This window comes from Acidimicrobiia bacterium, assembly GCA_040881685.1.
In the GTDB taxonomy this organism is placed as follows: Bacteria; Actinomycetota; Acidimicrobiia; order IMCC26256; family PALSA-555; genus SHVJ01.
Window position 1 is genome coordinate 1 of sequence record JBBECS010000001.1, and the last position, 48,511, is coordinate 48,511.

The window sequence follows — 48,511 nt, forward strand, 5'->3', positions numbered from 1 at the left end:
CGTCGTCGCAAGTCGACAGCTGCCAAGAAGGCTCCGGCCAAGCGCCGGCGTCGTAAGTCGACTGCGAAGAAGGCGCCCGCGAAGCGTCGCCGTCGTCGCAAGTCGACAGCTGCCAAGGCTCCGGCCAAGCGTCGGCGTCGTAAGTCGACTGCGAAGAAGGCGCCCGCGAAGCGTCGTCGTCGCAAGTCGACAGCGGCCAAGGCTCCGGCCAAGCGCCGGCGTCGTAAGTCAACGGCGAAGAAGGCTCCGGCCAAGCGTCGTCGTCGCAAGCGCAGCTAGTCAGCTCAGCTCTCCGACAGAGGGGCCCTTCGGGGCCCCTCTGTTCGCGTGATGGGGGAGGCGGGCCTCCCCCGTCGGCCCCCTCCGGCGCAACTTGTACCGAGTGGAAGTGGTCGAGGGCCGGGCAAGCTGGCGCTCGGGCGCGCCGATCGATTCCGCCTTAGAGCTCTTGGATCCTTTTGAAGGCTTCGGCGAATTCGATGCCCGCTTCCTTGCCTGCCGTTCTTGCCTCTTCTTTGATCCGAGATTCGAAGGATTTCCGTTGGGTGTCGGCTTGGTCGGAGGCGGGGTCGATCCCCATGGTGGAGTGCCACTGGGTCTTGTGCTCCAGGAGGGCTGCGATCTTCGTCTCGAGGTGGCCGGCGATGTCCTCGTGGTGGTCGATGACTTCGGGTTCGAAGAGCAGGAGGGTGGCCGGGCGGTGGGGCTGACCGCGGTCAGGGAAGAAGTGGGGGTCGCGGGCGGCGACGATTGCGTCGATCGTGAGGTATCCCGCGGCGCGGTGGTCGGGATGGAGGCGGTACCGCTTCCACGGATCATGGCCGAGCACCACTTCGGGCCGGACATCGCGGAGCGCGGCGCTGAGCTCGCCGCGCTCGCAGAGCCCGTCCTGGAGCTCTCCGTCGACGAAGTCGAGGAAGTGGACGGCCTTGATGCCGAGAGCGTCCGCCGCGGCTTCTTGCTCCTCGCGTCGCGTGGCGGCGAGCTCACCGAGGTCGGCGCCGGGATCCCAGCTCCCCTTCGATCCATCGGTCAGCACACAGAGGTGAACCTCGGAACCGGCCGCAGCCCACTTCGCGAGCGTGGCGCCACAGCCGAACTCGACATCGTCGGCATGTGCGCCGATCGCCAGGGCGCGGCTCGGCACCGGAAGATCCTGCGTGCCGCTCACCGCACCGGGCTGGACGATCCCAGGTAGTGCAGATCGTCGGGGATGTCGACATCCACGGTGAGGTCCGGCGGCCGGAGCACGCGTGCTTCGACACCGAGGCGTTGTGCCTCCGCGAGATGCCGCTGGAACGAGCCCGGTCCGTACGCGAACCGGAAACCGAGATCGGTCGGCACCGAGAGCACGTTGGTGCCGTCCTCGCGGTGACACGGAACGAGCACCACCACCGGCAGTTCGAGGTCGGTAGCCAGAGGCGCGAGCGTGCGAGCGCGTGGGAGGTCGGCATGCGCGATCACCGCCCGAACGAGGCCGGATCCGAGCAAACGCTGTGTGCCCGCCGCGGCGGCGCCGTCGAGGCTGCCGGGATCGTCGATCACTTCGGTCCCGCGCTCGTCAGCCCAGGCGCGCACTTCAGGAGCGCTGGAGACGACGAGCACCGGCATCGCAGCTGCCGCGTCGACGACCCGGTCAGCCATCTGACGTAGGGCGGCAGCGCGCGCGTCCTCATCAAGGTGATCAGCGAGTCGCGCCTTCGCTCCGACGAACGACCGGATCGGGACGACAACACCGACGCGCAAACTCGGCGCGACCGCTCCAGTCATGGGCTGCGTATGCTACCGGCCGTGGAGCCGGCCTACGCCTTCCTGCGCGGCGTCCTCGTACCCCCGCTGCACCTCGGCATGCGTTGGACATTCGAAGGAATCCAGCGCGTGCCGGTGCATGGCCCGGCGATCCTCGCGAGCAACCACGTGTCGTATCTCGACCCGCTCGTCCTGGGCTATCTCGCTCACAAGCGGCACCGGAAGGTGCGCTTCCTCGCCAAGCGCGAGCTCTTCGACAAGCGAGGTGTGAGCTGGTTCCTTCGGCACGCCCACCAGATCCCGGTTGCCCGCAACACCTCGGACGCTTCCGGTTCGCTCGACGCCGCGGTCGACGCACTCCGAGAAGGGGAGTGCGTCAGCGTGTTTCCCGAGGGCACCATCTCGCTCGACCTCGAGCCGATGGCGGGCAAGACCGGAACAGCCCGGCTCGCGGCGATGAGCGGTGTGCCGGTCACACCGATCGGACTCTGGGGTGCTCAACGGATCCTCTTCAAGGGCCAGAGCCCGAGATGGCGACGGGGCATCGCCGAGACCGTGGTTGTCGGCGGGCGCGTGCGCGTCGGCCCCGAGGAAGACGTGTACGAGGCGACCGATCGGATCATGCATGCCATCGCGGCATGTGTCGCACGGGCGAGGGAGATCTATCCGCAGCAACCCCGTCGGGGCGAGGGCGACTGGTGGGTGCGCGCGCCAGAGACCGCTGTCGTCCGCCCCACTGTCCGCGGTGACGCGGTCGTGGAGTGACGCCATGAGCGTGAAGGCGTGTGTGGTGGGAGCCGGCTCATGGGGAACGACGGTGGCTGCACTCATGGCGGAGAACGTCGACGTGACCCTGTGGGCACGCGACGCTGACCTTGCGGCGCGTCTCGATGCCAACCATGAGAACGACCGCTACCTGCCTGGGATCCGCATTCCGGACCGAGTGCGCGCGATGCATGACTTGAGCGCAGTGTGCAGCGAGGCGGATGTGGTGGTGATCGCCGTGCCGAGCCACGGCTTCCGTGACGTGCTGAGCGCAACGGCGGGATCAATCGCAAACGACGTCCCGGTCGTGAGCCTCTCGAAGGGCGTCGAGCAGGGAACGTACCTGCGCATGACCGAGGTGGTCGCCGACGTGCTCACTGAGCACGATCCCGGTCGGATCGGTGTCCTGACCGGCCCGAACCTCGCACGCGAAGTGGCGGAAGGTCAGCCGACGGCGTCGGTCGTCGCGATGGTCGACGAGGATGCCGCGCGCGAGCTGCAGCAGGTGTTCATGACACGCACCTTCCGCGTGTACACGAACCCCGACGTGATCGGGTGTGAGATCGCGGGGGCGCTGAAGAACGTGGTGGCGATCGCGGCTGGGATCGCGGCCGGACTCGGCTACGGAGACAACACGAAGGCCGCGCTGATCACGCGAGGCTTGGCTGAGCTCGCGCGCCTGGGTGTCGCGCTCGGCGGTGACCCGCTTACCTTCTCCGGTCTTGCCGGGATGGGGGATCTCGTCGCCACGTGTACGAGTGAGAAGAGCAGGAACCGGTTCGTGGGCGTGGAGCTGGGGAAGGGGCGCAGCCTCGACGACGTGCTCGCGGAGATGAGCATGGTCGCCGAAGGCGTGAAGAGCACTCGATCGGTGCTCGAGCTCGCCGCGCACCACCGGGTCGACATGCCGATCGCCGGCTTCGTCGGCGCCGTCCTGTACGAAGGCGCGCGGCCTGCCGATCTCGTGCCGTCGCTGATGCTCCGCGAGGCGAAGCCCGAGCTCCACGGCATGCGGTAACGAGGCCCGGTGCTGGTCGGCACTCTGGGCAACCGTCACCGCGCCGCCGTGGACGAGCGTGGTGTCGTCTCGCCGACGCACACCGGTTGGGACCTCGACTGGTGGATCGGCGCCGACGACCGCTGGCGGGTCCCGCACCGCGAGACGGCCGTTCGCCAGGGCCTGGTCGACGGTGCGCCCATTCCGCAGACGGCGATGCGAGTGCCTGGGGGAGATGCGGTGCAACGCGTCTACGGCGTCGTCGCCGACGGTGACCCGATCGTGGTCGAGGTCGAGAACGCGTCTCCTGCCCCGTTCGTGGTGGCATTGGTGATCCGAGGCGCGCGCGACATTGCGCTCGACGGATCGACCGTGATGGTCGACGGGTGTCCGGCGCTCGTGTCGACCCGAGCACCGTCACGCTGGGCGCATGCCATCGGGCGCAGCACCGAGGTGGAGGTGCTCTCGGGCGCAGCCCGCGCCGGGCCGTTCCCACGGGTTCGCCATCGCAGCGGCCGGGTGGAGGCGACGTTCCTGCACCCGATTCCGCATCGCACCTCTCTCCGCGTTGCGCTGCTCGGCCGACGCGACGCCATGCCGAAGGACGTTCGTGCGCTTCCCGACGCGGCCACGGTCGCACGGGGTTGGCGAATCCAGCTGGACCGGGGAATGCGGGTGGATCTGCCCGACCCGGCGCTCGTCGACGCGGCACGCGCGGCGTGCGCCGAGGCACTGCTCGGGGCTACCGCTCGTGTACCCGACGAGAACGCGGTCGCCGCACTCGAAGACTGGGGGTTCGACTCGGAAGTCACGGCCTCATGGACGCGCCTCTCGGGGCGCCAGCGCCGCCGCGCTGCTCGACGCCCGCAAACATCCTCGTCGTGGGCGGACGTGTGTGCCGCCCGCGAACGCAGCGCCGCATCCCTGCTGCTGGCATTGCGTTCGTTCCTCGTGCACGAGGGAGACGACGTGATCACGCTTCTCGCCGACCTCCCGGACGACTGGCGGGGAGGGTCGATCGAGGTGCACGGCGCGCCAACCAGACGCGGTCTGGTCTCCTACGCAGTGCGGTGGCACGGCGACCGGGCCGCGGTGCTCTGGGACGGACCCGGTGGCGTGACCGTGCGCGCTCCGGGCTTGGACGCGAGATGGTCGAGCACTGACCCTCGCGGCGAGGCGCTGCTCGCCTGACGCACGGCGCGCGCGCGTCAGTCGAGCCGCAGCGTGGCGATCTCCCACGGGCGCAGCGGCAAGCCGCCTTCGAAGGGTTCGACGGGTCGCCCCAGCAGATCGACGATCCAACCCCGCGTTGGCGCGTCGTCGTGTTCCACCGCAGCCATCGTCGGATCAGGTGATGCGTTGAACACCCTGACCACCACGCCGGCGCCATCGCGCACGACGGCGCTCACCTGCGCCCCGTCGACGCGGAGCGCGCGGCCGGTCGGCGGACGGTGCGCGCCGGCCACGCCGCCACCGCGAACGCGTTCCAGCGGGATCAGGAGCTCGTCGGCCGCGGCGTACAGGTCGGCATCGCGCCAGTTGCCCCGATGGGGAAGCACGGCGTAGTCGAAGGTCAGCCGCCGCTGGAGCTGGGGCCCTTCGAGCGGATCGGGTGGGCCGGCGGGGTTCGGGCGCAGCGCGGGCTCGGTACGCGAGAGGTAACCGGTCGCGCGGAGCAGGGTGAGCGCAAGCTCGCGCCCGCCTTCGACAACCTCGAACTCGAGGAGCCCGTCGTGCAGCAAGGCGAGGCCGGCTGCGCCGTCGGAGCAGTCGACGAAGCGCCGCGACACGAAGGTTGGAAGTCCGGCTTCATGGGGCCCGCCTTCCGCGTCGAGCCCGCGATGAACGACCGCGAATGCGCATTCGGCGTCGCTCCCGGCGACAGCCGTGGGCAGCGGGAAGTGAGCGCGCAGGCGGTGATCGCGTGCTCCGTTGCTGAGCTCGGCGTGCACTCTCACGAACCGCTCGTTCGGGCGGAGCTCGAGCTCTGTGCGCACGTCGACCCGGATCGCCTCGTCGCTTCGCTGCGTGCACTGGCGCTCGTCGCCGAGCGCGAAGGCCGGCCAGTCGTACGACCGCTCGACGAGCAGCCGGGCTCGTACCGGACCTTCGTCGAGAACGGTCACCCGGACCTGCACCGGCGCGTCGACAATGCGGTCCTGGGCTGGTGGTGAGTAGTTGTAGGTGTCGCCACCGTCGCCACCGTCGACGAGCCGGTCGAGGCCCGCGACCTCGACGCCGTCGCTCGTGCGGATGGTGAACGTGCCGTCGGTCGGATCGACGTGAACCTCCAAGTGCTCGTTCGCCATGGAGTGCCCGCTCGCACGGAGCGATGTCGTCGGACCATCGCCGTCGACCGCGCGATAGGCGCGCCATCCAAAGCCTGGGACCGGGTCGGCGGCGAACACGAACTCTCTTGCCGGTGCCCGGAGCTGACGGAAGCGGATCGTCGCGCCTGTCTCGCCGAGCGCGAGCAGCTCCTCTCGGGTCTCTTCGAGATCGACGACCGGCTCGCCGGGGCTCGCAGCGTCGAACACGTACTCCCACTCGTCATCGCAGATCTGGCGACGGGTGACGCGAGCGATGCGCGCGCCGGCGAAGTCCGGTCCTCGCATGAGCTCGAGCACCCAACGCACCTTCTGGCCGGTGATCACGGTGTTGAAGCCCTCGCCGCCGACGGTTCGGAGCACCTGTGCGGGGCACGTAGTCCCGTCATCGGCCTCGAAGTGGAGCGGGCCCTCACCGGCCACGAAGCCGTGCACGAGACCACCGCGGTCCGCGCGAGTGGGGTTCACCACGATCGTGGAGCCCGGTGCCGTGTCGACCTCGGTCGCGAGGCGGTGCATGGCGTCACGCGTCAGCGCGTCGCCGATGTGGCGTGCCTCCTGATAACGAACGGTGACTGCGTCGACCACCTCATCGTGGCTACACGCGCACGAGGAGTCGTGCGCGCTGTTGAGCACGAGGTTGCGCCAGCCCATGCGCAGGAGCGCGTCGGGATAGCGCCCCGTGTCGAGGAAGAGCGCGCTGATCGGCTCGGCGCGGCGCTCGATCGCACGTTCGGCCGCGGCGCAGGCCTGATGCACATCGACCCGGTTCGACGCGACACCCATGAGCACGTTGGACCGCGCCCCCGAGCGGAGCTCACCAGCCCAGGTCCCGATACCTTCGGTGGGTTGTGTGGGCAACAGCTCACCGAGCGACGTCACCTCGAAGCGGTAGTCGTCCTGGATGGCGTTCGCCTCGGCGACGACGCGCCCGAGCCACGGCTGCGGCAGCTGATGGTCAGTCCCGTTCATGAGCAGCATCGCACCGCCGTCGAGGCGCGCCGCACCGAGCTCCTGCTCGTACCCGCGAGCCCGGGCGACCAGAGCCTTCGCATCGTCGGGAAGGTCACGCCCGTTCGAGTAGGAGCCGTAGAGGTACTCGGCGCGCACGCGGGACCCATCGGGTGCCTCCCACCAGAACGCAGTGCTGTCGATCGCCGCCGGAACGCCGCGCCACACGACCGCGTGCCCGAGGCCGGCGAGGCGCAGGATCTGTGGCATCTGTGCGACGTGCCCGAACATGTCGGGGAGGTATCCGACGGGCATCGCGCCGCCAAGCTCCGCGGCGCGGGTATTTCCCATCTGCAGATCCCGCACGAGGGTCTCGCCCGACACCATGAACTCGTCCATCAGGATCATCCACGGACCCACCTGCACGCGTCCGCTCGCGACGAGCCGTGCGATCCGTGCCGCGGCTTCGGGGCGGATCTCGAGATAGTCGTCGAGGACTGCCGTCTGCCCGTCGAGCAGGAAGCGGGCGTAGGAAAGGTCGCGTTCGAGGAGATCGAGGAGCGAGTCGAGCAGCGTGACGAGTCGCACACGCAAGACCTGGAACGGCGCGTACCACTCGCGGTCCCAGTGCGTGTGCGGCACAATCGCCACCGTCACCGGCGCCATGCCGCCAGCCTAGGGTCTCGGTGGTGGACCTCGACTTCGAGCGCACCGCGGTCTTCGTCGACTTCGACGGGACGATCACGCAGGCCGACTCCGGTGTGTACTTGCTGGAACGCCTCGGAGATCCTGCGTGGCGCGAGATCAGCGACACGTACGCACGCGGGGAGATCGGGAGTCGCGAGTGTCTGCTCGACGAGTGGGACCTGCTCCCGCACGATGAAGCGACGTTGCGAGCGGTCGCGCGAGAGGTCGAGTTGGATGCCGGCTTCGTCCCGCTGCTCGACGCGTTCCACGCCGCCCGCGCGCGGGTCACGGTCGTCTCCGACGGGTTCGGCTTCTACGCCGAGGAGGTCTGCGCGTCGAACGGTGTGCCGGTCCTCACGAACCGGGTCGACTGGGCCACGGGAGATCTCCAGTTCCCCCACGAGGACCGCTGCTGCCCGTGCTCGACCTGCGGGATCTGCAAGCAGGCGCCGATCAAGGAAGCGCAGCACCTCGGGTTTACCACCGTGCTCGTGGGTGACGGCACGAGTGACCGGAAGGCGGCCTTGCTCGCCGACGTCGTATTCGCCAAGGGGCCGTTGGCGCGGTGGTGCGCACTGAATGGGGTGGCCCATGTGCCGTTCGACACACTGTCCGACGTGCAGCGCTTGCTGCTCGCACAAGGTGCGGTGCACGAGTGAGGATCGCGTTCGGGTCCGACGAGCGAACGCCGCTGACGGACGCGGTCGCCACCGATCTCGAATCGCGCGGGCACGAGGTGATCGCAGTCGGGCCACCGGCCGACGAGGACAAGCAGTGGGCGCAGGTCGGGCGCGAGGTCGGCGAGCTCGTTGCCACCGGCGCGTGTGACACGGCCGTGCTCTTCTGCTGGACGGGTACCGGAGCGTCGATTGCCGCCAACAAGGTGTCTGGCGTGCGTGCCGCGCTCTGCACCGACGCGGCCACGGCCGAGGGCGCGCGCAAGTGGAACGACGCCAACGTCCTCGTGATGGGTCTGCGTCTCACCTCACCGGAGGTCGCGCACGAGATGCTCGACGCGTGGTTCACGACGGAACCCGAGCCGTCGGAGCAGGAAAACATCGCTGGCCTCGAGCCTTCCTGAGCGGCCCCGGGAACGGATGTCACGCGCGTGACGTTCGCGCGGTCAGAAGAGCAGGACCGCGACAACCGAAAGGAGGCCCCGTGACAGGACTGCGCAAGATCGGCAGCAAGCTGCGCTGGTGGGGCCGCGGGCTGGTCTGGCAGCTCCCCGAGCAGCCGTACCCCAGCGACCACCCGTGGGACCTGCGTCGCCACTGATCTCTTGATCTGATACCGGCCGCCCACCGGCCGTCCCCGCCGCCCGGTGGGCCGACGGCTACGTTCGGCCGGGTGACCGTCACCCCCACGCTGCGGCTCGAACGACGGTGCTGGCAGGCGGGCGAGCGGGTGGTCGTCGGGATCGACGAAGTCGGGCGTGGTGCCTGGGCCGGCCCCGTCACGGTGGCCGCGGTAGTCCCCGCCCCCGAGCACCTGCGGGGGGTGCGCGACTCGAAGCAGCTCCTGCCCGACGAGCGGACGCGGGTCGCCGCCAACGTGCGCGAGTGGGCCCTCGCCATCGGCGTGGGCCACGCGTCGCACGAGGAATGTGATGCGCTCGGGATGACCGCGGCGCAACGGGTTGCCGGGCACCGCGCGCTCTCGATGCTCGCCGCCCAGGGGTACGAGCCCGATCGGGTCATCCTCGACGGCAACCACGACTACCTGCGCCTGGGCAATCGGTGCACGCTGGTTGTCAAAGGTGACACCTCGGTGCTCGCGGTGGCGGCGGCGTCGTGCGTGGCCAAGGTGACTCGCGACGCGCTCATGCGCGAGGAGGCGCAGCACTACCCGGCGTACGACTTCGAGTCGAACGTCGGCTATCCGGCGCCGGTCCACAAGGCCGCGTTGCGCGGGTACGGGCCCAGCGCGATCCACCGTCGGACGTGGATCTTCATGGATGCGCTCTGCTGGCCGGGGATGCCGCCACCCCCCGGCCGCCTGTTCGCATAGCGTCTCTGCTAACCATGGTGATGGACCTCCCTGAGCTGCATGCCCGCTCGCTGGATGCGGCGCGCCCGGCCATCGCCGGCGTCGCCGCTGACCAGTGGAGCCGCGACTCGGTGTGCGACGGCTGGGACGTGCGCACGCTGGTGAACCATGTCGTGTCGGGCAACCTGTGGGTGCCCGAGCTGGTGGCGGGCAAGACCATCGAAGAGGTCGGGGACCGTCTCGACGGCGACATGCTCGGCGACGACGCTGTCGCCGCGTACGACGCGTCAGCCGATCTGGCCGCGGCCGCGTTCAAGGCCGACGGCGCGATGGAGCGTCCGGTCGCGGTCTCCTACGGACCGGTCCCGGGCGAGGTGTACTGCGGCCACCGCTTCATCGACGTGCTCATCCACGGGTGGGACGTCGCCGAGTCGACCGGTCAGGACACCAACCTGCCGCTCGACCTCGTCGAGGCATGTTGGGAGGTCGTCGAGCCGCAGCTGGCCGACCTCGGGGGCAGTGGCGCCTATGGGACGCACGTCGACGCGCCTGCCGACGCCGACCTCCAGACGAGGCTCCTCGCAGCCCTCGGTCGTCGCGGCTAGAAGAGAGGACGGCATGGGCCAAGAGATCACTGTCAACGCGCGCCCCGGAGCGTCGCCCGACATCCGCATCTTCGACTGCAACCGTTCGCTGACGGGCATGGCGATCGAGCGCTACGCGTCGATGGACGACGCCAAGGGCAGTCGGGCCCCCGACGTGCTCGCCAACCGGCTGCTCGGTCTCGGCGCGACGCGCGTCACCATCTACTCCAGCGACGTGATCGTCGAGGCGCCGGCCGAGAAGTGGGCCGCCCTCGAGCCCAAGGTGATCGAGACGATCCAGCACCTCTTCGGCTTCTACGGCGACCAGGCTGGCTGGTCCGACGAATCGCTGCGGGCGATGGGCGTCGAGCCCCTCCCGCGCCCGGAGCCCACCGCCTGACGCGCTCCCGTTTCTTGCGTATCGAACGTATGTTCGGTAGAACGGGGTATGGCCCTGGCCTCCTTCCCCCGACGTGACGGCGAGGCCCGCGCACGCCTGGAGTCGGTAGGGCGCCGAGCCACGCCGGTCACGCTCGCACGCGACCGGTCCATCCCCGTGCCCGGCGATCTCGGTGCGCTGCTCCCCGGCGGTGCACTGCGGCGCGGGACCACTCTCATCGTCGCCGGGGCGATCGGCGGTGGCGCTACTTCGCTCGCGCTCGAGCTCGCGGCGACCGCCACGGCCACCGGCGAGTGGGCCGCGGCCGTCGATCTCGACGGCACCCTCGGTGCGGAGGCCGCCGCGGCGGTGGGCGTCGCGCTCGACTGCTTCGCCGTGATCCGACGGTGCCCGCCCGCCCGCTGGGCCACGGTGGTCGCCGCGCTGCTCGAAGGAGTGAGCCTCGTGCTTGCGGAGGTGCCCCGAGGTGTCGCAGCCGGTGACGCCCGCCGTCTCGTGGCGCGCGCCCGTGAGCGCGGCAGCGTGCTCGTCGCCCTCGAGATCGATGCGCGCTGGCCGGCCGATGCCGCGTTGCGGCTCCACGCTGCGGGTGGCGTCTGGCACGGGCTTGTACCTGGCGCGGGCTTACTTGCCGGTCGCGCGCGGTCGGTGCGAGTGGAAGGCCGGGGAGAAGCTGCACTCGCCCGCACGGGCGTGCTCGCCCGCGTCAGCTGAGGTGAGCGGAAGAGCTGAGCGCACGTTCGCGCTCTGGTGCCCGGCCTGGGCAGTGGCGACCGCGTGCCGCACCGATCCCGCACTCACCGGTGCGCCCGTCGCGGTGGTCGAGCGGGGAAAGCGCGGTCTGGTGGTCCGCGCCGCGTCGGTGGAGGCGCGGGCCGATGGCGTGACCGTGGGCTTGCGGCGGCGGGAGGCGGAAGCCCGTTGCGCCGGGCTGGTGGTGGTCGACGTCGATCTCGCGGCCGAGGCGCGCACGTTCGAGGCAGTGGCGCGGGCGATGGATCCGATCACGCCCGGGGTCGTGCTCGAGCGCCCGGGCGTGCTCACGTTCCCGACTCGGGGCCCGTCGCGCTACTTCGGCGGTGACGAAGCGCTGGGCACGCGGGTGCTGGAGGCGGTCGCTGCCACTGGCATCACGAGCGCGCGCGCGGGGGTTGCCGACGGGAGGTTCGCGGCCCGTCTCGCGGCCCGCATCGCCGGCCCTGCGAGAGCGCGTGTCGTGGCCCCCGACGGGTCGGCGATGTTCCTCGCACCCTGGCCGGTGAACGTGCTCCAAGGAGTGGTGGACGGCGGTGAAGAGCTCGTGTCGCTGCTGGCGCGGCTCGGCATCCCCACGTTGCGCGACTTCGCCGCGCTTCCCGCGTCGGCGGTGCTGGCCCGCTTCGGTGCGAAGGGCGCACGGGCCCGTTGTCTCGCCCTCGGGCTCGACGAGCACGCGGCGCCACCCGCGCCGCCACCTCCCGACCTGGTGGAGACGTGTGAGCTCGATCCGCCTGCGACGAGAGTGGACGAGGCCGCGTTCGCCGCGAAGGGTCTCGCCGATCGCCTGCTTGGGCGGCTCGAGGCGCTCGGGCTCGCGTGCACGCAGGTCGTGGTGGAGGCCGAGACCGAGCACGGCGAGTCACTCTCACGTTGCTGGCGTCACGAGGGTGCGCTCACCCCCGCCGCGCTCGTGGCGCGCGTCCGCTGGCAGCTCGACGGATGGCTGACCTCAAAAGGAGGTCTGTCGGGTGGGCTCGCGTTGGTGCGGCTTGCACCGGACCGGGTCGTGCCCGCGACCGGTCGCCAGCTCGGCTTCTGGGGCGGTGACGCCGCGTCACAGGATCGGGCCGACCGCGCCCTGGCGCGGCTCCAGGGGATGCTCGGTCACGGCGGGGTGGTCACCGCGGTGCTCGCCGGTGGCCGCGCGCCTTCCGAGCGCGTCCGATGGGTGCCATGGGGCGAACCGCGTGATGACGCGGCGACCGCGGGTGCGGAAGCACCGGCCTGGCCGGGCGCGATCCCCGGTCCCGCTCCCGCGCGAGTGCACGCACCACCGTTCCCAGCCGAGCTGCTCGATGCCGACGGTTCCCCCGTAGCGGTGTCGGGTCGCGGTGAGGCCACGGCTGCGCCGGCGCGTCTCCGGTGCGACGCGCTGCCCGAAGGTGGGGGTGCGATCACCGCGTGGGCCGGTCCGTGGGCTCACGACCTGCGCTGGTGGGACCTAGATGATGGTCGCACTCGCTACGAGCCGGGATACCCGGCTCGCGGGCGCTCGTCGCTCCACGTGACCCGACGCCGGCGCGCGCTGTGGCAGGTAGTGGTGGGTGAGGACGATGACCAGGTCGCGTGCCTCGTGGTGGTCGAGGCCGGGCGCGCGGGTGTCGAGGCGATCTACGACTGATGACCGGAGGTAACGTCCGACCATGAGCGCACAGTCCACGATCCAGCTCGAGCGGGCATCCAAGTTCATGGACCGCATCCGCAAGTACCAGGTGTTCGTCGACGCCGAAGAAGTCGGCACCATCAAGAACGGCGAGTCAGTGAGCTTCCCGATCGCGCCGGGTCGTCACGAGGTCGTGCTCCTGATCGACTGGGCCTCGTGCCCGCCCGTCACGATCGATGCGAAGCCGGGCGGCACCGTGCGCATGGCCTGTCGCCCAAAGGCCAATCCGCTCAACGCGCTCTACTACGTCCTCTTCGCGCGCGAGAAGTATCTGGAGCTCGACGTCATCGGCTGACGTCGATCGCCACTGCGGTGGGAGACTCCGCGCATGCCGGAGGGAGAGGTCGTCGAACGCGGGAGCGGCGTCCCGCTCGCGAGCATTGTCGTGAGCGACGGCTTGGCAGTTACTCGCACGGGTGACGATGGCTCGTTCTCATTTCCCGATCGGGCCGATGCGGAGTTCGTGTTCGCGACGGTGCCGTCGTCGCACCTGGCGCTGCAGCCCGGCTGGTTCGCCAACGTGCGAGACGGCGACACCGACACGATCCAGATCGAGCTCGATCCCCGGCCAGAGGGAGCGTCCGACGGCTGCACGTTCGTGCAGGTCACCGACCTTCACGTCTCGGTCGATGAGGGGGCGCGCCTGCGCCCGATGATCGAGGCGGGGGTTGTTTCGCCGCCTGGCATCGCCGTGACGGGAGAGGTGAGCGCGGCGGAGCTCCGAGAAGACCTCGAGTTGATCGTCGAGCGCGTCCAGCCCGACTTCATCGCAGCGACCGGCGACCTCGCCGACTACGGCCAACCCGAAGAGCTCGATGCGTACCGCGAGGCGATCACCGGGCTCGGCGCCCCGGTGGCGAGCGTGCCCGGCAACCACGATCACCTCTCGGTGCTGAGCCGGGAGTCCATCGAAGGGTTCTTCTCGACGTGGAAGCAAGAGGACACGCCCGACCTCGGTCCCGGCGAAGCCTTCCAGAAGGCCGTGTTCGGCGGTGACTGGCGTCGGGCAGCGTCGGGTCGCGTGCCGTGGGTAGAAGTGATGGGTCCGCTGTACTACTCGTTCGACTGGGGTGACGTGCACTTCGTCGCGTACGACGGCGAAGGACTACGTCGGTACGGAGACGACTACCCGCAGGACGAATGGCTGGCGAACGAATTCGCGCTGGTCGAGCCAGGCACTCCCGTGGTGGTGCTCACGCACTTTCCGGAGACCGCCGACTTCTACCGGTCACGCTTCGGAACAGTGCGGCTCGTCGCTTCATTGAGTGGGCACTGGCACGGCACGCGCCTGTGGCGTGACGGCGAAGCGCAGCACTGGACCAGCTCGACGCTCGGCTTTGGCGGCATCGACTACACGCCGCGTGGTTACCGGGTCATCGAGGTCGATGCGAACGGCGCAAGATCGTGGTGGGAGACGGTCGAGGCCCCGCGACCGCGCACCGCGCGCGTGTGCGGCGCGGCCGTGTCCGGTGAACGGATGGTGGTCGCGCTGGAGGAACCTGACGCGTCAGGCGCGATCAGCGCGGTCGGCTCGTGGTCGGAACCGTTGGCGGCGGCGGCGCGCGGTGGTGTCGTGGCAGCGAACGGAACGCTCTACGCCCTGGACTCAGGGTCGACGGTGCGGGCGTTCGACGCCGCCAACGGTGACGTGCGCTGGTCGCGCGAGCTCGGGGATCGGTCGGTTCGCTGGATGCTCGGAGCACTGGCAGCGAGCGGGGACCGTGTGTACGTCGGGAGCGCGATCAGCGTGCACGCGCTCGACGCCCGCACCGGCGACGAGATCTGGCGTCGTGACATCTCGCCGGACGACTGGGCCGCGAGTTGGAGCGGCGTGACCGCCGATGACGAGATCGTCGTCGTCGGCGCGGTGAACGATCACCTCCATCTCGCGGCATTGGAAGCCGGCACCGGCGAGGTTCGCTGGCTCCACGAAGGGCGCGACATCGCCGGCGTCAGCGCGACCCCGAGGATCCTCGAGGATCAAGTCTTCGCGGCGCGCGCCCCCGGTTGGCTCCAGGCGTTCGAACGGGGCGACGGCAAGATGCGGTGGGAGGCCCCGCTTGACGACGCCTGGCCAGTCGCGCTCGCGGCCGCCCGCGGCCGCGCATTCGTCCGCAGCTCCAGCGGCACGATCACTGCCCATGATGTGACCGATGGGAGCACTCAGTGGACGTGTGCGCTCGGTCCGGGTCTTCGCGCTGCGCGTCCGTACTCCAGAACAACCGGTGGTGCGCGTCTCCCGCTGGTCGTCTTCGGTCCGTACGTCTGGACGGGCGCCACCCATGAGCTCGTCGGCATCGACCTCGAATCCGGCGAGATCGTGAGTCGAACCGACGCAGGTGGTGAGGTGGCGACTGTCCTCGGCGATGGCCCGAGTGTCTGCGCGGTCACCGTCGACGGACGAGTGGTGCGCGCCGCCCGCTGATCGACTCGCGCCTTCCACCATCGGTGCGAGACTCCTCCGATGCCTGGGGCCGGGGGGCTGCCCACGGGAACGGTCACGTTCCTGTTCACCGATCTTGAGGGTTCAACGCGTCTCTGGGAGGAGCACCCCGAGGCGATGAAGGACGCGCTCGCGCGTCACGACGAGCTGCTGCGGAGCGCCGTCGAATCGCACGGTGGCCACGTCGTGAAGACCACGGGTGATGGCCTCCATGCCGTATTCGCTACTGCCGAGCAGGCGGTCGCGGCGGCGGTGGCGGGACAAGGAGCGCTCTCCGGAGTCGACGGTCCCGAAGGACCGTTGCGCGTCCGCATGGGTCTGCACACGGGCGCAGCTGACGTCCGAGACGGTGACTACTACGGCGGTGCGGTGAACCGCGCCGCGCGAGTGTCAGCGGCCGGGCACGGTGGACAGGTGCTCGTCTCACACGCGACCGAGGAGCTGATTCGTGACGACCTCGGTGACGGCCTGGCGCTCGTCGATCTCGGGGAGCACCGACTGCGCGACCTTGCGCGCCCGGAGCGCTTGTTCCAGCTCGCCGCGCCCGGGATGCCACGTGAGTTCCCGCCCGTCCGCTCGGTTGACGCCTTTCCCGGCAACCTGCCGTCGCAACTCACCTCGTTCGTCGGGCGCGACGACGAGCTGTCCCGAGTTGGCAAGGCGCTCGACGAATCTCGACTTGTCACGCTGATCGGTGTTGGCGGCGTCGGCAAGACGCGCCTTGCCACGCAGGTGGCAGCTGAGGTGCTCCCGCGCTTCGCCGACGGTGCATGGTTGTGCGAGCTCGCGGCTGCCAGCGACGCCGAAGCGATGGTGCAGGTCGTGGCGGCGACGCTTGGCGTCCAACAGCACCCGAACGTCTCGCTCGAAGAGAGCATCCTGGAGTACCTGCGGACCAAGCAACTGCTCTTGGTGCTCGACAACTGCGAGCACCTGCTCGCGGACGCGGGTGGCCTCGCCGAGGGGGTGTTGCACCGATCCGATGGCGTGCGCATCCTCGCGACGAGTCGAGAGGGCCTCGCTGTCGAGGGTGAGCAGGTGTGGCCCCTGCGGTCGTTGCGGACGCCGACATCGACCTCCACCGTCGAGGTCGTGGCGAGCGCGGCGGCGCGGCTCTTCATCGAGCGCGCGCAGGCTGCCGCGCCCGGGTTCGATGTGGATGATGCCAATGCCGCCGCAGTCGCCGAGATCTGCAAGCGCCTCGACGGCATCCCGCTCGCGATCGAACTCGCGGCGGCACGCGTCTCCGCAATGAGTCCGACCGAGATCGCTGCGCTGCTGGACGAGCGCTTCCGCCTGCTCACCGGAGGTCGTCGGACGGCGGTCGAACGGCACCAGACACTGCGCGCCACGGTCGACTGGTCCTACTCGTTGCTCGAGCCCAACGAGCGCTTCGTGTTCGACCGACTCGGTGTGTTCTCAGGCAGCTTCGACAACGCGGCCGCCTCAGCCGTCGTGACCGGCGACGGGATCGAGCACTGGGATGTCGTCGACGCGATGGCGGGTCTCGTCAACAAGTCGATGGTCAACGCCGAGAAGACCTCCGAGGACACCACGCGCTACACAATGCTCGAGACGCTCCGGCAGTACGCACGGGAGCAGCTCGACGAGCACGATGCGTCAGACGACTGGCGGCGTCGCCACGCGCAGCACTATGCGGCCCTTGCCGAGCAAGCAGGGCGTGAGCTCGTCGGCCGAAGGGAGCTGGCCGCTCGTCGTCGCGTCCAGACCGAGCTCGACAACCTGCGCGCCGCCGTGACGTGGGCGCTCGACAGCACGCTCGACGAAGACGTGGAGCTTGGCGTGGGCATCGTTGCCGAGCTGTCGTACGAGGCGACGTGCAACGTGGCCAGTGGTATTGGGGCCTGGGCGGAACGTGCCGTCGAAGCGGCTCGCCGGTCGACATCGGAGCGGCGGCGCGCCGTGCTGGGCGCGGCCGCGTATTACCTGCACCAGGGTCTCGGCGACTTTCCGCGCGCTCGCCAACTAGCGCTTGAGGCGGTCGAGGAGGGATTCGTCGCCGATGCGCCGGGCGGTTCGATCGCGGAGACGACGCTCGGGATGAGCTACATGGCCGCCGGCGAGCGCGAGCTCATGCTGGAGGTGATCGCCAACATCCATCGCCGTCTCGATGAGGGTGGCGAGGACCTGTTCGTCCGCTCAGCGTTGCACTCGTCGACTGCGGCGATGCTCACGACGATCGGTGACTGGAACATGGCGCGGGTTGAAGCATCAGCCGGTCTTGCCACCGCGCGTCAGATCCAGAACCCGACCTGCCTCGCGCTGGCCCTCTTCGCAGTGGGCTGGACCAACTCCGGTGACGACCCGGGTGCCGCGCTTGCCGCGTACGAAGAGAGCATCGCGCTCACTCGTGCGGGAGCCGTCGACGGCGCATTCGGCGCGGCGTTGAGCCAGGCCGCGCAGCTCCGCGCACATGCCGGTGACGCAAGAGGATCATTGGAGGGGCTGCGCGAGGCCATTACCTACTCCCACGAAGTCGGCGATCACATGAACTTCATCAACGCGGTCAATCGCGGCATCCAGATCGTCGGTCTCCTCGGGAACCCGGTCGCCGCGGCGACGCTCTCCGGCGTCATGAAGGGCGACTTGCTCGAAGCGTTCCCCGTGTACGAGCTGAGGGACTTCGAGGGCCGTGGCCAACAGGCCGTCCAGGATCAGGTCCGCAGCGAGCTGGGTGATGACGTCTACAGCGCCGCAATGGCGCGCGGTACCGCGATGTCGTACGACGAGATCGTGGCGTACGTCCTCGCGGAGATCGATCGCATGCTCGCCGAGTTGGACGATGCCTGACCTCCCGACCGGCACGGTCACGTTCCTCTTCACCGATCTCGAGGGCTCGACACGCCTGTGGGAAGAGCGCGCCGAGGCAATGAAGGACGCGCTCGCGCGCCACGACGAGTTGCTGCGCGCGGCGGTTGAGGCTTGCGAGGGTCATGTCGTCAAGACGACCGGTGACGGCGTCCACGCCGCGTTCGCCGATCCAGTGCACGCGATCGATGCTGCGATCGCCGGACAGCGTGCGCTCGACGAGGCGGTGATCGACCCGCCGCTGCGAGTGCGCATGGGCATTCATACCGGTCCGGCGGAGCCCCGCGATGGGGACTACTACGGCAGCGCTGTGAATCGAGCGGCGCGTCTCATGTCAGCCGCACACGGCGGCCAGATCGTGGTCTCGCTCGCCACCGAGGAGCTCGTTCGCGACGACCTTTCGGCGGGGATCGAGCTCATCGACCTCGGCGAGCACCTGCTCCGCGACCTCTCCCGCTCGGAACGCATCTTCCAGGTCGTCGCTCCTGGGCTCCACGAAGACTTCGCGCCGCTTCGCTCCATCGACACCGCGCCCGGGAACCTCCCCGCACAGCTGACGTCGTTCATCGGCCGCGGCGAGGAGCTGCACGAGATTGCCGTGGAACTCGAGAAGAACCGGCTCGTGACGATCACTGGAGCTGGTGGCGTCGGGAAGACGCGCCTCGCCATGCACGTCGCCGCGGAGGTCCTGCCCCGTTACCGCGACGGGGCATGGCTGTGCGAGCTCGCGCCAGTGGTCGATGCCGACGAGATGCACCAAGTGCTGGTTGCAACCCTCGACATTCAACCGCGAGCCGGTGTGTCCCTCCTGGACAGCATCTGCGACGCGCTACGGACGAAGCACGTACTCGTCATCCTCGACAACTGCGAGCATCTACTCCGCGCCGCGCGAGATCTCATTGGGCGGATCCTGGCGTCCTGTCCTGACGTGCGCGTCCTGGCTACGAGCCGGGAAGGGATCGGAATCGCGGGCGAGCAGGTGTGGCCCTTGCGGTCACTCGACATACCGGAGAGTGCTGCCGCACACGAGGTGGCCGAGGCGGAGGCGGCGGTCCTCTTCATGGATCGGGCTCGATCAGTGCGCCCCGGGTTCGTGATCGACGCCGGCAACGCGGCAGCAGTGGCGGACATCTGCCGTCGATTGGATGGCATCCCGCTGGCGTTGGAGCTGGCGGCTGCGCGCATGGTTGCCATGTCGCCGGCAGATGTGGCGACCCGACTCGACGAACGCTTCCGATTGCTGACCGGTGGGCGAAGCGGTGCGGTCGAACGCCATCAGACGCTTCGCGGCGCCCTCGAGTGGTCGTACTCGCTGCTCGATGCTCGAGAACAATGCGTCTTCGATCGATTGTCCGGCTTCTCAGGCACGTTCGATGCCGCCGCAGCCGAGGCGGTGGTTACCGGTGGGGGAGTCGAAGGCTGGGATGTGCTCGACGCCCTCGGTGGCCTCGTGGCGAAGTCGATGCTCATCGCTGAGCCCTCGGATGACGGCACGATGCGGTATCAGCTGCTCGAGACCATGCGGCAATACGCGGCGGAGCAGCTCGAGGAGCACGACGATCCTGATGCGTGGCGCCGCCGGCACGCCGAGCACTACAGCGCGGTCACAGAGGAGGTCGCACGCGGCATTCGGGGTCCTGACGAAGGCCGCTACCGGCAACAGCTTCTCGCCGAGATCGACAACGTCCGTTCGGCGGTGCAGTGGAGCAACGACGCTGCCGACCGCACAGACGCCGAGCTCGGACTGAGGATCATCGCGGCGCTGTCCTACGAGGCGTCTTTCAACCGCCCTCTGGGTGTTGGCGTTTGGGCAGAGCGCGCGGCGGAGCGCGCCGAGCGGTCCACCGAGGGCAGACGGTCTGACGTCTTGAGTGCCGCCGCGAGTAGCGCCCTTGCGCGCGGTGACGTTGATCTGTGCGCCGTGTTCGCAAACGCAGCGCTGGAGCACGGCCCGCAAGCGGACAGCTGGTCCCCGAGCCTCCCGTATCTGGCGCTTGCGTATCGCGCCCTGACCGTGGGAGCTCACGACGAGATGCGCTCGGTGATCGCGGACTGGCGTCGGACGTTGGAGTCGATCGACGCCGACGACTTCCAGCGGGCGAGCGGGTACTGGACGTGGGCTGCATTCGGCTCGCTGTTCGGTGACCCGCAAGCTCTGGAAGACGCCCGCGCCGCGACGACGGTCGCGCGCAAGTCCGGCAATCCCACTGCGATCGGAAACAGCCTTCACGCGCTCGGCATGGCGCTCGCCCGAAGTGACCCGGATGAAGCGCTTGCGGTACTCGAGGAGGCCGCGACCGTCAAGATGGTGTCCGGCAAGTCGAACTTGCTGGGCAATGCGTATGCGCTGATCGCACAGCTGCGAGCGCGTCGAGGTGAACGATCGGCAGCGCTCGAAGCCCTGCGCTTCTCGATCGCGCACTTGGACGAAGCCGGTGACAAGCCACAGTTCCTCGGCACGATCGACTGGGCCGTGGTGATCTTCCGCCTCTTCGAGGAAGACGAGGCCATGGCGGTGACGGCGGGCGTGGCGATCGACGGTCCGCTCGCGGTCCTGAACAACTTCCCCGGAGTGCCGAGGCACGGAGACCCGGCGTTGAGCAAGGTCGAGGCGCGCCTCGGTGCCGAGCGGTATCGGGAGCTAGTGGCACAGGGTGCGGCCATGTCCTATGACGAAGTCGTGCAGTACCTGTTCGCTGAGATCGACCGGATGCTCGCTGAGACGAGTTAGGTGAGCCCGAAAGCGCCACGATCACCTTGGCCGCGACCGCGGCGGGCGGGCGATCGACGCCGATGATGATCGCGTCGTTCGGGATCTCGAGCGCTTCGATCTGCGAAGGGAGCAGCGACGCCGGCGCGATGACCGGTGGCTCACAGCGCCATCATGGCGCGCGGTGCACGACGCGCGACTTCGAACGCTCAACTGTCGGAAATGTATCGCTCAGTTGAGAGTTCGATACCAGCTCGCAAAGAATCTCAAAACTTTCTGAGATTTCTGCGTGACATCCGGCTTGACTGTCACACCACCCTGTCATCCTGAACGCATGACGTTCGGGGAGATCGCCGCCGCGCTGCGAGAACGACTCGCGACGCTCGAGCCCGAGTGCTACTCGGGTGCTGACGCGGCGCGTCACGCCGAGGTCACCGCGGAGATCCGCAACCTCGGCGACACCGCCACGATCTTGCTCGCCAAGCGTGCCGCCGACACTCGTGCGTGGACTCGCGTCTCCCACGCTGCGTCGGCCGAGCAGTGGCTCGCCAACGTCTCGGGGACGTCCGAGCACACGGCTCGCGAGCAGCTCCTCACCGCGTACCGATTCGATGCCCTCATGATGCTCGCCGCGGGCGGTGCGCCCGCTGAACGGGCGAAGCGCCCCGAGCCGGTAGTACGGCTCAACGTCGGGCTGCAGTCACTCCTCGAGGGGCGCACGGTGGCGGGTGAGGTGTGCGAGATCCCCGGTGTCGGCCCGGTTCCGGTCGCGCACGCCCGCGAAGTGTTGCAACACGGCTTGCTCGAGCTCGTGATCTCCGACGGAGTCGACGTGCACAGCGTCGTCTCGACGACCCGCCACATCCCCAAGGCACTCAAGATCGCCGTGGATGCCCGCGACGGCGGCCGCTGCAAAGTCAGCGACTGCGACCACACCAGGGCAATCGAGCGCCACCACACGCTCGGCTTCGCGGAGCATCGGCTCACTACCTACGAGGTGCTCGGAGGCGTCTGTCCCGACCACCACGACCTCATCACGCACCGCGGCTACACGGTCATCGAGAACGACGACGGCACCTGGTCGCTCCGAGCGCCACCCCATACCAGCGCGGCGTGACACGCCGCTCCGGGTCCGCGATTCGTCTCAGTGAGCGGTGAGACTCGTGTCATGTACGAGTACCTCATCCGCAACTGGACGAAAGGTCGGCATGAAGGTCGGTATCCGACGCTTGATGCTGCCTTGGCCGCGGTTCCCATGCGGTGTGCTGACCGCGACGAGTTCACAGTCTGGGAAGGGCATCGCTTCAACCGCGGTGATACCGCGAATGCAGTTTTCGATGGGCGGTATCGGTCGGCGCGCTGACCGGGATGCCGGGCCCTTCTTGCCCTAGCGAACATACGTTCGATAGGGTGCCCAGCCCGGCCCTTCGGGGTTCTGGGTCCTGGCGGAGTAGGGCCCGTGGAGCACGGCGCTGGCGAGCGGCCCGCAGGGCGGCGGTCGGGTATCCCGATCGCCGAGCGAGCGCGCCCAGAAGGTGGCTATGCCGAGCTGCACTGCCACACCAACTTCTCGTTCCTCGATGGTGCCAGTCACCCTGAGGAGCTGGTCGACGAGGCCGCGCGCCTCGGCTTGGCCGCGCTCGCGGTCACCGACCACGACGGGTTCTACGGGATCGTGCGCTTCGCGCTGGCCGCCGCATCAGTGGGGATGCCGACGGTGTTCGGCGCCGAGCTCACCCTCGACCAGACGGCTGGGCCGCCGAACGGAGTCGCGGATCCGCCGGGGAACCATCTGGTGGTCCTCGCGGAAGGACCGCTTGGTCACGCCCGTCTCGCACGGGCGATCAGCGAAGGACAGATGGCGGGGGAGAAGGGCGCGCCGCGCTTCGTGATCGAAGCGCTCGCTGCCGCGTCACGCGCCGGTGTGCACCTCACTCACAACCGCACCAGTGCGACGAACGACGCATGGCACGTGCTCACCGGTTGCCGCAAGGGACCGCTGGCGCGCGCGCTCCACGCCGAGGGTCCGGCGGCAGCTCGGCGCGCGCTCGACCACTTGACCGACGCATTCGAGCGCGACCGCGTGCTCGTTGAGCTGTGGGACCACGGCGATCCCCTCGACCGGCACCGCAACGACGCGCTCGCCGAAGTCGCGATCAGGGCAGGTGTCGATGTGATCGCCACCAACAACGTGCATTACGCCACACCGCAGCAACGCCAACTCGCTGCCGCGCTCGCGGCCATCAGATCGAGACGTTCGCTCGACGAGATCGACGGCTGGCTGCCGGCATCGTCGTTTGCACACCTGCGCAGCGCGGCCGAGCAGCACCGGCGATTCGCGCGGTGGCCCGGCGCGGTCGAACGGACCGTCGACATCGCGCGCCAGTGCGCCTTCGACCTGCGCCTCGCCGCACCGAACCTCCCCAACCTCGACGTGCCACCCGGTCACACCGACATGTCGTGGCTGCGCGAGCTCACCCGGCGCGGCGCCGCACGCCGCTACTCACCCAGTCACCCCGACCATGAGAAGGCGCAACGTCAGATCGCCCACGAGCTCGACGTGATCGAGCAGCTCGGGTTCCCCGGCTACTTCCTGCTGATCTTCGAGATCGTCGAGTTCTGCAAGGAGCAGGACATCTACTGCCAGGGCCGGGGGAGCGCCGCGAACAGCGCGGTTTGCTACGCCCTCGGCGTCACCAAAGCCGACGCGGTCGCGCTCGGACTGCTCTTCGAGCGGTTCCTGTCGCCCGAGCGCGACGGGCCACCCGACATCGACCTCGACATCGAGCACCAGCGAAGAGAGGAGGTCATCCAGTACGTCTACGACAAGTACGGGCGCGACCGCGCCGCGCAGGTCGCCAACGTCATCACCTACCGACCGCGCTCCGCATTGCGCGAGATGGCCAAGGTCGCGGGCCTCTCACCCGGACACGCCGATGCGCTCGCCAAGCAGGTGGACAGATGGGGGCGCGGTGACGATCCGTTGGCGGTGGTGGGGGAGAGCGGAGCCGAGCGGCCCGAAGGGCGGGGCCGGGTATCCCGGCCCCGAGCGAGCGCGACCATGGTGTTGGACCTGGCGACCCAGGTGCTCGACTTCCCGCGCCACCTCGGCATCCACTCGGGCGGCATGGTGATGGCCGACCGCCCGCTCGTGGAGTTCTGCCCGGTCGAGTGGGCTCGCATGGAGGACCGCTCGGTGCTCCAGTGGGACAAGGACGACTGCGCGTCCGCAGGCCTCGTGAAGTTCGACCTGCTCGGGCTCGGGATGCTCACGATGCTGCACATGGCCGTCGACCTGGTGCGTGAGCACGAGGGGATCGAGATCGACCTGGCCACGATCCCCCAAGAAGACGAGGTGTACGACCTGCTGTGCGCGGCCGACACGATCGGCGTGTTCCAGGTGGAGAGCCGCGCACAGATGGGCACGCTGCCGCGCCTTCGGCCGCGCACCTTCTACGACCTCGTGGTTGAGGTCGCGCTGATCCGCCCCGGGCCGATCCAGGGCGGCTCGGTACACCCGTATCTGCGCCGGCGCACCGGTGAGGAGCCCGTCACCTACCCGCACCCGATCCTCGAGCCGTGCCTACGCAAGACGCTCGGTGTGCCGTTGTTCCAGGAGCAGCTCATGCAGATCGCCATCGACGCGGCCGGCTTCACGCCGGGGGAAGCCGACCAGCTGCGCCAGGCGATGGGGTCGAAGCGCTCGAAGCAGCGCATGGCTGCGATGCACGACCGGCTGATGCAGGGGATGGCCGAGCGCGGGATCGACACCGACGCGGCCACCGACATCGCTCACAAGCTCGAAGCCTTCGCGCAGTTCGGCTTCCCCGAGAGCCACTCCGTGAGCTTCGCCTACCTCGTGTACTCGAGCTCATGGGTGAAGCTGCACTACCCGGCCGAGTTCGTGTGCGCGCTGCTCAACGCGCAGCCGATGGGCTTCTACTCGCCGCACACGCTCGTGCGTGACGCCGTTCGCCACGGGGTGCAGGCGCTCGGACCCGACGTGAACATCTCCCGCACGGACTGCACGCTCGAAGCACGCACGCCCGATGCGGGCCCGGTCGGTCGTCCGCGCAATGGGTGGCACGCCGACCCGTCCGAGCACGCGCTGCGCATCGGGTTGCGCTACGTGCGCGGACTCGCCGACGCGCTCCTCGAGCGCATCGAGACGGCGCGTGAGGCCAGCGGAGCATTCATCAGCCTGGAGGACTTCACGCGCCGGACCAATGCCCCCGGTGACGCGCTCGAGGCGCTGGCCACCGCCGGCGCGTTCGGTTCCCTCGGCGTGGAGCGGAGAGAGGCGTTGTGGGCAGCGGGCGCGCTGCACGACGCCCGCCCCGGCACGCTCCCCGGCGTGATCACCGGGGTCGAGGCGCCTCCCCTGCCCGGCATGGAGCCGATCGACGAGACGAACGCCGATCTCTGGTCCACCGGCATGTCCACGAGCCGACACCCCACGGAGTTCGTGCGCGCTGCGCTCAGCGCCCGGGGCGCCGTCACCGCGGAGGCGCTCAGAGGGCTCTCCCACCGCACGGTCGTGGAGGTGGGTGGGATCGTCACCCACCGCCAGCAGCCGGAGACGTCCAAGGGCGTGGTGTTCATCAACCTCGAGGACGAGACCGGCCTCGTCAACGTGGTCTGCACGCCCGATGTGTGGAAGCGGTTCCGCAAGGTGGCCCGCACCTCACCCGCGCTGATCGTGCGCGGGATGCTCGAGCGTCAACAGGGCGTGATCAACCTGCTCGCCCACCGCATCGAAGCACTCGCTCTCCGCCCGGCCGCCCTCCTCAGATCGCGCGACTTCCACTAACGGCGGCGCCGGAGGCGCTCGCAGTCGCTGGCGAGCGTCTCGAAGAGCGGCGCGGTGGCGAGGGGCCATGCCGCTCGTCACCAAGGAGACGAAGCCTGCGGAGTCGACCAAGGATGTGGTTCCCGGCGCCGAGCGAGCGCGACAGGAAGGGGGATACCCTGACATCGCCGTCATGGAGATCAGAATGAACGAGCCTCCGAGTACAAACCAATGCTGCGCCGCCTCCGCATCGTGCGGCGGTTCCTCGCGCTCGTCCGCGCGGACCCAGCCGGCTTCCGTGCTGGCTTCGTCGCGCACCTGCTCAGCACGGCAACCGGCCTCGCTGCCGGCGTAACGCTCGGCTCGATCACCGGCACCCTCGAACAGCTCCCCGGTCTCCTCGTTCTCGTTCCGGCAGCGGTCGGCCTGCGCGGCAACGTGTATGGCGCGCTCGGAAGTCGCCTGGGCACCGCGGTCGCGACGGGAACGTTCCGACTCTCCGCCCGGCGTGACACCGAAGTCGGGCAGAACCTGTGGGCGGCCGCCTCATTGTCCTTCGGTGCCTCGCTCCTGCTCGCGCTCGTGGCCAAGGGAGTGGCCGAGTCGTTCGGTGTGCGCAACGCCATGTCAATCGGCGACTTCGTGGTCGTGTCGGTGGTGGGCGCGCTCATCCCGACCGTGGTGGTGATGGCGATCACCGTGGGCGTCGCAGCACTGAGCGTGCGTCGTGAATACGACCTCGACAACGTCGCCGCGCCGGTCGTTACCGCGGCAGCCGACATGATCACGCTGCCCAGCCTGTTCCTGGCCGCCTTGCTGGTCATTGACGCGCCGCGCTGGCTCGTCGCCGCGCTGGCGATCGCTTCGGCGGCCGCGACCCTGACCGCGCTCGTTGGCTGTTTGCGGAGCCATCTGCCGGTCCTGCGCCGTATCGCACGCGAGTCGCTCCCGTTCCTGATCGCCGCGGGGGCCCTCAGCACGTTCGCTGGGGTCACCATCCAGTCGCGGTTCGATTCGCTCTCCGAGGAGCCCGCTCTCTTGATCGTGATCCCGCCGTTGCTCTCGTTGTCCGGCTCGCTAGCTGGCATCCTCTCGGCGCGCGTGGCCACCAAGCTCCACCTCGGTCTCGTCAGCCCCGACCGCTTCAGTCCTCGACCGGTCGTGGAGGACATCACGCTGGTCTACGTGATCGCGATCCCGATCTTTCTCGTGCTCGGGATCGCTGCCGACGTGATCGCAGCCGTGGCCGGGATCGCGAGCCCTGGCGTCTTCGAGATGCTCGCGCTCATGATGCTCGCTGGGATCGTTGCGACCGCGCTGTCGTGCGTCGTGGCGTACTTCGGGGCATTGCTGACCTACCGACTGGGCTGGGACCCCGACAACAACGGCATCCCCATGGTGTCGTCGGCTTCCGACTTCCTCGGAGCGGCTTCACTCATGGTGTCTCTCGCAATACTGGGGCTGTCGTGAAAAGAGGGAAGATGGAGAACGAGCGGCCGCGGAGCCAGGGGAGTAGGTACCCTGGCCCGCAGCGAGTGAGCGAAGGTTGATGGACGACAAACCTCCACGGAATCTCAAGGCCATGCTCGCGGAGGCGAAGGATTCCTCCGAGCTCATGGTCGACTTGGCATACGCGGCGCTCTTCTTCGGCGACGAGCACATGGCTGCCGAAGTGCACGAGCTCGAGGAGCGCCTGAGCGGCCTCGTGCACGAAATGCGCGAGATCTGCATCCTCGCGGCGCGTTCCCCACACGACGCCGAGCAGATGTCGAGCGTCCTGCACGTGGTCGCCGCGATTGAGCGAATGGCCAACGGCGCGGAGGACATCGCGCGCATCGTCACGCACCGGTTGGGCATCCCGGCCGCGCTCGTCGCCGACCTTGCCGCGGCCGAAGAGGTCTCGCACCGCGTGCGCGTCCGTGCCGACTCCGCGCTCGCCGGACGCTCGCTCGCCGATGTCGAGCTGCCGGTGGAGGTCGGGATGCGCGTCGTCGCGATCCGACGCGGCAAGGAGTGGATCATCGACCCCGACGGCGACGAGGTGCTCGTGCCCGATGACGTGTTGATCCTGCGCGGCCCGCCCGCGGGGATCGGTGAGCTCCGAGAGCTCGCGGGCGCGCCCGAGTGGCGCCCGCCTCAGGTCGAAGAGGATCCTGCCATCACCGACCTCGATCGGGCCGTCGATGTGCTGGTCGAGATGAAGAACGTGTCCGAGGTGGCGATCGGCCTCGCCTACTCGGCCCTGCTGTTCAACGATCAGAGCCTGGCCGCGGAGGTGAACTCCCTCGGGGACCGGCTCGACGAGATGCGGGAACGGCTCGAGGTCTGGGTCCTACGCAGCGCGGCCAACGAGGTCGACCCGTCGCCGCTGCGCGGCTTGCTGCACCTGGGTGGCGCGGCCGAGGAGTTGGGCGACGCGGCACAGCAGATGGTCTGGCTGATCGAAGAGGGTGAGGAGATGCACCCCGTGCTCAAGATCGCGCTCGGCGACAGCGACGAGGTGATCGCGTGGGTGCCCGTGGCGTCGGGGTCCGCGCTCGAGGGCAAGACCCTCGCCGAAGCCCGGCTCGAGGTGGAGACCGGCTTCTATCTTCTCGCGATCCGGCGCGCAGGCCGATACGTGTACCGGCCGCGCGGTCACGTCCGATTCGAAGCCGGTGACGAGCTCATCGCCAGCGGACCTGACGAGGGCCAAGCCGTCCTGGCCGAGCGGTGTGGCTACCGGATCCTCGAGGATGACGACACCGGTGAGATCGAGCTGGTTCCCGCCGGCAGCGCGAAGGCTGAGTAAGCGACGCCTTCTCGCGATCTGATCGGTAGCCTCCAACACTCCCGCTCTCGGCGCTTCGCGCCGGGCCGCTCGGGCCTCGGCTACCAGCATCGCAGGGTACCTGCGATGCTGATCGCTAGCCTCCCGGCGTGGCTGAACCGGCGCACCAGACTCCCGACACCGGTCTGACTGATGTCGAGGTGCGTGACCGGATCGATCGTGGGCTGACCAACGAGACGAGCGAGCGCACGAGCCGGACCTACAGCGAGATCGTCCGCGCCAACGTCCTCACCCGCTTCAACGCCATCCTCGGCGTGATGCTCGTGGTGATCCTGAGCGTCGGCGAGATACAGGACGCCACGTTCGGCCTGATCCTTGTCGCCAACTCACTGATCGGGATCATCCAAGAGGTCCGTGCCAAGCACCAGCTCGATGCGCTCGCGGTCACGGTCGCGCCCCGACTGCACGTGTTGAGGGACGGAACGACCACCGAGCTGCCGGTGGAGTCGATCGTCCTCGATGACCTCTGCGAGCTGCGCACCGGCGACCAGGTTCCGGTCGACGGGATCGTGCGGTCGGTTGCCGGGTTGGAGATCGACGAATCGTTGCTCACGGGTGAGTCCGACGCGGTCGCCAAGGATCCGCAGGAGGAAGTGTTGTCCGGCTCCTTCGTCGTGGCCGGGTCGGGACGCTTCCAAGCGACACACGTGGGTGGCGACGCCTATGCCCGCCGGCTCGCCTCCGAAGCGCGCCGGTTCACGCTCGTGAAGTCGGAGCTGGTGTACGGGATCAACACCTTGCTGCGATACATCCAATACGCGCTCTTCCCGGTGACGGCGCTCCTCCTCTGGCGTCAGCTCGAGACCCGCGAGGTCGACGGTGCGCTCACGAGCGTCGTCGCTGGCGTGGTCGGAATGGTCCCCGAAGGGCTCGTGCTGCTCACGAGCCTCGCCTTCGGGATCGCGACCGTGACGCTGGCGCGTCGCAACGTTCTCGTGCAGGAGCTCCCAGCGGTCGAGGTGCTCGCGCGCGTAGATGTGGTGTGCCTCGACAAGACCGGCACCCTGACCGAGGGCGATGTGGTGTTCGACCGTCTTGAACCCGTTGGCTCCGACCTCGGTGAAGCCGAGCAGGCGCTGGGTGCGCTCGCGGCCGATGAGAACCGCAACGCGACACTGGGCGCGATCGCGCAGGCATTTGGCGACCCCGGCTGGACGCGAGTGTCGGTCGTCGCCTTCTCGTCGGCCCGGAAGTGGAGCTCGGCGACGTTCGCTGACCACGGCACGTGGGTCTTCGGAGCGCCCGAGATGGTCCTGGCCACGTCGGGTTCGGAGCACCCCGCTCGGCAGCGGTCCGATGAGCTGGCTGCCGCGGGCAACCGCGTGCTCGTCCTGGCGCGTTGCGGCAGCCCGATCGCCGGGGAGGTTCTGCCCGACGACCTCGAACCGGCGGCGCTCGTCCTGCTGGCCGAGCACGTGCGCCCCGATGCAGCCGAGACGCTGGCGTACTTCGCCGACCAAGGGGTGAGCTTGAAGGTGATCTCCGGCGACAACCCGCGCACCGTCGCCTCGGTCGCGCGCGCGGTCGGGTTGTCCGGTGCGGAGGACGTGATCGACGGACGCGACTTACCCGACGACCAAGACGAGCTTGCCGACGTTCTCGAGGGGCACTCCGTGTTCGGTCGGGTGACACCGCAGCAGAAGCGGGCGATGGTCGGTGCGCTCCAGTCGAGGGGCCACGTCGTGGCGATGACCGGCGACGGCGTGAACGATGCATTGGCGCTCAAGGACGCCGACATCGGTGTGGCCATGGGTTCGGGCGCCGCCGCGACGCGCGCCGTTGCCCAGCTCGTCCTGCTCGACAGTCGGTTCGCAACGATGCCTGGCGTCGTTGCCGAGGGTCGACGCGTGATCGCCAACATCGAACGCTCGGCCAACCTGTTCGTGACCAAGACGATCTATGCCGTGCTCCTCGCGCTCGCGGTGGTTGCCACCGGATGGCGATATCCGTTCCTGCCCCGCCACCTCACGATCGTGAGCACGTTCACGATCGGAATCCCCGGCTTCTTCCTCGCGCTCGCGCCCAACAAGCGGCGCTACATCCCCGGCTTCCTCGAGCGGGTGGTGCGGTTCTGTGTGCCCGCCGGTGTCGTTGCCGGAACCGCGTCGCTCGTCACCTATGCAATCGCCCGATACGAAGAGAACCTCACCTTGCGAGAGTCCCGCACGACCACGACGCTCGTGCTGGTCGCCGTCGGGCTCTGGGTACTCGTGATCTTGGCGCGCCCGTTCACTCTTTGGAAGGCGATGCTGGTCGGGACGATGGTGGGCGCGGTCGTGCTCATCCTCGTCATCGAGCCCGCGCGCGACTTCTACGCGCTCGAGCTCCCTGATTGGCGGATCGTCGGTGAGGCCGGACTGGTTGCCGGTGCCGCCATCCTCGTGCTCGAGGTCGGCTGGCGGGCGTCCCGCATCATTGGTTGGCGGAGGGATCCAGTCCCGGACGACTAGCGCCGGAAACGACTAGATGGTCGTACCGACGAGGTCCCCGATGAGCGCCGCCGCGCCCATCGCCAGACCGCCGCCCGCGAGCACGCGAGCTGCCGCGCGACCCATCGGCGCACCGCCCAGCCGACCACCGACCGCGCCGGTGAGCGCGAGCAGGGCCAGCGCGACGCCGGCGACCACTTCGATCCGTCCGTCGGACGGTGCGGCGGCCGCGCCCCCGAGCGGCAACGACGCGCCGACCGCGAAGCTCCCAGCCGACACGAACGCGGCCTGCCACGGGCGCGCTCGCCCCGCGTGGTGTATGCCCAGCTCATCACGCAGATGCGCGCCGAGCGGATCTTCCGCGGTCAGCTTCGTGGCAACCTCTCGAGCGAGGGCCTCGTCGAGCCCGCGTTGGAGATAGATCTCGGTGAGCTCCTCGAGCTCGAGTTCGGGGGTGCGAGCAAGCTCACGACGCTCGCGTGCGATGTCGGCCCGTTCCGTGTCGCGTTGAGAGCTGACGGATACGTACTCACCCGCGGCCATCGACAGAGCGCCGCCCACGAGCGCGGCAAGGCCGGCCACGATGATCGAGCTGCGTGATGCCGAGGCTGCGGCGACCCCGATCAAGATGCTGGCAGTCGAGACGATGCCGTCGTCCGCGCCGAGGACCGCCGCGCGCAACCACCCGATCCGTCGGAAGCGATGCCGCTCGCGATGCGGTCGTGGGATCACAGCCACTTTCGGCGCTTGAAGTACATGTAGAGCGGGAGGCAGAGCACCGCGATGACCCCAGCGATCCAGGCAAACCCAGCCTCCCAGCCCACCCCGGGCGCAGTTTGGAAGTTCATGCCCAATGCGCCGGTCACGAGGGTGGCCACGAGGAGGATGGCGCCCCACGCGGCGATCTTCTGTTGGACGAGGCTCATCTGGTTCGACGTGACCGCAAGGTCGGCGTCACGCAGGCCCGTGAGCACATCGCGTTGGGACTCAGCGAGATCGGCGACCCGCAGGACGTGGTCGTACAAGTCCTGGAAGTGCGCGAGCGCAGCCTCGCTGATGTCAGGGTCCTCGCGGCGCAAGAGCTGCCCGACGACCTCGCGCAAGGGCAGGGCGGCACGCCGGAACCGCAGGATCGCCTTGCTCAGATCGAACAGTTCACGCGGCCGGCCCCGTCGGATGCGATCGACGGTGTCGTCGAGCACGACCTCCTGCAGTGCGTCGAGGCGGTCGTCCACGGCGTCGCTCACGAGGAAGTAGCGGTCCACCACGCCGTCGAGCAGCGCCCAGAGCAAGAAGCCCTCGTCGGTCGTCCCTGGGTCTGTCCGCTGACGCTCGAAGGATCGGCGGACCACGCCGATCGGGTACAAATCGTGTTCCGGGTTCTCGGGACATTGACACACCGACAACAACCATCCATCGCCGAACACCACATCGATCTCGCGGGTCACCAGCTCGACCGCGGCTTCGCCCTCGGTCTCTTCGAGGTCACCCAGGAGCTCGCAATCGTGGACCGCGACGTGGAAGTGATCTTCGTAATGGTCGAGCTTCGTGCGCTGCTCGCCGTGCTCGAGGTCCTCGACGATGAACTTGTGCAGCCGAAGCTTCGCGCCGAGCGTCTGAATCTCCTCTGCAGTTGGTCCTTCGCATTCGATCCAGAGCAAGGCATCAGGCTGGGTCTCGGGGAGCGCATCTATGTCGACGGCTTGTGGCTCGTCGACGCCTTCGCGGTATCGCCAAGCGCGGATCACCCTTGGAGCCTATGGGACGGCCTACGCGACTGGCGGTCTCACGCTGCGGTCACAAGTACGATCCATCGATGGCCGTCGACGCCCCAGAACAGACCGCGGACGAGCTGCGAGCGCAGACGTTGGAGTGGCTACAGAGCGAGCTGCCCAGCGGATGGATGGAGGCGATCGACACCGACGACCGCGACGGTTGGACCAAGTTGCGCGCCGCTCTCGACTACTCGGCATGGTGCACGCGCTTCGGCGAGTCGGGCTTTGCGACACCGACGTGGCCGAAGGAGTACGGCGCCGGCCTGTCACTCAGTCCGGGTCAGGCGAAGCACGTCAACGACGCGCTGAACCACTACAAGGTGGCGCGGCCGTTCAACATCATCGGCATCGGCATGGGCGGACCCACCCTCATCACCTGGGGCACCGAGGAGCAGAAGCAGCAGCTCTTGCGCGGGCTCGCTACGAACGAGGAGATCTGGTGCCAGTTGTTCTCTGAGCCGGGCGCGGGCTCTGACGTCGCCGGCCTTTCGACGCGTGCCGTGCGTGACGGCGACGAGTGGGTCGTCACTGGTCAGAAGGTCTGGACGACGCTTGCGCACCTCTCGCGCTGGGGAATGCTGCTCGCCCGCACGAACCCCGACGTTCCGAAGCACAAGGGGCTCACGTACTTCGTGATCGACATGCACGCGCCGGGGGTGGAGATTCGTCCGCTGGTGCAGATCACCGGCGACGCTGAGTTCAACGAGGTGTTCTTCGAAGGCGCCAGGATCCCCGACGCGATGCGGGTCGGTCCCGAGGGCGAGGGCTGGCGCGTCGCGGTTACCACCCTGATGAACGAGCGCGTCGCCCTGTCCGGTGCGGGCTCTCTTTCGGGAGATGCCGTCGGCGGGAGCGCGATCGAGCGCCTGCTCGCTCGCCAGCAGGGTGTGACGGACCCGCGCCTGCGTCAGCGGCTCGCCCAGGCATACATCGACGGTCGCCTCATCCGTTTCAACAACCAGCGCGCGGGCGATCGACGCAAGCGCGGCGCCGAAGCGGGCCCCGAAGGGTCGATCACGAAGTTGATGCAGGCTGAGTACAACCAACGCCTCCAGAAGCTCGCGATCGACCTCGAGGGTGCACGCGGAATGGCGTGGGAGGGCCCGGAGCTCACCCACGTCAACGAACGCGGCATGGCGTGGATGACCACCGACAGCGATGCCTCCCGTGACATCGCGCGCGGCTTCTTACGGGCGCAGGCGAACACGATCGAGGGTGGCACCTCGAACGTGATGCGCAACATCCTGGGCGAGCGCGTGCTCGGTCTCCCCAAAGAGCCCGACAGCTCGCGCGACCTGGCCTGGAAGGACGTGCCGCGCTCCGCGTGAGACCGCTGGTGCTGTGAAGCGATCCCTCCAGCGGTTCCTGCGCCGACGTGGGGCGACTGCCGAGGAGATCGAGAACGCGGCCCGCCACGGCTATCTGTCGCTGCTCGTGCTCGACCGGGCCATCATGCCTGGCACCCAGCAGTACACGATCGCGGAGCTCGCTGAGCGCGCGGGCACCGATCTGGAAACCGCGCGGCTGCTGTGGCGCGCGATCGGTTTCCCCGACCTTGCCGAGGGGTTGCCCGTCTTCACCAAAGCGGATGTCGACGCGTTGCGCGCGTTCGTGGACCGGATCAAGACCAGCTCCGTGCTCGACTGGACGCTCGAGCGGGCGCTCTCGCAAGCCCGCGTGTTGAGTTCCTCCCTCGCCCGGGTCGCGGATTCAGAGACCGACGAGCTGACGCACTCAGCCCGTCTCGCCCGTGAAGCGGGGCTCGATGACGAGCAATTCGCACTGGCGATCGCAGAACGCCTCGACTTCGAGGCCATTGCCCGACTGATCGACCACGCGCACCGGCTCCAGCTCCGCGCCGCGATCTGGCGTCGGTTGGCCGGAATCGATCCATCCACCCCGGGTGCGGTCACCGGTGCGGTCGGCTTCGTCGACCTCGTCGGTTACACCGCGCTGTCCCAAGACCTCGATGAGAGCGAGCTCGGAGCGCTCGTCGCACGGTTCGCCGACCTCACTCACGACTCAGTCGTGGGTCAGGGTGGGCGGATCGTGAAGACGATCGGTGACGAGGTGATGTTCGTGACCGACACCGCGAGTGCAGCCGCGGCGATCGCGTTGATGCTCACGGAGCGTTCGAAGGAGGACGAGCTGCTTCCCTCGGTCCGAGCCGGTGTTGCGTACGGCCCGTTGCTCGCGCGCGAGGGCGACTACTTCGGACCGGTTGTGAACTTTGCCAGCCGCCTTACCGATCTGGCGCGCCCCGGGCAAGTGCTCGCATCGGGTGAGTTCGCCGACGCGCTCGCACCCGCGACGGGGATCCAAGCCCGCCGTCACGGCGTCCGGAGGCTCCGTGACATCGGTCGCGTCGAGGTCTTTCGCCTCGATCGCGCGTAGACACGTCTCAGAGCTCGCAGCGCGCGCCGCGCGGCGGCATCTTGCGTTGGACGAGATAGCGGTCGACGGCGGTGTCGATGCAAGCCACGCCGGACAGATAGCCACCGTGCTGGGTGCTGTCGAGCGTCAGGACTCGTGAACCGCGCAAGCGCCGCTGGAGATCCAACGCACCCGCGTACGGTGTGGCCGGGTCGCGGGTGACGCCGACGATGAGCACCGGAGGCGCGTCTGTCGCCCGCACGTGACCGAGCTGCTCCTCCTTCCGGGGCGTCGGCAGTCTCGGGTCGCAACCCAGCGGTGAACCGGCGAACGCACGACCGAAGACCGGGAACCGCTTGATGAAGTCGATGAACTTGGCTCGGAACTCGCTGAAGGAGACTCGTTCGACCGGTTGATCCGCGCACCGGATGACCCCGATCGCCTCGTGGAGGTTGTTGTAGGTGCCGTTCGGGGCACGCCCCGCATACCCATCGTTGAACAGGCGTAGGTATGTTCCGTCGCGGTCCTCCTCGGCGTCGCGCAGAGCTTGGCCAAGGTCGTTCCGACCCTGCTCCGAGTAGAGCGCGGCGAGCATCGCTACGTAGAACTCGGTCACCCCGACGGTGCGCCCATCGAGTGTGTCGAGAACAAGCCCATCCTCGAACTCGTCGCGCAGGCGGAACAGGCCTTCCCGAGGGTGCCCGTTCGAATAGAAGGGACAGTCGGGATCGCTCTCGCACGTAGTCACGAAGGTCTCGATGGCGTCCTCGAAGCCGCGGACGTTGCCACGCTGGTTTTGTTCGGGACTCGTGGACAGGTTGACCGCCGAATCGAGCACGAGTGCGCGGACGTTGCTCGGGAACTCTTGTGCGTACACCGCACCCAGCGTGGTGCCGTACGAGAAGCCCAGATATGTGAGCTTTGGGTCACCGAGTGCGGCCCGGAGGCGATCCAGGTCGCGCGCGACGTTCCGTGTCCCGACGTGGGTGAGCCACTCGCCGTGCCGGTCGATGCACGCCCCCACCAAGTCCACGGAGAACACGGTGCCGTCGTAGTAGGCGGGGAGCTCGGACTGGCTGTCTGGGGTCACGTCCTCGGACCAGGCCCGGTCGAAGGTGGCGTCGTCAACACAATCGATCGGTCGCGAGCGCCCGGTACCGCGTGGGTCGAAGCTGACGATGTCGAAGCGCTCGCGGATCTCGGCGGGCAGAGACTGGTACGCGACCCGCAGCGAGTCGGTCCCGGGATCGCCGGGCCCGCCGTAGTTGACGACCAGGCTGCCGATCCGCGCGTCGGGGTTCACGGCTTGGCGCCGGATGAGGCTCATCCCGACCTGCTCGCCCTGGGGCACGGCGTAGTCAACTGGCACATCGAGCGTCGCGCATTCGAAACCGTCGCGGCACCCGCGCCACGTGAGCGGTTCAACAGCTCCCGCGCCCGCTCGCGCGGCCGTGGTGCTCGACGCGAGCAGCGCCGCGACGAGCAAGAAAGCGGAAACGACGCGGCGCGACACAGGCGGACTGTATCGGCCGTCGCGTCGGCGACCGATGCGAGCGATATCCTCGGCTTCGGATGACGTCGCCCCTCGGGCCCCTCGTCGATCGCGATGGCAACCCCCTCTGCGTGCTCAGCGTGCACGCGCACCCCGACGACGAAGCGTCGAAGGGCAGTGCGACGATGGCGCGCTATCACGACGAGGGGGTGCGCGCCGTGCTCGTGTGCTGCACCGGCGGCGAGGCTGGCGACATCCTCAATCCGGCGGTCGACACGCCAGACGTTCGTTCGAACCTTGCGAAGGTTCGCCTCCAAGAGCTCGAAGACAGCGCGGCCGCCATTGGCTATGACGTCGTGCACATGCTCGGGTATCACGACTCCGGGATGCCCGACACCGAGGTGAACGCCCGAACAGACAACTTCGCAAACGCGCCCCTCGACGAGGCGGTCGAACGGCTTGTCCGGATCGTGCGTGCCGAGCGACCGCAAGTGATCGTCACCTATGCCGAGGACCGGGAGTTCTATCCGCATCCCGACCACATCCGCGTCCACGAGGTCTCGGTGCCCGCGTTCGACCTGGCCGGCGATCCCGATCGCTTCCCCGACGCGGGGCCCGCGTGGCAGCCGTCGAAGCTCTACTACACCGGCTTCTCACGCCGCCGGGTGCAGTCCATGCACGACATCTTCATCCGCCGCGGCGAGGAGAGCCCGTACGCGCAATGGTTCGAGCGGGGGATGCCCGATCACGACGCCCACTTCACGACCTTCGTGGAGGTGGGCAAGTGGTTGCATCGCCGCCGGGCTGCGCTGCTCGCCCATCGCACCCAGGTCGATCCCGAAGGTCATTGGATGCGACTGCCCGACGAGGTCGTTCGCGAGGTGTTCCCGTGGGACGAGTACATCCTGGCCCGCTCGCGAGTCGGTGATGTCCCGCCACGCGACACCGAGGATGATCTGTTCGCCGGCGTACGCGAGAGCGACACGGCGTCCGTCACCTGACCCGTCGGTACACTCGGTGAATGCACGAGGCGACCGACCGCGCCGCAGGTACCCTGCGGCGCAGGGAGCCGGGGGCCGAACGCCCCGGCGCGCAGCGCCAGGAGTGGGGATGAAGTACCTGACGCAAGAGTGGCTCGACGAAGCGCGCGAGCACGCAAAGGACCAGCCAGAGCGCCCCGGCGCGTCGACAACGATCCAGTACGTCGTGACGGGTGGTCCCGACGGCGACATCAAGTACTACTGGGTGCTCGAGAACGGCAAGCTCCTCGAGTCGCAGCTCGGTGACATTGCCGAGCCCGAGATCACGATGACCTCGACCTATGACGACGCTGTGAGGATCCAGCAGGGCGAGCTCGATCCGAACGCGGCCTTCATGCAGGGTCGCATGAAGGTGGCAGGCAACATGGGAAAGCTCATGTCGCTCATGCCGCTCACGATGTCCCCCGAGTACAAGGCCGTGCAGGAGAAGATCCGGGCCATCACGCAGTACTGACCCGACGCCGCGCCGGTTCTTCAGACTCGTTGGAGCGCGCGCAGCTCGCGGTAGCCGATGAGCACGGCTCCAGCACGGTCGATCAAGTCGGGCAAAGACGGATCCGTGCACAGGAACGCGTGGTCCTCGACGCGTCCGGCCCAGTCGGGATGTGACGCCCGCAGCTCATCGGTGTCGACAGCCGGGTGCAGGTACACCTCGGTGACACCGGAGCGCAGTTCGAACAGCGCGCGCTCGATGGGGTGACGGGCGCCAACCGGCGCGTAGAGCACGAAGTGGTCAGGGAAGACGACGCCCTCGGCTGCGGCGAGCTCACGGTACGGGAACCCCACGACGCGTTGCGCGCTCGTTGATCCCATCCGGAGCGGCAGGCCGAAATCCACCGCGAGCTCGAGGTAGACGTCGAAGAAGTCCGCCCGGAGTTGGAGCGCTCCCATGTGGCTGTCGAGATGGCTCACGTCGAAACCCCAGAGGATCGCCCGTTCCACCTGGGCGCGCAGCTCCCGTCGCACCTCCTCGAGATCGGCGTGGTCCCAGGTGTCCTCGATCGTCCGGGGGAAGCCGCCGTCGCCGTCGAGCAGGCTCGGCGCTCGGGTGATCGGGCCCCAGCGGTACGTCTCCCACTCCGCGTTCAGCGTGAGGTGTACCCCGACATCTTCACCCCGGTACTGCGCAGCCGCGTCGCGGGCCCAAGGACACGTGATCATCAACGACGCGCTGGTCGCCATGCCGTTTCGCAGCGCGTCGTACACGGCGACGTTGGCGGAGCGGGTCGACCCGAGGTCGTCGCAGTTCACGATGAGTAGCTTCGTGTTGGGCGGGTAGCCCAGACGCTCGGCCAGCTCGGTCATGTTCTACGAGAGCCGCTCGATGATCGTGCCGCTCCCGAGACCACCGCCGCAGCACATGGTGATCAGCCCGAACGTCCCGTCAGTGCGCTCGAGCTCGTGCAGCGCAGTTGTGATGAGCCGCGCACCGGTTGCGCCGACCGGGTGCCCGATCGCGATCGCGCCGCCGTTGGGGTTCACCCGCCCCATGTCTGGGTGGATCTCACGCTCCCATGCGAGCACGATCGACGCGAAGGCCTCGTTGATCTCAACGGTGTCCATGTCACCGATGGAGAGGCCTGTCCGATCCAGCAGACGATGGGTTGCATCGATCGGCCCGGTCAGCATGAGCACGGGATCGACCCCACGAGACACTGGTCGACGATGCGGGCCCGGGCGCGCAGGCCGAGCTCGCGGGCTTTGGCTCCCGACGTCATCAAGACCGCGGCGGCCCCATCCGTGATCTGTGACGACGTCCCCGCGGTGTGTACACCGTCGTCACGTGCGACCGGCTTCAGCGCGGCGAGCGCATCGAGCGAGGTCTCGCGGAGTCCCTCGTCACGAACCACGGCGTGGGTCGTGCCCGTCGGCTTGCCCTCGTCGTCGACATCGGGTGCGTCGATCGGAAGCACCTCCCGCTCGAAGCGTCCCTCGTCCCACGCCTGCCGTGCCCGGGTCTGTGACTCGAGCCCAAGCTGGTCGCAATCGGACCGGGTGATCCCCCACTTCTCGGCGATGCGCTCCGCGGCCTCGAACTGTGTCGCGTACTCGTACTGGTCGAAGTAGGCCTTGGACAAAGGCCGACCGGGACCGTTCTTCACTGCGACGCCGAGGGGGATCCGGGTCATCGACTCGACTCCACACCCGACGGCGCTGTCGACGACGCCGGCCGCGACCAGCGCGGCGGCGAAGTTCGTGGCCTGTTGGGAGGACCCGCACTGCGCGTCGACGGTCGTGCCGGCGACGCCGATCGGGAGCCCGGCACCGAGCCACGCGGTGCGGCCGATGTCGAACGTCTGCTCACCCGTCTGGCTGACGCATCCGGCGACGACTTGGCCAACCGCGTTCGGGTCGATACCCGATCGCTCGATGGTCTCGCGTTGGACGGCGCCGAGCAGATCGGCAGGATGGACGCTCGACAACCCGCCATTGCGTCGCCCCAACGGAGAACGCACGGCTTCCACGATCACGACGTCAGTGTCGTTGAGCGTTTGCACGCCTCGACCTCCTGTGCAGCTCTCGGTTCTGTGCTGTCACCCGATCGGTGAGTGACGCGTCGGCGAGGCTACCCCCGCCCTAACCTGTCGCCATGAAGAAGTCTGCGTTCCTCGTCGCCGCGGTGCTGGCTGCGGTGGTCTTGGCCTCGTGCAACGGCGACGATCCCAAGGTGAGCACCGGGGGAACGACGACCTCGTCGAGCGAGGCGACAACCACCGGCAGCGGGCCCTGCTCGCTCGCTGGCGCGACGACCGACGCCAAGATCGGCGCCGGCCCCGACACCGTCTCCCTGCACACCGATCTCCGCACCGGCAGTCAGAAGTGCGCCGACCGCGTCGTCTTCGAGTTCCGTGACGGAGCGGCACCCGCGTACACCGTCGAGTACCGCTCCGGTCCCTTCACGTTCGGCGAGTCGGGGATGCCGCTCACCGTTCAGGGCAGCTCGTTCCTCGTCATCACCTTGCCCCATGCGTCGGGCGTTGACCTGAGCGACCCGGCGGCACCACAGACCTATACCGGCCCGGAGTCGATCGTGCCAACTGGTCTCGCTCACGTACGCGAGGTGCGGCGGCTGGAGGACTTCGAGGCCGTGCTCGTGTGGGTGATCGGTCTCGACAGCACGAGACCGTTCACGGTTGGCGCGCTCACCGGTCCACCGCGGGTGTACATCGACATCGGTTGACGTGCGGCGCGCCGGACGACTTGTCGTAGCGATCACGCTCGTCGCGCTCTGCGCGTGCGGTGGCGGCTCGTCGTCCGACAGCGCGTCGGGCAAGGGCAAGAAGAACAGCACGCCCGCTCCCACGGGGATCTCGGCCGACGACCCGGGGTGTCGGTACATCGTGGCCGGCACCGACGGTCGCGCCACGAATCCCGGTGGCGCGGTCGAGTACCTCAACACCGCAGTGGCCGAGCCATTCGCCTGCTACGACAAGGTGACGTTCAACTTCGCCCTGGACGAAGAGGCCGTACCCACGACGATCCCTGTTTCCACGACCGAGTCCACGGCATCGGTCACGTGCACACCGGCGTACACGGTGGAGTACCGCGAGGCTCCGTTTGGTCTGGAGGTGGACGGGAAGGGAGTGCCCACTTCGGTTGCGAGCTTCGATCAAGCCAAGGCAGTCCTCTACGTGGAGTTGGCGCCCGCGATCTCGGTCAGCACCTACGGAGCCCGTCCAGAGCTGGCATATCCCGGGAACCTCAAGCTCGCGTTCAAAGGCATGCACCACGTCGTGATGGTCGAATGGGTGAAGAACCTCCCCGAGGGCGAGCAGACCCCCGTCACCCCGCCAACCGTCGCTGGCGTCGCGCCGCTGCCACAGCGGGTCGTGTGGCTCATCGGACTCGATCGGAAGCGACCGTTCACGGTCGACTGCGCGACCGGGCCTCCACCCGGTACGACGTGCCAAGCGACCGCTTGTACGCACATGAGCGTGCTCATCATGAAGTGAGCTAGGTCACGAGCACGATCTTGCCGAGCTTGGCGCCCGCGGCGAATCGCTCGTAGGCGGCCGCCGCGTCGGACATCGGGATCTCTGCCGCCACGGGGACCTCGATGGCGCCTCGTTCGAGCAAGGGGAGCACGGCGCGCTCGATGGCACGAGCCGCAACGGCTTTGTCTTCATGGGAGCGGTTGCGAAGCGTCGAGCCGTGCACCCGCGCTCGCTTGCCCATGAGCGTGAACAGGTTGAGCTCGGTGCTCGCGCCGCCGCCCACGCCGATCACCGCGATTCGGCCACCGGAGTCGAGGGCGTCGAGGTCGGCAGGAAAGTTCGGGGCGCCGACGAGTTCGAGCACGACGTCGAACGGACCGTGATCGGCGAAGGAGTCAGGCGCGATCACCTCCACCGAGCCGCAGGCGCTCCCGATCTTGGCAACCGCGGCGCGCAGATCAGCATTGCGGACGGTTGCGACGACTCGAGCTCCGACGCACGCGGCGAGCTGCACGCCCGCGATCCCGACTCCTCCCGCCGCGCCGTGCACGAGCACCCGTTCACCCAGACTCAATCCGCACTGGGTGAACAATGCATCGTGCGCGGTCGTGAACACCTCGGGGAAGCCACCGGCTTGCGGCCAGGCGACCTCCCCAGGCACAGGGAGTGCATGACGCTCGTGCACGATCGCCAGCTCGGCTTGGCCGCCGCCACCGATGACGGCCATCACGCGGTCACCGGCGGTGAAGCGGGCGACGCCCGGCCCGGTGGCCACGACCTCGCCCGCGAGCTCGAGTCCCGGGATGTCGGCCGGAACCCCGGGAGGCGCTGGGTACAGCCCGCGTCGCTGGATCATGTCGGCGCCGTTGAGTCCGGCACCGCGCACCGCGATCAGGAGCTCTCCATCCCCTGGTACCGGGTCGGGGTGCTCCTGCCAAGTGATCTCGCCGTCGACGATCGTCACCGCGTTCATGAAGGACGTCTACCGTCGATGGTGATGGGGTCGCAAGGCGCGCTCGCATTCGTGGACGACGACGGCGAAGAGGTGGTGCTCGACTCTGAGGAGGCTGGCTCGTTGCTCACCCTCACGGCGGGCCTCGACGCGGCGACCGTGTCGGCCTGTCCGGGGTGCCGCAGCCGCGTGCTCGCGTGCGTGGCGCTCGTCGATCTCCTCGAGGACGCACCGCCGCACCCGCGTGCCCGGGAGATCATGGAGCTCGCCGATGACGCCCCCACCCTGCATCTGTACGTGCAGGACCTCGCGACCGAGTGCGCGCACGTCAGTTGGCGTGATCCGGGTTCCGCGGAGTGGGCGGAGGCGTTGGAAGACGTGCTCGACGATCCTCCCGCCTTGCGGTAGCGCTAGTTCGGCACCGTCGGGCGCTTGAACTCATTCAAGCCCACCCAGTCGAGCAAGTCGAGGACGCGCTCCACGTCATCGGCGCGGTCCCGCTCCATGAAGCGCACGAAGGCCGCGTTCTCGCCTTCGATGAACGTGGGCACGCCGAAGACACCCCAACGGTCGACCGCTTGGGTGTGCTCCTTGGCGAGCGTGGCCAGAGATTCCCCGCCGTGCACGTGGTCGGCAACCGCGTCCGGATCGACGCCGGCCGACGCTACCGCCTCGCGCAGAACGTCTTCCTTGCCCAGCTTCTTTGCGTGCTCGTGACGGGCGGCGAAGAGGGCAAGGTGCGCGTCTACGAACTGCTCGGGGAAGTGGTCACGCACGGAGATGCCATAGAGCAACGCCAGCACACCCGTGCCCCGCTCGCTCGGGTCTCGTTCCCAGACCGGTGCTTCGCCTTCGGGCACGTGGATCTGATCCAGCGAGAACGCGTGCGGACGGGCCTCGATGTCGGCGCCACCGCGAACCGCGGCGATGACGGAGGCGTGACCGTTGTACGCGAAGGGGCAGCGGTAGTCGAAGGTGACGGCGAGCTTGCGGGTCACGGGGCCTCCTGGTGAACGGCCCAACCTACTTCTTGGTCGCGCTCCGCGGCTCCGCGCCGGAGTCAGAACCGCGACTTCACTGCTTTCCCGAGCACGAGCCCGAGCGCAGCTCCCGCGGCCACGTCGGAGGGATGGTGCATGCGCGTGTACACGCGACTCGTGGCAACCAGGGCTGCAAGCGAGAAGTAGAAGGGGCCAGCACGCGTTCCCTTCGATAGCAGGACAGCGCACATGAATGCGGTGGCCGCATGCCCGGACGGGAACGACGAAGTGATCGGTCGGCGCATCCCGTAGGGGAGCGGGTCGTCGTTCGTGAAGTGCTCGGGAGGTCGAACGCGACGGAACAGCGACTTCACGAAGCCGTTCGTGAGCGCCGACTCGAATCCCAGCATCTTGCTGAAGTGCAAGGCGTATCCGGGTTCCCCGCGTCGGATAGCGCGCGCTGCACCGAGCGCGTGCCAGAGCAACCCGTGATCGGCTGCGCTCGACAGCCTGTAGAACAAGCGATCCAACGCGTCACTGCGGTATCGCTCCAACTGCTTCTCGATCGACTCGTCGAGAGCGTGCACGCGGTCGAGGAAGTCGCCCATGCGCACCAAGCCTACCGAGGGGTCACGCGAGTGGCAGCGCCGGCTCGATCATCGTGCCCGGACCACGGAGCTCTGCCGCGTCGATCGGATCGCCCCCGAACGCGGGGCAGTACGCCTTGAACGCGCACCAGTCGCAAAGTTTGCTGGGGCTCGGCCGGAAGTCGTCGCGAGCGCACGCGCGCGTGATCGCATTCCAGAGCGCAGAGGTGCGGCGTTCGACACCGCCGACCGTCTGCTCGCTCGTCGTGGCGATGATCGCCTCCGGCTTCTTGAGATAGAAGAGCTGCACGCGCGCCGGTCGCCGCCCGAGCATCTGCTCGCAGAGCAGTGCGTAGATGTGCACGCCGCTGAGGCTCTTGCCTTCGAACCGCTCGGAGGGCACGCCGCCGGTCTTGTAGTCGGTGACGACGAGCTCGCCGTCGGCATCGAGTTCGAGGCGGTCGATCACGCCGCGCAGGCGCGCCTCGCCGACCCGAGCCTCGAGCTTGAGTTCGAGGCCGATGGGTCGCACGGTGGTTGGGTCCTCGAGCTCGAAGTAGCGCTGCACCAGCGTCTCGGCATCCTCGTGGAACTGCGCCCATTCCTCTTCGCTCAGCTCGAGCTCGCTGAACTCGGGATCGGTCGAGAACTCGGCGCGGGCTCGGTCGAGGTCGGCACGTGCGGCGTCGATGGTGCGGTCGTTCGGCGGCCGACACATCAACAGCTCCAGGGCACGGTGCACGAGCGTGCCCTTGGAGGCCGGCGCCGACGGTGGCTCGGGTAGGCGCTCGAGGTAGGAGAACCGGAACGCGAGCGGGCACTCCTTGAATGCCGCGCACGAGCTCGGCGAGAGGGAGTACGGCAACGCTCGGCCCATACGTCGGACGATAAACCCGGGGTGTGACAGTCGTGCGGATCTGGCGCGTGCTGGACGCTGGCTGGCGCGCCGGAGGTTGCTGCGGGGCCCGGGGGACCGCCACGCCTCGTGCTGCCCCTCGCCGCCCTCGCTGCGCTCGGGCCGGCTTCGGTGCCGCAAATGCGGCGTGGCGACCCCCCTTGCCCCCGCCTTGCTTCGCTCGGCGGCGGTTCGGCCACGCGCAGACTTGGATCGGTACGCTGCCGATTGGCGGTCCGTTGAAGAAAGAAGAAGTGGACATGAAGGTCGACAGTGGGATTCCTGGGGTGGGGATCGAGGAGATTGTTTCGGTTGCTCGGGAGCTCGAGGAGATGGGGTATGACGGGGCGTTCACTGCTGAGACGAACCACGACCCGTTTCTGCCGTTGGTGATTGCTGCTGAGCACACGGAGAGGCTCGAGCTCGGGACGAGCATTGCGGTGGCGTTCGGGCGCAACCCGATGACGCTTGCGAACATCGGGCACGATCTCCAGCTCCTGTCGAAGGGGCGCTTCCGTCTGGGGCTCGGAAGCCAGATCAAGGCGCACATCGAGAAGCGGTTCTCGATGCCGTGGTCGCACCCGGCGGCACGCATGCGCGAGATGATCCTGGCGATGCGCGCGATCTGGGCGTGCTGGAACAACGGCGAGAAGCTCGAGTTCCGCGGCGAGTTCTACAACCACACGCTCATGACGCCGTTCTTCGACCCGGGGCCGAGCCCCTACGGCCCTCCGTCCATCCAGCTGGCCGCGGTCGGCGAGCTCATGACCGAAGTCGCCGGCGAGGTAGCCGACGGCATCATCCTGCACGGGTTCACCACCGAGCGCTATGTGCGCGAGGTTACGCTGCCAGCGCTGGAACGGGGATTCGCGAAGGCTGGCAAGTCGCGTGCCGACTTCGACATCTCCGGACCGTTGTTTGTCGTCACCGGCACGAGCGACGAGGAGATCGAGCGAGCCCGCGAGGGGACGAAGCAACAGATCGCGTTCTACGGGTCCACCCCGGCGTATCGCGGTGTGCTCGAGCTCCATGGCTGGGGCGCGGCGCAGGACGATCTCAACAAGATGTCCAAGCAGGGCAAATGGGTGGAGATGGGCGAGCTGATCGACGACGAGATGCTCGAGACGTTCGCCGTCGTCGCGGCGCCGGAGGACGTGCCCAAAGCGCTGCTCGCCCGCTACGGCGACCTCGTCAACCGACTTTCGTTCTACGCGCCGTACCGCAGCGACCCGGAGCGTTGGAAGCAGGTGGTCGCCGGCTTCAAGCAGTAAGGAGGCGCCCCGCCCTCACTGGTTCGGGTGGGGCGGCGCCGCGGTGCGCTCCTCGTGATACTCCTCCTCGACGTTCACCGACCAGATGTCGTGGTGCGCGCCGAAGATGTTCTCAACGGAGAGCATCGCGGTGTACATCGAGTGATCTTGGTTGTTGTAACGGTGCATCCCGTTGCGACCTACGGGATAGATGTTCGGTGCGTGCTGCTCGATCCATCCGGCGAGCGTTGCCACGTTCTCCTTGTAGACCGCGTCGTACATGGGGTACGCCTTGGGCATCCGTACGACGTAGCCGGCTTCGACTCGTGAGGGATCAGCGAGCAGCCCGATCGCGCACAGCTCGCGCTTGCCCTGCTCGATGAGGTCGGCGTCGGCCTTGGTCCACATGTGGTCGCCCTCGTTCACGAAGAACTCGAGCCCGAGGCAGGTACGACCGTCCTTGACCAAGTAGGGCGACCAGCTCCCGAAGTTCTGGATCCGCCCCACCGCGACGCTCGCGTCGTTGATGTAGATCCAGTTGTCGGGGAACCCGTCTTCCTCGGGGAGGACGAGGGCCACGGTGATGAAGTCGCGGTAGCGGAGCCCGTCGGCCGCGGCAACGACGTCTGCCGGGACCGGCGGGTCCATCGCGCGGAGCAGCTCACCGATCGGCATCGACGAGATCACATCGGTGCACGGATAGCGGGCCGGCAAACCTTCGGTGAGCGCGGTCACCGCGACGGCCCGCCCGTTCTCGTGCTCGACCTTCGTGACCTTGGAGTCGAAGATCACTTTGGCGCCGTTCGCGGTCACGAGCTCAGTGCAGCGCTCCCACATCATCCCGGGGCCGTACTTCGGGTAGTTGAACTCCTCGATCAGGCTGGTGACCTGCTTCGCCTTGTCGGCCTTTCGGCGGATGCGCTTGGGCTTGAGGGCTTCCCACACCGCGCGGAACAGGGAGAGGTTCTTGATGCGCTGGGCGCCCCAGTCGGCCTGGATCTCGGTGCACGGGACGCCCCACACCTTCTCGCTTTGGGTCTTGAAGAAGTGTCGGTACAGCCGCCAGCCGAATCGCGAGGCGACGAAGCCTTCGAGCGTGGTCTTGTCCTTCGGGGGATGGACCCGGACCCACAGGTACGACATCACGCAGCGCACCGCTTCGATCGGTCCGAGGTTGCGGAGCGCGTTCATGGCCGAGATCGGGTAGTCGTAGAACTTCCCGCGGTAATAGATGCGGCTCAGACGGGGCCGACGCAGGAAGTCTTCGGGCCCCAGGATCTCGAACCAGAGGTCCTCGACCGGCTGCACCTTGGTGAAGAAGCGATGACCCCCGATGTCGAAGCGCCAGCCGTCGCGCTCGGGTGTGCGACTGATGCCGCCGACGACGGTGTCGGCCTCGAGGATGGTGCTGGGTACCCCGCGCTTCGTGAGCACGTATGCCGCGGTGAGTCCGGCAGGCCCCGCGCCGATGATGACGATTTCCTCATCCATGGACGGGGAGTGCCTACGTCGAAGCCGGGAGGTGCGCGTGGATGTACGCGTCGAGCTCGGGCCCGCTCTCGAAGCTGCTGATGAGCGCGCAGCGGGTGGTGTCGCTCGGGTTGCAGACGACATGCCACAGGCGCTGAGTGTCGACGATGAACCGCGCCCCTCGATGCATCGGGATGTGGACCTCGGTGCGCTGGTCGGGCAGGCCGTCGTCGCCTTGCTCCATCAGCACCATGAACGCACCCGGGTTCTCGGTGAGCTCGATCCACTGACGAACCACCCAACCCGTGGGCTCGGGGTTGAAGCGGTTGTTGTCGTCGCGGTGGATGTGAGGGAGCGCCTCCTCGTAGCTCTGGGGCTCGAGCTTGATCGTCCTGACCCGCCCGAAGTCGGCACCCACGTCGCGCACATGGTCGACGATCGTCGGGCAGCGCTCCGCGTTCGTTGTGAGCTTGCCGCCCTTGTCGGGGCGCTCGTCACCGGGCTTCCAGAAGCCCTGGCAGTCGAGCTCGCCGTCGGCGGTCGCGATCGGCGCGAAGTTCGTGTCACCGCCGCTCTTCCAGTCCATGTACTCGAGCGAGAGGAACTCCTCGTCGGGCACGACCGGCTCGGCGTCGGTCAGGACCACGAAGCCGCGCTCCTCGATCACGGGCAGCCGCAAGTGCTGCGTGTGCATCGGGATGTCGGTCGACCAGTGCGGCGTTTTCAAGAGGTCGGTGACGTGGGCCATACCCTTGAAGGCTACCGACCGCGCCGCAGGTACCCTGCGGTGCAGGTAGCCGGGGCCCGAGCGGCCCGGCGCTCCCCGCCGAGAGCGGACTACAGGTCGAGGTCGCCGGTCGC

At 68.3% G+C, this 48,511-nt stretch carries 41 protein-coding genes and 1 pseudogene; 28 read left to right on the forward strand and 14 right to left on the reverse strand.

Translation table 11 applies throughout. The annotated features are described in order from the left end of the window. Nucleotides 1-279: hypothetical protein (locus tag WEE69_00005; GenBank protein MEX1143679.1), on the forward strand; the 279-nt coding region annotated here is incomplete at its 5' end. A gap of 160 nt (nt 280-439) precedes the next feature. Here WEE69_00005 and WEE69_00010 read toward each other — a convergent pair. Then, nucleotides 440-1,171 (reverse strand): PIG-L deacetylase family protein, encoded by a 732-nt coding sequence (locus WEE69_00010; protein MEX1143680.1) that lies wholly within the window; start codon nt 1,169-1,171, stop codon nt 440-442. Further along, a complete protein-coding gene (gene cofC / locus WEE69_00015; GenBank protein MEX1143681.1) occupies nt 1,168-1,770 on the reverse strand; it encodes a 2-phospho-L-lactate guanylyltransferase in 603 nt (200 codons plus the stop codon). The genes WEE69_00010 and cofC overlap by 4 nt, the downstream gene beginning before the upstream one ends. A gap of 21 nt (nt 1,771-1,791) precedes the next feature. Here cofC and WEE69_00020 point away from each other — a divergent pair, with 21 nt between their 5' ends. Genes WEE69_00020 through WEE69_00030 form a run of 3 tightly spaced genes read left to right on the forward strand, consistent with a single transcriptional unit; the run spans nt 1,792 to nt 4,702 of the window. Beyond that, nucleotides 1,792-2,514 carry a lysophospholipid acyltransferase family protein gene (locus tag WEE69_00020; protein ID MEX1143682.1) on the forward strand — a complete coding sequence of 241 codons (723 nt, stop codon included), beginning with the start codon at nt 1,792-1,794 and terminating at the stop codon, nt 2,512-2,514. A 4-nt stretch (nt 2,515-2,518) separates the two neighbouring features. Continuing rightward, nucleotides 2,519-3,532 carry an NAD(P)H-dependent glycerol-3-phosphate dehydrogenase gene (locus tag WEE69_00025; protein MEX1143683.1) on the forward strand — a complete coding sequence of 338 codons (1,014 nt, stop codon included), beginning with the start codon at nt 2,519-2,521 and terminating at the stop codon, nt 3,530-3,532. 9 nt (nt 3,533-3,541) lie between these two features. After that, a complete protein-coding gene (locus WEE69_00030; GenBank protein ID MEX1143684.1) occupies nt 3,542-4,702 on the forward strand; it encodes a hypothetical protein in 1,161 nt (386 codons plus the stop codon). A 17-nt stretch (nt 4,703-4,719) separates the two neighbouring features. On the opposite strand, the gene WEE69_00035 is transcribed toward WEE69_00030, so the two are convergent. Then, the gene (locus WEE69_00035) at nt 4,720-7,455 is read right to left on the reverse strand and encodes a glycoside hydrolase family 38 C-terminal domain-containing protein (GenBank protein MEX1143685.1); all 2,736 of its coding nucleotides are present in this window, start codon (nt 7,453-7,455) and stop codon (nt 4,720-4,722) included. Nucleotides 7,456-7,478: 23 nt separating this feature from the next. Between WEE69_00035 and WEE69_00040 the strand changes: the two genes are divergently transcribed. From WEE69_00040 to WEE69_00115, 16 genes are all read left to right on the forward strand, one after another. Further along, complete coding sequence (locus tag WEE69_00040; GenBank protein MEX1143686.1) at nt 7,479-8,135, forward strand: HAD-IB family phosphatase; 657 nt, start codon at nt 7,479-7,481, stop codon at nt 8,133-8,135. After that, nucleotides 8,132-8,557, forward strand: a complete 426-nt coding sequence (locus tag WEE69_00045) for an RpiB/LacA/LacB family sugar-phosphate isomerase (protein ID MEX1143687.1) — start codon at nt 8,132-8,134, stop codon at nt 8,555-8,557. The genes WEE69_00040 and WEE69_00045 overlap by 4 nt, the downstream gene beginning before the upstream one ends. 269 nt (nt 8,558-8,826) lie before the next feature. After that, entirely contained in the window at nt 8,827-9,486 is a 660-nt protein-coding gene (locus WEE69_00050) for a ribonuclease HII (protein ID MEX1143688.1), read from the forward strand. Nucleotides 9,487-9,500: 14 nt separating this feature from the next. After that, entirely contained in the window at nt 9,501-10,070 is a 570-nt protein-coding gene (locus tag WEE69_00055; GenBank protein MEX1143689.1) for a TIGR03086 family metal-binding protein, read from the forward strand. A gap of 13 nt (nt 10,071-10,083) precedes the next feature. Continuing rightward, nucleotides 10,084-10,449: a hypothetical protein gene (locus WEE69_00060; protein ID MEX1143690.1), complete on the forward strand. Its 366-nt coding sequence runs from the start codon at nt 10,084-10,086 to the stop codon at nt 10,447-10,449. Between the two features lie 48 nt (nt 10,450-10,497). After that, nucleotides 10,498-11,163, forward strand: a complete 666-nt coding sequence (locus WEE69_00065) for a hypothetical protein (GenBank protein MEX1143691.1) — start codon at nt 10,498-10,500, stop codon at nt 11,161-11,163. A gap of 1 nt (nt 11,164) precedes the next feature. Then, nucleotides 11,165-12,829, forward strand: a complete 1,665-nt coding sequence (locus WEE69_00070; protein ID MEX1143692.1) for a DNA polymerase Y family protein — start codon at nt 11,165-11,167, stop codon at nt 12,827-12,829. Between the two features lie 22 nt (nt 12,830-12,851). Beyond that, the gene (locus WEE69_00075) at nt 12,852-13,166 is read left to right on the forward strand and encodes a hypothetical protein (protein ID MEX1143693.1); all 315 of its coding nucleotides are present in this window, start codon (nt 12,852-12,854) and stop codon (nt 13,164-13,166) included. Between the two features lie 33 nt (nt 13,167-13,199). Beyond that, nucleotides 13,200-15,296, forward strand: a complete 2,097-nt coding sequence (locus WEE69_00080; protein ID MEX1143694.1) for a PQQ-binding-like beta-propeller repeat protein — start codon at nt 13,200-13,202, stop codon at nt 15,294-15,296. 39 nt (nt 15,297-15,335) lie between these two features. Next, nucleotides 15,336-18,125: an adenylate/guanylate cyclase domain-containing protein gene (locus tag WEE69_00085; GenBank protein MEX1143695.1), complete on the forward strand. Its 2,790-nt coding sequence runs from the start codon at nt 15,336-15,338 to the stop codon at nt 18,123-18,125. Then, nucleotides 18,118-20,874: an adenylate/guanylate cyclase domain-containing protein gene (locus tag WEE69_00090; GenBank protein ID MEX1143696.1), complete on the forward strand. Its 2,757-nt coding sequence runs from the start codon at nt 18,118-18,120 to the stop codon at nt 20,872-20,874. The genes WEE69_00085 and WEE69_00090 overlap by 8 nt, the downstream gene beginning before the upstream one ends. A gap of 313 nt (nt 20,875-21,187) precedes the next feature. Beyond that, nucleotides 21,188-21,970, forward strand: coding sequence for a hypothetical protein (locus WEE69_00095; GenBank protein ID MEX1143697.1), 783 nt, complete (start codon nt 21,188-21,190; stop codon nt 21,968-21,970). A gap of 342 nt (nt 21,971-22,312) precedes the next feature. Continuing rightward, entirely contained in the window at nt 22,313-25,663 is a 3,351-nt protein-coding gene (locus WEE69_00100) for an error-prone DNA polymerase (GenBank protein ID MEX1143698.1), read from the forward strand. Between the two features lie 210 nt (nt 25,664-25,873). Beyond that, a complete protein-coding gene (locus WEE69_00105; GenBank protein ID MEX1143699.1) occupies nt 25,874-27,112 on the forward strand; it encodes a magnesium transporter in 1,239 nt (412 codons plus the stop codon). A gap of 79 nt (nt 27,113-27,191) precedes the next feature. Then, nucleotides 27,192-28,433, forward strand: coding sequence for a TrkA C-terminal domain-containing protein (locus WEE69_00110; GenBank protein MEX1143700.1), 1,242 nt, complete (start codon nt 27,192-27,194; stop codon nt 28,431-28,433). A gap of 128 nt (nt 28,434-28,561) precedes the next feature. After that, a complete protein-coding gene (locus WEE69_00115) occupies nt 28,562-30,922 on the forward strand; it encodes an HAD-IC family P-type ATPase (protein ID MEX1143701.1) in 2,361 nt (786 codons plus the stop codon). A gap of 12 nt (nt 30,923-30,934) precedes the next feature. Here the strand turns inward: WEE69_00115 and WEE69_00120 are convergent, their stop codons facing one another. Together WEE69_00120 and WEE69_00125 are read right to left on the reverse strand one after the other, a co-directional pair. Beyond that, nucleotides 30,935-31,582, reverse strand: coding sequence for a VIT1/CCC1 transporter family protein (locus WEE69_00120; protein ID MEX1143702.1), 648 nt, complete (start codon nt 31,580-31,582; stop codon nt 30,935-30,937). 47 nt (nt 31,583-31,629) lie between these two features. Continuing rightward, a complete protein-coding gene (locus tag WEE69_00125) occupies nt 31,630-32,649 on the reverse strand; it encodes a magnesium transporter CorA family protein (protein ID MEX1143703.1) in 1,020 nt (339 codons plus the stop codon). Nucleotides 32,650-32,717: 68 nt separating this feature from the next. Here WEE69_00125 and WEE69_00130 point away from each other — a divergent pair, with 68 nt between their 5' ends. Together WEE69_00130 and WEE69_00135 are read left to right on the forward strand one after the other, a co-directional pair. Further along, nucleotides 32,718-34,004, forward strand: coding sequence for an acyl-CoA dehydrogenase family protein (locus tag WEE69_00130; GenBank protein ID MEX1143704.1), 1,287 nt, complete (start codon nt 32,718-32,720; stop codon nt 34,002-34,004). 13 nt (nt 34,005-34,017) lie between these two features. Next, complete coding sequence (locus WEE69_00135; GenBank protein ID MEX1143705.1) at nt 34,018-35,070, forward strand: adenylate/guanylate cyclase domain-containing protein; 1,053 nt, start codon at nt 34,018-34,020, stop codon at nt 35,068-35,070. A 7-nt stretch (nt 35,071-35,077) separates the two neighbouring features. Here the strand turns inward: WEE69_00135 and WEE69_00140 are convergent, their stop codons facing one another. Continuing rightward, on the reverse strand, nt 35,078-36,562 hold the full coding sequence (locus tag WEE69_00140) for an alpha/beta hydrolase (protein MEX1143706.1): 1,485 nt from the start codon (nt 36,560-36,562) through the stop codon (nt 35,078-35,080). Nucleotides 36,563-36,621: 59 nt separating this feature from the next. Here WEE69_00140 and mca point away from each other — a divergent pair, with 59 nt between their 5' ends. After that, nucleotides 36,622-37,542 (forward strand): mycothiol conjugate amidase Mca, encoded by a 921-nt coding sequence (gene mca / locus WEE69_00145; protein ID MEX1143707.1) that lies wholly within the window; start codon nt 36,622-36,624, stop codon nt 37,540-37,542. Nucleotides 37,543-37,651: 109 nt separating this feature from the next. Next, nucleotides 37,652-38,035, forward strand: a complete 384-nt coding sequence (locus WEE69_00150) for an SCP2 sterol-binding domain-containing protein (GenBank protein ID MEX1143708.1) — start codon at nt 37,652-37,654, stop codon at nt 38,033-38,035. Nucleotides 38,036-38,055: 20 nt separating this feature from the next. Here the strand turns inward: WEE69_00150 and WEE69_00155 are convergent, their stop codons facing one another. Together WEE69_00155 and WEE69_00160 are read right to left on the reverse strand one after the other, a co-directional pair. Then, on the reverse strand, nt 38,056-38,886 hold the full coding sequence (locus WEE69_00155) for a polysaccharide deacetylase family protein (protein MEX1143709.1): 831 nt from the start codon (nt 38,884-38,886) through the stop codon (nt 38,056-38,058). A 3-nt stretch (nt 38,887-38,889) separates the two neighbouring features. Then, nucleotides 38,890-40,079, reverse strand: a pseudogene (locus tag WEE69_00160) (steroid 3-ketoacyl-CoA thiolase). Nucleotides 40,080-40,171: 92 nt separating this feature from the next. Here WEE69_00160 and WEE69_00165 point away from each other — a divergent pair. Further along, a complete protein-coding gene (locus WEE69_00165; protein ID MEX1143710.1) occupies nt 40,172-40,762 on the forward strand; it encodes a hypothetical protein in 591 nt (196 codons plus the stop codon). 1 nt (nt 40,763) lies between these two features. After that, nucleotides 40,764-41,534, forward strand: a complete 771-nt coding sequence (locus WEE69_00170) for a hypothetical protein (GenBank protein MEX1143711.1) — start codon at nt 40,764-40,766, stop codon at nt 41,532-41,534. A gap of 1 nt (nt 41,535) precedes the next feature. On the opposite strand, the gene WEE69_00175 is transcribed toward WEE69_00170, so the two are convergent. Beyond that, nucleotides 41,536-42,489 (reverse strand): zinc-binding dehydrogenase, encoded by a 954-nt coding sequence (locus WEE69_00175; GenBank protein ID MEX1143712.1) that lies wholly within the window; start codon nt 42,487-42,489, stop codon nt 41,536-41,538. A 24-nt stretch (nt 42,490-42,513) separates the two neighbouring features. On the opposite strand from WEE69_00175, the gene WEE69_00180 reads away from it, so the two are divergent. Further along, nucleotides 42,514-42,876, forward strand: a complete 363-nt coding sequence (locus WEE69_00180) for a hypothetical protein (protein ID MEX1143713.1) — start codon at nt 42,514-42,516, stop codon at nt 42,874-42,876. A gap of 2 nt (nt 42,877-42,878) precedes the next feature. Here the strand turns inward: WEE69_00180 and WEE69_00185 are convergent, their stop codons facing one another. The 3 genes from WEE69_00185 to WEE69_00195 form a co-directional block, all read right to left on the reverse strand. Continuing rightward, the gene (locus WEE69_00185; GenBank protein MEX1143714.1) at nt 42,879-43,466 is read right to left on the reverse strand and encodes a DsbA family protein; all 588 of its coding nucleotides are present in this window, start codon (nt 43,464-43,466) and stop codon (nt 42,879-42,881) included. A 62-nt stretch (nt 43,467-43,528) separates the two neighbouring features. Next, the gene (locus WEE69_00190) at nt 43,529-44,056 is read right to left on the reverse strand and encodes a phosphatase PAP2 family protein (protein ID MEX1143715.1); all 528 of its coding nucleotides are present in this window, start codon (nt 44,054-44,056) and stop codon (nt 43,529-43,531) included. Between the two features lie 22 nt (nt 44,057-44,078). Then, entirely contained in the window at nt 44,079-44,912 is an 834-nt protein-coding gene (locus WEE69_00195; GenBank protein MEX1143716.1) for a PD-(D/E)XK nuclease family protein, read from the reverse strand. Between the two features lie 278 nt (nt 44,913-45,190). Between WEE69_00195 and WEE69_00200 the strand changes: the two genes are divergently transcribed. Beyond that, nucleotides 45,191-46,201: an LLM class F420-dependent oxidoreductase gene (locus WEE69_00200; protein MEX1143717.1), complete on the forward strand. Its 1,011-nt coding sequence runs from the start codon at nt 45,191-45,193 to the stop codon at nt 46,199-46,201. A 15-nt stretch (nt 46,202-46,216) separates the two neighbouring features. Here WEE69_00200 and WEE69_00205 read toward each other — a convergent pair whose 3' ends face one another. Together WEE69_00205 and WEE69_00210 are read right to left on the reverse strand one after the other, a co-directional pair. Then, nucleotides 46,217-47,671: an NAD(P)/FAD-dependent oxidoreductase gene (locus tag WEE69_00205; GenBank protein ID MEX1143718.1), complete on the reverse strand. Its 1,455-nt coding sequence runs from the start codon at nt 47,669-47,671 to the stop codon at nt 46,217-46,219. A gap of 13 nt (nt 47,672-47,684) precedes the next feature. Further along, entirely contained in the window at nt 47,685-48,398 is a 714-nt protein-coding gene (locus WEE69_00210; protein MEX1143719.1) for a hypothetical protein, read from the reverse strand. Nucleotides 48,399-48,511 lie beyond the last annotated feature (113 nt).

Excerpts from the sequence above, each read along its gene's own strand:
- WEE69_00155 (MEX1143709.1), bottom strand. The coding sequence starts at position 38,886 with ATGACCGAGCTGGCCGAGCGTCTGGGCTACCCGCCCAACACGAAGCTA.
- WEE69_00025 (MEX1143683.1), top strand. The coding sequence starts at position 2,519 with ATGAGCGTGAAGGCGTGTGTGGTGGGAGCCGGCTCATGGGGAACGACG.
- WEE69_00090 (MEX1143696.1), top strand. The coding sequence starts at position 18,118 with ATGCCTGACCTCCCGACCGGCACGGTCACGTTCCTCTTCACCGATCTC.
- WEE69_00105 (MEX1143699.1), top strand. The coding sequence starts at position 25,874 with ATGCTGCGCCGCCTCCGCATCGTGCGGCGGTTCCTCGCGCTCGTCCGC.
- WEE69_00055 (MEX1143689.1), top strand. The coding sequence starts at position 9,501 with ATGGTGATGGACCTCCCTGAGCTGCATGCCCGCTCGCTGGATGCGGCG.
- WEE69_00195 (MEX1143716.1), bottom strand. The coding sequence starts at position 44,912 with ATGGGCCGAGCGTTGCCGTACTCCCTCTCGCCGAGCTCGTGCGCGGCA.
- WEE69_00165 (MEX1143710.1), top strand. The coding sequence starts at position 40,172 with ATGAAGAAGTCTGCGTTCCTCGTCGCCGCGGTGCTGGCTGCGGTGGTC.
- WEE69_00150 (MEX1143708.1), top strand. The coding sequence starts at position 37,652 with ATGAAGTACCTGACGCAAGAGTGGCTCGACGAAGCGCGCGAGCACGCA.
- WEE69_00130 (MEX1143704.1), top strand. The coding sequence starts at position 32,718 with ATGGCCGTCGACGCCCCAGAACAGACCGCGGACGAGCTGCGAGCGCAG.
- WEE69_00080 (MEX1143694.1), top strand. The coding sequence starts at position 13,200 with ATGCCGGAGGGAGAGGTCGTCGAACGCGGGAGCGGCGTCCCGCTCGCG.
- WEE69_00075 (MEX1143693.1), top strand. The coding sequence starts at position 12,852 with ATGAGCGCACAGTCCACGATCCAGCTCGAGCGGGCATCCAAGTTCATG.
- WEE69_00175 (MEX1143712.1), bottom strand. The coding sequence starts at position 42,489 with ATGAACGCGGTGACGATCGTCGACGGCGAGATCACTTGGCAGGAGCAC.
- WEE69_00210 (MEX1143719.1), bottom strand. The coding sequence starts at position 48,398 with ATGGCCCACGTCACCGACCTCTTGAAAACGCCGCACTGGTCGACCGAC.
- WEE69_00205 (MEX1143718.1), bottom strand. The coding sequence starts at position 47,671 with ATGGATGAGGAAATCGTCATCATCGGCGCGGGGCCTGCCGGACTCACC.
- WEE69_00190 (MEX1143715.1), bottom strand. The coding sequence starts at position 44,056 with ATGGGCGACTTCCTCGACCGCGTGCACGCTCTCGACGAGTCGATCGAG.
- WEE69_00200 (MEX1143717.1), top strand. The coding sequence starts at position 45,191 with ATGAAGGTCGACAGTGGGATTCCTGGGGTGGGGATCGAGGAGATTGTT.
- WEE69_00180 (MEX1143713.1), top strand. The coding sequence starts at position 42,514 with ATGGGGTCGCAAGGCGCGCTCGCATTCGTGGACGACGACGGCGAAGAG.
- WEE69_00085 (MEX1143695.1), top strand. The coding sequence starts at position 15,336 with ATGCCTGGGGCCGGGGGGCTGCCCACGGGAACGGTCACGTTCCTGTTC.
- mca (MEX1143707.1), top strand. The coding sequence starts at position 36,622 with ATGACGTCGCCCCTCGGGCCCCTCGTCGATCGCGATGGCAACCCCCTC.
- WEE69_00095 (MEX1143697.1), top strand. The coding sequence starts at position 21,188 with ATGACGTTCGGGGAGATCGCCGCCGCGCTGCGAGAACGACTCGCGACG.
- WEE69_00035 (MEX1143685.1), bottom strand. The coding sequence starts at position 7,455 with ATGGCGCCGGTGACGGTGGCGATTGTGCCGCACACGCACTGGGACCGC.
- WEE69_00065 (MEX1143691.1), top strand. The coding sequence starts at position 10,498 with ATGGCCCTGGCCTCCTTCCCCCGACGTGACGGCGAGGCCCGCGCACGC.
- cofC (MEX1143681.1), bottom strand. The coding sequence starts at position 1,770 with ATGACTGGAGCGGTCGCGCCGAGTTTGCGCGTCGGTGTTGTCGTCCCG.
- WEE69_00060 (MEX1143690.1), top strand. The coding sequence starts at position 10,084 with ATGGGCCAAGAGATCACTGTCAACGCGCGCCCCGGAGCGTCGCCCGAC.
- WEE69_00110 (MEX1143700.1), top strand. The coding sequence starts at position 27,192 with ATGGACGACAAACCTCCACGGAATCTCAAGGCCATGCTCGCGGAGGCG.